Source organism: Lysinibacillus sp. FSL K6-0057 (assembly GCF_038630885.1).
Lineage (GTDB): Bacteria > Bacillota > Bacilli > Bacillales_A > Planococcaceae > Lysinibacillus > Lysinibacillus fusiformis_F.
The window spans coordinates 4087749-4144135 of sequence record NZ_CP152047.1 but is presented as its reverse complement, the minus strand read 5'-3'; the positions used below and the strand labels follow the sequence as shown (position 1 = coordinate 4144135).

Here is a 56387-nt window from a genome sequence, read left to right as displayed (position 1 = left end):
TTTTTCTGTTTGTTATCATTAATTTTTATTACACAAAATCCACCAATTACTAAGATACAAAAAAATTTTCGGTGGAGGGTTTTATTTATGAATGAAGAAAGACCGCTAACAGACAAAGAACTTTATCATTTAATTATCACTTTGAACGCAAAAGCCTATGGATTGAAGAACGTGTACAAAAAGAGTTTGGCGATTCAACTATTCATGCGAGGTCACAAGTTGGACCATACAATGCGGAACAAGCGAAATCCGAAATATCAAGTTTTTGTGTTCACTAAGACTCCCAAATTTATTGTAGACTTCATAGAATTGACCATAATAAATCAAGGTTCATGCACAGGTGCTCCATCACGTACAGACCGTGTAGTAAAATACAACCAATTTCTTCGCATTGAAGATCAACTTGGTTCCACAGCTGAGTACCTTGGTTTACAATCGTTCTACAACCTTAAATAATAGACAAAAAATACCTCAAAGTATGTATACCCTAAGCAGTCAAGTATAATAAAGAAAAATAGAGGGGGATAGAGATATGGGGATTATTCAATCATTAGAAGAGACGTTGCCGATTTTTCATGAAGTCTTTAAGAAGGAAATAGCGATGACCATTAATTGTGCAGAGGAAAGAAAAGTCCTGTTTGTATTAGAGGGGACAAGAGTCAAAACGAATTTACAAGTAGGGACTATTCTTGAGGATACACCTGATTTTCATAGTGTCACAAAAGGACAAATTTTAAAGCGTAGCATTCCAAAAGAGTATTTTGGGATTGCAATGAATAGTGAGCTTTATCCTGTGCGTGAAAATGGTAAAGTTGTAGCCGTATTAAGCCTACTCTTCCCAGTTGATGCGCAAGAAAAAGTGGAAGGTTTTATGGGCAGTTTGCAAGCTATTATTCAAGAACTCCAAATAAAAGTACATACGATTGCTGCACATTCTGAAGAATTGTCTGCAACGAGTGAAACTATTACAGAAAAATCTCGACATGCTTTAGAAAATTCTTCTCGTTCTAATGAAGTAACAGATTTTATTAAAACGATTTCGAGACAGACTAATTTATTGGGCTTAAATGCCTCGATTGAAGCGGCACGAGCAGGCCAATACGGTGCAGGTTTCAACATCGTAGCGCAAGAGGTAAGGAAGCTTTCTAGTGAGACAGCAACAGCAACAGAACAAATTGAAACCTCTCTTAAAACGATTACGAGTAATATTCAAGCACTTATGGAAAGCATGGAGCAAATTGAAGCAGCCTCAAATGATCAGGCAGAGCAGGTTCAACAATTTAGTGAAGCCATTGAAAAACTAAATGATATAAGCGAGCAAATGGCGGTTTACATAAAAGGTCTCTTACGATAATAAGAAGAGGCTGGGACAAAAGGAAAAAATGTTAGACCGATTGCATTTGGGTCTAACATTTTTTTGATTTAGGAAGGAACACTCTACTCATTGAAGCGAAAAAGTTATTATCTGTTTTCGTTATTTTTCAAAATAATCGAGTTCTGTCCCAGCCTCGATTATTTTTTATGGCTGTGCCCAATGTTGGTCTAGCTCTTGATCAAGATAGACCCAGCCCTTCCAGGCAATATGAATCGTATCCATTATAAAATAAGGATCATATTCATGATCTGAAAAATCAACATAGGCAACATTCGCGTCCTGTAATACTTGCTCCATTTTATCGTAGTACTTTTGACGACGCTCTTCAGGATAGCCATTATAATCATACCAATAGCCATTAACCGGAATGGATACGAATAGTGGCTTGGCACCTGCATCCTTTAAAACATCTATTACTAGTTGGAAATCCTCATATTCAGGAGAGTTTGTATAATCCTCTTTTTTCCGTATATCTTTAAACTTTGAAAATTTAGCATTTACAAGTCGCTGATAGGCACGATCTTCAATCATATAGTCATTGGATACACGTTTCTCACCATATGCCTCTGCATGCTGCAATTGTTGTTCAAAGCTTTGATTGGCAATGAGCTTGTCATTACTTTTTAATGCATGACCTTTACGTGGGAAAAGGGAATAATATAAATCCTTCTTTTCTAGCAATTCCTTGTGGAAACGACCTGCGACCATGGCCATACGTCCAGTAATTGGCTTTTCCTTGCCGTTAGACATTTGATATTGAAACATGGTCTTTAAGAGACGGTCCCGTTTGACTGTATCAAATTCTAGCAGACGCTCCATTGCTCGTTTACGAAGAGCGGCATCCATCTCCTGATTAAAAGCTAAATCATAGGCATGTAACATGGAGTAATTCGGTGAAAAGTGAAATTCACCCATGCCCTTCTCTGTAAACCACTGCGGGGAGGTGATAAAGACCACTTTTTTATCCTTTAAATTCTTTTCTTGTGCTGCAAAATTCAGGAAGTGGGTAATGGACTGCATGCCCCCACGTCCAATCATAAATGTCGAATACGGAGCGTTAATTGCTCGCGTATAATTATATGGATGGAACGGGTCAAAACGGTTTAATTCCGAGGAGCCATATAGAGGCATGGAACTAGGCTCCTGCAACATTCGCTCCTGTAAATATGTGCCTTGAAATACAAGTGGAGACATGTTAGTTTTGGCTTGCTCCACATCCTCATTGGATATCCAGGCTTTAATCCAAGCATTAGGAAAGAAGACAAAGCCAGTAAAAAGAGCGAATGCAATAAATAAAGAAAGAAAGCCTTTTTTGATCATTGTCTTTCAGCTAATTTCCCTGCTATTCGATTAGGCGTATTCCATTCTTCACGATTGAAATCAGTAATAGGTACTGAAATATTAAAACGATTTTCAATTTCAACTAATAAATTAATTGTTCCAAACGAATCTAGTAAACCTTCTTCAAATAAATCAATATCTGGGTTTTCTACAATAATTTCATCTTCACATAACTCGACTAGCATTTCTAAAACTTGTTGTTGATCCATTAATAATTCTCCTTTAGTGAACAGGCTCTTACAGCCCTTTGTTTAAAATAATGTGCCAGAAAAAATATAGAAGCCAAAGCATATGGCATGAAACGTAATGATTACGCCAATAGCATGCGTCCATTTATTTTTTGGCCAACGCTTATGCTTTTTATTCCACCGTTCAAATTTATCAAAGCTGATAATCAATAGGGCATGATAGAGTCCATAGACCACAAAGTGCCATTCGAGACCATGCCAAATACCCATTAAAAAGAATAGTAAAAAGAAGCCTATATACGAAATAGCAAATTTATTTTTCAACCACTTTTTCTTTGTCATCCAAAGGACAAAGCGCATATAGACGTAATCCCTAAACCAAAACGAAAGGCTCATATGCCAACGATTCCAAAAATCTTTAATATTGCGGCTGGCGAATGGACGGTTAAAGTTAATCGGTGTTTGGATACCCATTATTCGGCTCACCCCAACAGCAAATGCACTATAGCCAGCAAAATCAAAGAATAAATAAAAGCTATACATATACATATACGCTAGTTGCCCCTGAAAAGGTGTCAAATAGTTATACGTATGATTAGGCAAATAAATAAGCGTGTAGTTATAAATTAAATATGCCAAAATAAATTTATATAAAAAGCCGACAAAAATATAGTTAATTCCACTCAACAGCAGCTTTTGGTAATCCTCCGAGGAAGGCACGGCATGAAAATCCTTCGTAAAACGACGCCAACGATCAATAGGTCCCGATGATACGGTAGGAAAGAATAATAAGAAATAGACTAGCTCTACTACAGAAATTTTCTCCTTCATCAAGCCGTCACGGGTTTCTAAAATCATTTGCACCGCTTTAAACGTAATGTAGGACACACCAAGGAAGCCGAATAAATGATGTAACCCGAGAATCGGTAGAACCTTCACAAGGATAAGCGGTAATATGGATAAAAGCACAGCTATTATAAAAATAGTGCCGCTATTTTGCTGAAGTCGGTAACGCTGATAAGCCACAATAAGGACTACCTGAAAGACCGTGAATAGTACAAGCGAAATGGTCCCATTCCATGAATGTCCGAAGATCAGTGCTAAGACAATTACCGAGACAAATAGATTATAGCGTTTCGAAGATTTGCCTCGTAACCCTAATAGGATGGTAGGTAGTAATAAAAGTCCGATGATCACAAAAAATGCTATATTTCCATAAGGCGTCATACTGTTTCCATAACCGCCAATCCTTTACGATCAACCTTACCATTTGGATTTAATGGTAAAGCATCCATATATTTAAACGTTTTCGGTATCATATAGGCAGGTAAGTACGCCGATAAAAGTGTCTTCAATTGCTTTGTCGTTTTGAAGGCAGCGTCTGTTAATGGCTCACGTAAAACAATATGGGCATTAAGAGAAATGATTTCCTTCTCTTTATAAACAGGTACAACGACACAGCTTGAAACTGGTGGCAGGTTACTGATTTGTTTTTCAATCTCTTCAATCTCTAAACGATAGCCATGTAATTTCACTTGGAAATCCTTACGACCTGAGAAAAACAAATAACCATCCTGCTCATAGCCGATATCACCAGTTTGATAGATGCGATCGCCATCAACGATTGGGAAAGCTTTCGCTGTTAATTCAGGCGCTCCCAAATACCCGGCACTAACGGTTGGCCCTGAAATCATAATTTCTCCATCTCCTGCTACGGATACGTTTGGCTCCGTTATAGGGGCAATCGGTAATTGTTCGAAGCGTGCTGCTAGCTCTGTCGTCACCTTTACATAGGATACAGCGACGGTTGTTTCTGTAGGGCCATATAAATTATAAATTGTTGCCTGTGGAAAACGAAGCATCAACTCGTTACATACCGCTATCGGTAAAACCTCTCCGCAAAATAAAAAAGTATCCAATGCAGGCATGAGTTTTTGATCCCATTCTTTGTTCATCAAACACATCTTGGCAAAGGAAGGTGTAGAAGTCCATACCCGAGTATTTGACGTTGCTAATGAATCAAACAATGCTTTTGGATTAGCAATTTCTTGCTGTGTAATCGCATAAAGGGTGTGTCCACCAACAAGAGCTGGGTAGAGATCCATAACAGATAAATCAAAGGAATAAGGTGCTTGATTTAAAAATACGCCGTCTTCCTGTAAAGGGAAGTGCTCCTGCATCCACATAACAAAGTGTGTTAGATTACTAGCTGTTATTTGTACCCCTTTTGGTTGACCAGTTGAACCAGAAGTGTAAATAATATAATGAATATCCTCATCTTGAACCCATGTTGCGGATGATAGGATTACGTCCTTTGAGGAGGTATCCAGAATATCATGCACTGCCATAACTGGAATGTTCATCTGCATGTGTAATGGCTCTGTTGTCAATACTAAACCTGCTCCAGAAGCTTCTGTAATGAGCTGTAATCTTTCAGATGGTGTTGATGAATCAACAGGAACATATGGATGGCCGGCCTTTACAGCTCCTATAAAGGCAACAATTTGTAGGGGGGACATATGTCCATAAATGACAATAGGTTGCTGTCTCCGTAAGTTAAGCTTCATCAAATAATCGGCAATACGATCCGATAAATGCCAAAGCTCACTATAAGTTAAGGAGGCATTGTGTGTCTGATAAGCAGTTTTTTGTGGCTGCTGGATGGCCACACGTTCAATAGCTGCCAAAATACTTAACATATTTTAATCTCCTTTTATTTAAAATTCCGTATATATAAATGGTCCAGCGTTCATATCATGGAAGCCATGTATAAGAAACAACAGTACCAAAACAATCAAATAAAATAGCGTAAAGCCAATGAAGCGTAAATACTCATTATTTTTGATGGATTGCATTTGTCCACCTCCAATGAAAAAAAGTATAGGATTAAACTTTCAAAAAATAGTAATTTACTAGTTAAAAATCCTTACCTTATGTTTTTAACACTGATTTGACGGAATGTGGAGAAAAATGTTGCTGAATTAAGATGAATTCAGTAAATCATAAGATTAATTTAAGGTAAATTTAAGGTTCTGGGGGAATATGTAGGTTTTTCAAACTATTGGCTGGTTATCTTATGTAAAAAAAGCACGAACATAAGGGAATAATCTCAACTTATGTTCGTGCTATTCATTTTATTTCACTTCATTAATCACTTTTTTAGATACATAAAATTCAGAGCCATTGTAGACATTGATTGTATCAAATGTATGCGTCTTTGCCGTGTTTGTAGAAGTTTGTTCATATATCATGGTGTTTTTATTGACCGGAATTTTCACTGTAATATCTGCTTTTTGTGCAATAAATGTTGGGTTTTCTTTATCCGATAAATCGATTTTTGTTGTAAACCCTTTTTCCGTAAATGCCTTTGTCGCTGGCACATATAAATCATTCGTTAATGTATTTAAGTCAAAGCCCATAAAGCCTGCCATTGTATGGGCTAAATCAGTGTTTTCTACTAACCCTGTCAATTTAGAAGGACCAAATGAATATAAAAATACATCTTCACCCGTATGACCACCTGTTGTATAACCAATGTTCGCACGATTAGCTAGCATTTTTACCATTGCATTGCCCAAGTCTGTAGCTGACTGTAATGTCTTGAGCTCGTCCTCAGTTAATGAATCTAAGCCATAAAGGGCAGCAACCTCTACTAAATTAGAGCGATCTTCTTTCAGTTGACTTAATGCTCCCTCAACAGTCATTGAAGCCTTTTTTAACGGATCAATGTAAGCAGAGACTGGAATGCTTGAATAAGTACTAGTTGTGTTAGCGTTCCCCATCGTAATGCCGCTATTTCCATGATCAGTTACTGCAATGACTAACGTATTACCGTCTTCCTTCGCAAAATCAACCGCTTCTTTCACTGCATCATCAAACGATAAAATATCACTAATGATACCAATTGTATCATTGGCATGTGCTGCCCAGTCAACCTTGCTACCTTCTACAAAGAGGAAGAAGCCGTCCTCATCCTTTTTCAGCATATTAATTGCTTTATTTGTCATTTCTGCAAGTGTAGGTTCAGACGCTCTTGTTTTAGCTCGATCTAAATCATAAGCAAGTGCACTTGGTGCAAAGCTTCCCCAAATTTTTGAGGATTGACTATTGAATAGCTCATCACGTGTTTTAACGAGATCATAATTTTTTTCATTCAGAACCTTGATTAAATCCTCACCATCTTGACGAGCATTTTTCGTTGTGCCTGGTGATAAGGATTCTAGACCACCACCTAAGACAACATCAATATTTTGATAAACCTGCTGCTCTGCAATATCCCCATATTGACTTCTATTATTGACATGCGCAGAAAAACCAGCTGGTGTAGCATGTTGAATTTCAGAAGTAGAAATTAATCCAGTCGCCTTACCTTGCTGCTTAGCTCCTTCTAGCACATTGGCTACAGGTCGGAAGGCATCTTCCTTAGCGATTTGCGCTAATCCAGGGGAGTTAATCACAGATGGGAGCACACCTATATATTTATCGTTCGATTTATGGCCAGTTGCTAATGCCGTAGCAGCAGGCGCAGAATCGGTAATGGCTGATTCAGCAGAATACGTGCGCATAGCACCAGATAAAATTTCATCCATTGCGAGGCTTTCACCTTTATACCAACGAGAAAGGGTTACAGCATTATTACTGCTACCATCCATCACAAGCATAATGACATTTGTCGGTTTTTTTACTTCGGCTGCGTGTACCTCTTGTTGTGGGATACTAACTGCGGATAAAGTCACTGCACTTGCTAAAAACAATGAAGTCCATTTTTTTGCGTATTTCATGATTTTCCTCCTTTAGATGAATTCAACTGTAAGTGTAAAGGAAGGGTGTAAAGCTAGCGTTAAAGGTTTGTTAATGAAGTATGGTAATTCTGTAAATAATGAGGAAGAAAAGAATCTATGTAGAGGTCACACAGATTCTTTTGGGGCATTACAAATTTTCCTGATGTTGTGTACCGTCTATCGTTTCATAATATAAAGTGCCTGCTTCGATGTACAAATTGAGGACTTCATCTTCGAGTAAGACTTCTTCGGAGCCGTCCTGGACATCAATTTTTGTTAGATAGCCAGCATTGTCATAGTCGCTGCAATAAATGGATTCTTGATAAGTAGCTAAATAATAGCACGCCGTTTCTGTAATATGATGGTTTTCATTGGTGTCAAAATTATAAGAATAGACCATATTATCGTTGATACTATTATAATAAATCACATCATCTACAGTATTGGCATACCACATATCATGCATAAAATCATAATCATTATTTGTAGCAGCAAAATAGTTTTCATTTGCCCATAAATGATCTTGGCTTAGTTTTTCATCATTGACTAAAAAGTATTCATAGGAAATCGCATAAGGCTCCGCTGAATCCACATCATTCCATGTTGTATCAAGGTGATACCAGTTGCCATCGATACTGACTAAATTCCAAGCATGCAGCTGATCCTCGCTATAGCCATAAACATATTTCGCTTCTACATTCGAAGCCAATAGTAGGCGATAAGCTAGTAGGGCATAGGCCTGACATACAGCAGTTTCCTCATCTATTAGCTCAAAAACCGTTTGTCCCTCAGTAGAGCCTTGTTCTGTATAAGTGGCTAACTGTACGACAGTATCATTAATGATTTTAGCACGCTCAAAATCTGTCATTTCCTTCGTAATATACTGGTCAGCAAAAGCATCTACATATTGATCGACCTTTTTCTCCTTCTTGGCATCTGTTAAGTAATCAATCGACAACTCCACCAAATAGCCATCATCTGTTTCCCAAGCAGTCCATTCATAAGTAAGAAAATAACCAGCTGTATAGGGGTCAACAAAGGTAAGCAGGCTATTTAAGTCATTCAACTGCACTTCAAAATCTTCGAAAGCTAGCTTCCCTGTATAAGGGACTTCAAAGTGCTGTTCAAACTTTGCTACTTGTTTTTCTACTTTTTTAGTGAATTGTAGTAAGGCAGGATCATCCTTAAATAATGAGGTAGAGAAAAGATCATTAGGTGAAAAAGAAGCAGATAACGCTTTACTTTCTGGCTTCTTTATATCATTCTCTGTTTCTTCTGCTAAGGTCGTAGTCGTTACATCATCCTCATCAAGAAGTATGTCAATGGCCTTTGAGCATGCCGTAAGAAAGGGAATCATGCAGCATAGTACAAGCAGCGCTGTTAATTTTTTATTCATTTTCCCATCCTCCAAAAAAATTCATTTTTGCCATTATAATTTAATTTATAGGGAGTGACATCCACAAATAGTAGCATAAGTCGACAAGGAGAGAGGCATGAAGCGGAAAAAATCCCGCAAAACATAAAGCTAAGTTTGTCATGGCAACCTTTTTTTGTTATAATGTAGTCTGTTGTGATGTTTCAAAGTTCGGGAGGTGCAGTGAATGCATACAGTAGTATTAGTTTCATTAGTTATCGTATCATTAGCGTTAATCGTTGTGGTATTACTTCAATCTAGTAAAAGTGCAGGCTTATCAGGTGCCATCTCGGGTGGAGCTGAGCAACTATTTGGAAAGCAAAAAGCGCGTGGTATGGATTTAATCCTTCACCGTGCAACAATTGTGTTAGCTATAGTGTTCTTTATTTTAGCAATCGCTATTACAAAAATCTAATAGTTGAAGATATATCGCCTAACCGAATTGGTTGGGCGTTTTCTTTTATCATTGTTAAATGGTAAATCCTCTCTCTGTAGTAAAAAATGAATTGTAACGCAATATCCAAATGTCAATCGCTGGACATCATCGAGATGACTATAATGGGTATAGTATGTATAAGTGTTTTAGAATGAAGGAGTGCTTACAGTGAACAAAACATTATCACAGCCATTTTTCTTTCAAGCAGGATCACGTGCTGTTTTATTATTACACGGCTTCACAGGAAGCTCTGCAGACGTGCGAATGCTTGGTAGATTTTTAGAGAAAAAAGGGTATACTACATTAGCACCTCACTATAAAGGTCACGGTGTGGAACCAGAAGAACTAATCACAACAGGACCAGCAGACTGGTGGCAGGATGTCGTTGCCGCCTACAAACAGTTGCAGGATGCTGGCTATCAGGAAATTGCCGTTGCTGGCCTTTCATTAGGCGGTGTCATGGCGTTAAACATTGCATTAAATAATCCTGTTAAAGGAATTGTCACAATGTGTGCCCCCATGACAATGCGTACAACCGACGTTATGTTTGAGGGTGTCTTGAAATATGCAAGGGACTATAAAAAGTTCCAAGGGAAACAGGAAGAAGAAATTGAATCTGAAGTTGCGCTCATTGCTGAAAATGGCATGCCATCTCTACAGCAGTTGCGAGAATTTATAGCCCGTACTCGTCAAGAAATTGACATGATTTATGCGCCTATTTTTGTCGTACAAGCTACAAATGATGAAGTAATAGAGACAGAATCTGCCAACATTATATATAATCAAACTGAGTCACTTGAAAAGCACATCAAGTGGTATGAAAACTCAAAACATGTTATTACATTAGATCAAGAAAAAGATCAATTACATGAAGATATTTATCGCTTTTTAGAAAGCCTAAATTGGGCACAATAAATAATAAATTAGGATTTTCTCATGAAGGAGGGAATATGTATGAAAGACCAAAAAGATACACTACAAAGTCGTTTACTCGATTTTTTCAGCAAAGATGATTATAAACCACTAACTGTTGGTGAAATCGAGGATGAATTCGGCTTTGAGGATGCGGAGGAGTTCAAGGAGCTTGTGAAAACACTTGTCCGCATGGAAGGGCAAGGCTTAGTTGTACGTTCTCGCTCCAATCGCTATGGCCTACCAGAGCGTATGAATTTGCTAAGAGGTAAATTTATCGGACATGCGAAGGGCTTTGGCTTTGTGACACCTGATGTCGAAGGCATGGATGATGTGTTCATTCCACCTCACGAAATTAATGGTGCTATTAACGGAGACATCGTGCTGATTCGTGTTTTAAAGGAATCATTCGGTGATCGACGTGAGGGTACGGTTACAAAGGTCGTCGAGCGTGGTCAAACAAGCTTTGTCGGCACATTCCAGGCTAACCGTGGCTTTGGCTTTGTTGTTCTAGACGATAAAAAGCTACCAATGGATATCTTTATTGCCAAAGGAGATACATTAGGCGCTGTCGATGGACATAAGGTTGTTGTCGAAGTAGCAACATGGCCGGAGGATTTAAAATCTGCTACAGGCTATATTACGAAAATTTTAGGGCATAAAAATGACCCTGGTGTGGACATTTTATCTATTTTATATAAGCATGACATTCCACCTGAATTCCCGGATGAAGTCATTGCTGCTGCCCAGCGCGTGCCAGATGAAATTACCGAGGCCGATTTAGTAGGCCGTCGTGATTTACGTCATGAAACAATTGTGACGATCGATGGTGCAGATGCAAAGGATTTGGATGATGCCGTAACCGTAACAAAAAATGTAGATGGTACTTATAAGCTTGGCGTACATATTGCAGACGTAAGTTATTATGTAACGCAAGGCTCAGTCATTGACATTGAAGCTTATGATCGTGCGACAAGTGTTTATTTAACGGACCGTGTAATTCCAATGATTCCACATCGTTTATCGAACGGCATTTGTTCATTAAATCCACAGGTTGACCGTTTAACACTATCTTGTGAAATGATTATTGATGCGAATGGTAATGTGATTGCACATGAAATTTTCCAAAGTGTCATTAAAACGACAGAGCGTATGACATATAAGGACGTTTACATGATTTTAGAGGAGCAGGATGAGGCACTAATCGAACGCTATGAGCCACTTGTTCCAATGTTTAAAAACATGGCTGAGCTATCTGGTATTTTACGTCGTAAACGTGAAACACGAGGGGCGATTGACTTTGACTTTAAAGAATCCAAGGTGCTCGTGAACGAAGAAGGATGGCCAGTGGATATTGAATTACGTGAACGGACAGTAGCGGAGAAATTAATTGAAGATTTCATGCTAGCTGCCAATGAAACAATCGCTGAGCATTTCCACTGGATGAATGTACCGTTCCTATACCGTATTCACGAAGATCCAAAGCCTGAAAAGCTTCAGCGCTTCTTTGAATTTGTCACAAACTTTGGTATTTTAATTAAAGGTACTGGTAATACGGTTCATCCTAAGGCATTACAGGATGTATTAAAGGCCATTGAGGGTATGCCAGAGGAGCCTGTTATCTCAACAATGCTCTTACGCTCGATGCAGCAGGCGAAGTACTATCCTGAAAGCATTGGTCACTTTGGTTTATCAACTGATTTCTATACACACTTCACATCACCAATTCGTCGTTATCCAGACTTAATCGTACACCGTTTAATTCGTACGTATTTAATTAATAAGGATACATCTAGAGAAACAATTGCACAGTGGAGTATGGCAATGGATGAAATTGCCGATCACACATCTGAGCGTGAACGCCGTGCTGTTGATGCAGAACGTGATACAGATGCTTTGAAAAAAGCACAATATATGTCCGATAAAATTGGCGAAGAATTCGAAGGAATTGTTTCATCGATTACAAACTTCGGTATTTTTGTGGAGCTACCAAACACAATCGAAGGACTTGTCCATATTAGCAATATGACAGATGATTATTACCGTTTTGATGATCGTCAAATGATTATGATTGGGGAACGAACGAATCGCCAATTCCGTATTGGTGATGAAGTAACAGTTCGTGTGGCCAATGTCATTATTGAGGAGTCATCCATTGACTTTGAAATCGTAGGAATGGTAACTTCATATGGACGAACACGCAAAGCAGCACCTACTGTTATTCATGCACGTAAAAATTACAGCGATAACAAAGGTGAACGCAGTCGCCGAAGCACACGCAGTGATGAGGAACGAGGCAGCCGTGGGGGCAATCGCAGAGGCGGTCGCCAAGAGGAAGACCGAGGAAGTCGTAGCACTAAGCAAGGTGAACGACGTGAAAGCGATCGTGACCCGCGTGGTCGCCGCAAAGATGACTCAAGCCCAGGTCCTAAAAAACGCGTGAAGCAAAAGCAAAAGTTCTATGAGGGCATTGCCAAAAAAGGCAAAAAGAAAAAATCAAAACGTAAATAAGCCTAAGCGAAAGTGTCCATTGAGAGGTGCTTTCGCTTAAGCTCAACCTTTTAAGTAGAGGGTGAAAAATATGGCAAAAGGTACTGGTAAAGTATTAGCACAAAACAAAAAAGCAGGCCATGACTACTTCATCGAAGAAACAATCGAAGCAGGCATGGTACTAACAGGTACAGAAATCAAATCCATCCGTGCAGGCAAGGCCCAACTAAAGGACTCCTATGTCCGAATCACCAATGGCGAAGCATGGATTAGCAATATGCATGTTAGCCCCTTCGATCAAGGCAACCGTTTCAATCACGACCCACTGCGCGCCCGCAAACTGCTGCTCCACAAAAAGCAAATCGGCGAGCTAGTCGGTGCCGTAAAGCGTGACGGCTACACAATCGTCCCATTGAAAATGTACATCAAAGACGGCTATGCCAAGCTTTTAATCGGCGTCGGCAAAGGGAAAAAAGACTACGATAAACGCAACGACATGCGCAAAAAAGAAGCCAAACGTGAAATGGAACGTACCTTCAAATCCAAAAATCAATATTAATAGATTTCGAGAAAGCTCACTGCAGATAGCGGTGAGCTTTTTTCGGTTGTTGGGTGGCAGTGGTGCTGGGCGTGGCGGATAGAATGGCGAAAGTGACGGATAGAGGTTGAAAAGTGGTGGATAGAGCAACGAAAGTGATGGATAGCAAGCCCAATCTAACGGATACCCTAAGTATCTAAGCCAATTTTTTCTACGATAGCGGGATACTTGAACTATCAATAGTTTTGTTTTATAATATGTATTACTGATTGCCAGATTTCATGGAAGCGTACTTTTAAGCTCCCACCGTACTAGAAGCAATTCTAGCTCTTTGTTTGAACGAGGCCCAACCGCTTCGATTCATATTCAAGGGGACGTTACGGATTCGACAGGGATGGTTCAAGCTTTAGTCGCGCGTCGGAGGGCTCGGCTCCGTCATCAACGACAGTTATATAATAACTGGCAAACAACAAAACTTAGCTTTCGCAGCGTAAGCTCGTAAGCGCTCTGCCTCTCTATCGCCCATGTAGAGAACGTAGGGCCCAACTTTAGTGGGATACGGTCGATGGTACCACCTGAGTCATCGGCAAGAGATTTCCAGGTTAGCGTACAGGACGCCTGTTTGTCGGCATAATGTTACGTGAATCCTAAATAGGCAAACTACACGCGTAGAAGCTGAAGTATTGGAGTCTTTGGACGCGGGTTCGACTCCCGCCGTCTCCATCAGCAATACCCAAACACAGCAACGATTATTTTGTAGTTAAAACTTTTATATACAAAAGCAGAGTTGGTAAGATTGGGAAGCAAAACAAAAAGGACAAAGAGGATTAATTTCCTCTTTGTCCTTTTTGTTTTATTTAGTTATGCATTAATGACTTCAAGTTCAAACATATCAATTTGCTCATCTTGCTTTAATACTTCTTTCGCATGATCTTTGTTTTCGACATAGTCGGTAATTGCATTTGCTACATACTCAGCCATTTTAACTGGAACTGCATTTCCAATCATTTGTTCTAAGTTTGTTTTTGAAATACTTAAGAAGTCAAAATCCTTCGGGAAAGTTTGAACATAACTTCTTTCTATTGTAGTTAATGGACGAACTTCCGCAGCAGGTGCTGTATCATTGTGATGACCCGGATAACCTGCAGGAACTGGTCTATTAACTCCACGGATTGTAGGCGAAGGTTCGTCTATGCTAAATACTCCTCTACGATTATAATTTCGAGGGTGTCTATAATAATGTTCAAGACCTAAACTATCCCCAAAGTAATCACGTAGTGTCATTGGCTTTTTAGTTAAATTCTTTTCTAAGAAAGGTAAAAATAAATCGTCTATTCCACCTAGTTCACCAAATAAGAAAAAGCGTTTTCTTTTTTGCGGAACACCACATAAACTTGCATCTAATACCTTTGATGATAATCCATATCCTGCATTTTTAAAGATTTCAACTGCTCTTTTATATACATCGTATTTTTTAATTTGATCTACATTTTCCATTAAAAAATACTTAGGTTTTACATTTACTACTATATTTGCAAAATCTGTTGTTAAGTTTGCATTATCTTTAGCAATTCGATTGCCTGAAGAAGAGTAGTCCTGACAAGGTGGTCCACCGATAATAATGTCTGGATTTAATTGTTTAAAAACACTATAATCTTCTACTTGTGATAAGTCTAAATTAACGCAAGAGTGGTTAAAGTTTGCATTATAAACTTCAACTGCTTCGTCCCAATTTTCAAATGCAGATATAATTTCGAAACCTGCATTTTGGAAGCCTAAAGACATACCTCCACAACCTGAGAATAGGTCTACTACTTTCAAAAAATCACTCCTCTTGTTCGAAAATATCCGATGCGTAATAAATCGCTGCATCAAAACGGCGTTCAGGACTTAATAGCAACTGCCCATCGTTAAGAATAATATTTCCGATTTCCTCCCTTGTAATCCTCGGATTTAATAATTCATCGCAAGCCATATATGGGTTAGTTTTACTTCCATTAACTGCAAAGGCTTTATCTGTTTGAGAATTAAAAGGCATAGTGTAAATTTCACTACTGTTTATTTTATCACGGATTGTGTATTGATGTAACAAGTAAAGCAACCAAACAAGAGAACGTGAATATCTATCTATGCTTTTTTTACTAGTATTTATGGAATTTATAAAAAGTCTAGTGACTGCAAAATCAGACCATACAAATAAATCTAGACAATTATCAGCAAGAGCAGAAGACTTACCATTGGTCTTCCATATTGGGTTTAAAATTAATGGAGATTGTTTATCAATATTTTGTGTAAGTATTTCGTTAAGAACATTTATCATCGTTGGTAGCAAAGGTAAAATAGTCTTTTCGTCATTCCAGTCGCTAATTATACTTGTTACTGGATTGAGAATAGCGGCTAAATCTTTCTTTTTATTTTCATAAAGTTCTATTAAATTTACGGCTAAGTGAACTATTGTTACGGATCTTACAACTATTTCGCAACCGAATTTATCTTCAGTTTTGTTAAAAGTAGCACTGTCAGGTAAAGTTGTTAATTTCACTTCGTGATGGGAAAAGTAAGTATCCTCCAAGCCATCAGTTGGAATACTTTTGATTACTAAGTCGCTTCTTAATAATGTTTCATCATATTTGTTGTGTGGCTTATAAATACCTTCGAACTCAAAGTACACATCACTAATATCTACACCCGCTGGTATTTTAAACAACTCAGGCACTTCTATGTAGTCCTTGTATACAACATATTGACTATCCATTTTTAGATAAACAGGCTTTACTACTTTTTTGCCCATATAGCAAGCAAGTGCTGCGGGAAAACTGCTGTTAAATTGATTTTTACCCCAATTATCTTTGGATGAAAAATCTCTATTCGAGTTCTTTAAGCCGAACAAACTGGCTTTTCTTTCTTCTGTCATCATGTATCCTCCTATTAATAGATTCCAAATATAAGGGTACATGAAGTTGACGATTGGTTCCATAGTATTAGTAAATAAAATAACAAAAAGGACAAAGTGAGTTAATTTCCTCTAAGTCCTTTTTGTTTTATTCTTAATTATTTGTATATTCCTCTATAAACTCTCTTGTAATTTTATCTATTTTGTTTTTTAATTCACGTGCTTCTTCATATAAGTAGGGGAGCAGGTAGTGTGTGCTACCTAATTTCTTAGACCGTATTGAATACTCTCATTTAAGTGCCTCTTCCAATCTTTCGTAGAAGTAAGTTTTAAACAAACGGCTCTTTTTAAATGCTGCCTTTGCAAAAACTTCTGCATCATTGTAGTAATCACTTTCACGCAGTAAATTTAAAAACTGATCAAACTGTCTTCTTGTGGCATATAACTGCAAATATTCTTCAATTGTCTGCATAACAAATTCTTTTGTGTATTTTTCTTTTAACATATTAATAACCCCTTTCGGTCTAGCCAAGTTCAGCCAAACAGAGTAGTGTGTGCTACTCTAAATAATCCTACTAGTTATTTCAATATGCCTATTTACTTTCCTTTTTTTATTTCAAAGAAAATAAAGTTTTTACTTGTAGATGAAATAGATTCACGTTTTACTTAAAAAAAAGAAAAAAGGAAGGAATGATTGAAATGATAGAAACGCAAAAAAATATGTATTATAAGGCTTTTAGTAATGGTGGGTTAATGTTTGTTATGCAAGGGCGTAAAGGCCAACATTTAAATATGCAAAAGAAACACGAAAATACGTTCGTATTAAAAGTTGAAAGATTTATTGATTTTAGCACAGTTAGAACACTTGTTTTTTGCGGTAGAAAATTTGTTAGAATTAGTGGCAATATTTTTATGGATGATAATTTTTGCTACAAGATTCTTATTGAAGATCAATTTACCGTTTATAGTGGATTAAATGTGGCTTTTCTAAAGATTGTGGAATCGGAATATCCAGCAAGATTCTTCAAGAAGGGGGCAGTAAAATGATTCCAGTTGCAGAAGATACTATTTTTAAAAGTATTGTTGTTGATAAGTTTGTTGGTAATGGGAAAGTTCTGTTTCTAACTCCTAAATATAAGGCTGTAGGTAGACTTTCGTTGGAAGAAACGCTTTTAATTTACATTCTAGATCATTTTGAGATTGACAACGTAGACATGATTGCCTTAAATGGATTTGTTTTAAAAAGGAGAATGAGTAATGTATTTTTACAATTCAAATGGAGAATTTTTTTATGTAACTCTTAATAAGTTTATTAAACTAGAAGAAAATAAGGTTTGTTTGCTTAATTTTTACAAGGTTGCACAATAAAAAAGAGGCTTATTCCTATCACATTTTAGGAGTAAGTCTCTTTTTTATCAGCAAGTTTGTTTCATTGCTTCTATTTTTTGTTCAACAATTTTATTTAAAAGTGTTTCTTTTTCTTCATCTGTCATACTTGTTGGCAAGAAATCTTTAAAGTTATCTGGAGTCATGTAGCCTTCCCAAAACATATTACACACTGTAAGTGTAACTTGTCTTTTTTCGGCAATTTCTTTTTCAACTGGCTTAACTACTTTCAGAATATTACTCATATTCTCCACCTATTTTTACTTGTTTGTGAACAAATTTCCCGTATGCTGTTTCAGTGTATTTATTAAATCCATCTTGTGTCTTTTCCATCAGGTGGGTGTTTTCTTCTGTAACGGATACCTCTGGGACTAACTTGAAAGGTTTTTGATTTAAACCTTCTTGATAGTCTAACTCTTCTTTAATCGCTTTTTCAGAAGCAAGTCTTTCAAGTTCTTCTTCGATTTCGTGCTTAGTAATTGCTGCTTTTAAAAGAAGTTCTCTTTCTTTTTCCTCAGACTCTAGATCTATTTCTTTTTGTTGGTAAGTGTCAATAAGATCCATTGCTTGTTGCTTTGTTAAGTCCTGAACTATTTCGTCTTCACCGAATTCTTTCTTAATTTGAATATCATATAAATTAGCAGTATTTAAATCTACATTCACCTCGACATTCCCCATCATCGTTTTAAACTTGTTATTTTCTTTTAACATAATAATTGCCCCTTTCGTGTTGCCTACTGCAACAATGCAGTGTGTGCTGCATTTTATTAATACTTGTAATTTCGATACTTTAAAACAAAAACCTTTTTTTATTTTAAAACTTTTATTGAAAATAAAAATTTTTTTTGTTATAATATATAGTTTTTCTTTTCTAACAAAAAACCTTTTTTTATTTTAAAACTTTTTAAAAAAGATTTTAGAACTTTAAAACTTACTACTTTAAAGAACATTTCTTTTTTCAAAGTTAAAACCCTCTTTTTTAGAACTAAATTTCTTTACTACTTTTGAGAACTTTTTCTTTTTAAAATAAAATATCTTTTTAGTTGCTTTAAATAAGTTATTTTGGTTAAAGAAAAGAGTTTCTTCCTATTAAAAGAACTAAGGGTTTAGAATTTGGTTTTTAACTTTGAAAAAAGAAAGTTCTAGAAAGTAGATAAGCCTAAAGATCTTTAAAAATAGTTATTGTAGTTTTGGAGCAAAAAGTTCTCTTTGGAATCTAAAATTCCACTATCGTCTTCGCATCAGATGATTTATTATATTTATTAGATTTATTATTTATGATGGGGTAACTTTTTCTTCCGAAAAACAGCCTTTTTTGGAATCTAAGATTCCATTCTCAGAATAAAAGATTCCGTTTTTGGAGGAAAAAATTCCAAATCAATTTTCAAGGGTAATAAAAAATTCCGTTTTGGAATAAAAAATTCCAAATAAAAAAAGGAATGTTTATTCTGAAGAAGAAATGATATACATAAGCATATTATTTCGAAAGGGGGAGTTTATATGCAATTAGTAAAAACATACAAACAATTTTCAGACTTATATTCAATCTTAGGGTGGGAGGTCATCTTAAAAGGTTCGGATTGGGCTGTACTAAGTCTTTTAGTGAGATTAGAGCAAGCCATAGCATTAAAGAAGAACCTCGTTAAAGGGCAAATAGACTGGAACCAGAAGGCGTTTGACTTTTACATAACTGATCAACATATCGCAGATCTAACAGGTCTACATATAAAGTCGATTGGGAAGATAATTTCAAATTTAGAGGAATTAGGATTAATTAGTGCAAAGTATAGAGTTAATTCTAAAAAGGCGACAGAATACACTATTATTAAACCTGTTCCACTTCCTGCTGAAATTATTATTCCTAAGTTTTGGAGCGAGATTATTTTTACAGAAGGTCGTGCTGAACAGTTGGTGCAGGAGTATGTTGATTTTGTAAATGGAGGACAGAATAGCAAGGAAAAAGTAGATCTTGAAAAAAGACTATTAGAGGCAGGTTATCCTTCTTCTACTGTTGCTGAGGTGTTAGCATTAGATAGTTTCAGAATCGTTGCTAACGGGCTTTTAAATGGCTTAAAATGCAACTCCAAAGAAGAGGTTGACACTAATAAAGAAGAAGAGGTAAAGCCTAATATAAAGGCTTTTAAAGAGTTTTTAGACAGTAATAATTTAGATTTTAATGGATATAAAAAATTTGCAGAAAAAGACGAGAATGAACAGGAAGTAATTCTTCAAATATTAAGTAAATCGAACTTAGAAAAGGTTCAAAATTTAGGAGGTTTTATTTACTCCTTATGTAAAGAAGATCTTGCTAAATTAAATGAAAGACTTGCACAAGTAAAGTCATTTAAGGAAGTTGTTAAGAAAGAAAAGAAAGAAGAAGCAAATGACAGAGATTACTATAAGCAATTCTTTAAGTAATTAAAAAAAAGACTTACAGCGAACACTCATTCCTGTAAGTCTTTTTTTGTTTATTTGATGAAGAAAAACGGATGTTTTCCGCCATCCGTCTTTCATTTGTATTTTATTATCACTACAGAAAGGAGGTATTTAATATGACACTCAAATAACCACTCAAACAACCACTCTAGAAAGATTTATAAACCATATTATTATAGACAGTTATCCATAAAGTATTTTTAATATTAAATTCTTAGATTTAACTATTAAGTTATACGAAAATAACGAAAGCCTGCTCTATGCCTCCGACCACCACTGTCCTAAGTGATAACTTTATATTACCATCAGAAGGAAAAGATATCCAGAAAAAACTTTAAAAATAAAATAAATAAACAAAGGTATTGGTATTGAAAAGAAGAAATTATATATTATAGCAAAAAGATTTCTGAATGTAAATAATTTTATTGGAAATAAAAAAGGTATTACATTGGTTAAATCGAAAAGTTAGTTATTAATACATGTAGCACACACTACATTATTTGCGAACAGCAAATCGAAAGGGGATATTTATATGAACAATCAAGTAATTAATCAATTCGGACAAGGTAATCAAACAGTGGTAATGGAAAATTACTATATTATAGATAGTTACTATCAAAGTTTTTCAGACATTCCACAAGCAAAGATCGTTGAGGTTTTTAACTTCTTAAGAACTCCATTTGAATTCAACGAGTTGAAAGCCGATCACAAAGGGAATTACAGTGTAATTCCTACTTACTGCAGACAAAGACTTTATAAAGCATTTCTTCCTGTTAATATTCAAGAAGAATATAGCGAATACAAACTGAACGGTGGCAGTATGTATTGCACTTGCACAATAACAGTATGTGGTGTTCAATTCACAGGTGTTGGTGGTGCTAAATTAAATGTAAAGACAGCAGAAGGTGTAACTTACGACCATAACACACTAAAAAGTATTCAGAGTTCTGCTTTCAAGGACGCTTGTAAGCGTTTAGGAATGCCTACAAGCAGTGAGGATATGGCTTTAGTAATTAAGGGTGTTAGAGGTAAACAACAGGCTTATAAGCCAAATAACCAACCTGTAAGAAAAGAGCAGTACAATAACAATAACAATAGTAGACAAGAGCCAAACTTTGAGCAAATGAATAATCAAGATCCATTCAATAATCCAAATTTCGAACAAATGAATGGCCAACAAAATATAGTTCAAATGCCAAATCAAAATAATCAAAACCATTCCATTCCTTGTTCAGGTTGTGGATATGAGATTACGAGTCAAAATGTAATTCAAAAATCAACTAAGATCCACGGAAAGCCATTGTGCTGGAACTGCCAAAAAAAGAAACAAGCAAACTAAATAATTAATAAAAAATGACTTGAATAATTTATCAAGTCATTTTTTATTTTCTTCTTCAAAAAAAGAAGGTATTCGTCCTCCTATCCTCAACTATAGATGCAGGAGGTGTTTATTGTGGCTAAAAAATGTATTTACAATGGCATAGAGTTTGATAGTGAAACTGAAAGAGATTATTATATTTTTCTTCTAAATCAGAAGGAAAAAGGATTGATAAAAGACTTTGAAAGACAAGTAAGATATGTCGTTCAAAAAGGATTTATATTGCAAGGCAAGAAGAAATTAGACAGATTTTACACAGCAGACTTTGTGGTTGTTTTTAACGACAACAGTAAGATTTTAATTGATGTTAAAGGACATTTAAAAGACGAAAGAAACTTAATCAACAACACTTTTTCAGTTTTAAAACAGTTCACAGAAGCAGGTGAAAATGTTGATTTTGCGATTGTTTATCGCAAGCGAAGTCGATGGTTTTGTAAAGCAGTACATACTAGATTGGACTATCCTGATTTGGGTTTAAATTGGTATAAAAATAAAAAAATAAGGTAATAAAAAAAGGTTCGTTATTAGATATGTTGAAAAGACATACAGGAGGTGTTTATTATGACTAAATCAATAGAGCGAATATTAACAGAAAGTAGAAATGACCTATTAGAGCCAATTTTTGACGAAATACTAGAAAAAAGAAAAGAGGACATGTTTACTCACTTTGACTTAGATCGTTTGTTATACGAGTACCAAATACTAGTAGAACAGAAAATGAAGGAGGTTGAGGAAAATGACAAAACTTGAAAAAGAAACAGAAATATTTCTAAAGGCAATTAAGCAATTTAAGGAGGTTGTAAATTCTGACGAATGTTGTACTGAGTTTGAACTAATGTATAGAATGTCAGACTGCTATTACTATCTAGTAGGATTAGAGTATATTTTGCAAGAGTATTAACTAATTTCAACGAGGCATCCCCGCCTCTGAGGGGAGGTAGGTGGAGGCAGAGGGAGGAAGTGGTTATATGCCATTTTTTACAACAGATGTATCAAATTTTACATGGGTTGAATTTCTAACATGTGCTTGTCTTGGAGTTGTTGTATGTATTGTCTTTTACAAGATTTTTATAGATTGAAAGCAAAAATGCTCGGCTCGGCAAAATGAGCAGGTAGGTGGAAGAGGAGGTGTATGTGTATGTATATGACTACTTTAAAATACTTGGGTTTATTTTGTTCATTAAACCTTGTTTATCTAAAGGCTGTAGAAGGAGATTGGTATTTAACTACCTCATGGATAGCCATATCTTTATATTATTTAAGATTAATAGTGCAAGAATAGAAATGGAAGGAGGAAATAAAAATGAGTAATTGGAAAGTTCCATTTGATCAAAATGGTGATTTATTAAGATATGACAAATGGGATTCTTATGAAAAGAAAGATAACTTCGAGTTCGAAGTATCTACTGCTGAGTTCATAGGATTTGAAAGAGGAAGAAGTTCTGCAATTAGTTTATGGAGACTAGACGGGCGAGAGTATCCTATGTTTCTAACAGACTTAAAAGACTTGTTGCTAAAAGTAAGAATTGAAGAAGGTTTTATAAGTAGTCCTTTTAATTTAATATTTACATTCTCAAAAAAAGGCTCTAATTTAGGTGTAAAACTTTCAGAAAATAACTTTATAAATTAATAATACAAAAATAGAAAGGGGAGATTTATATGTTAACAAAAGAAGAATTGTTTAACTTAATATATGACAACAAAAAATACAAGCAGTGGGTGGTTATAGCGGTAAGGAAGGCTTGTTTAACCAACAAAAGTAACTTATCCTTTAACTTTTTGGAAGAGGATATGGTTTCAGAAGTTCAATTCCGATTAATTAAATTCTATTTAGAGAATAAAAATGAGAGTCTAAAAACGAGTCATTTTTACACAAAAGCCTATGATTTTTCACGTGATATTCTTCGAGAATTTTCTAGAAAAAGTAAGCATTTAAAAGATAAAGATGTAACTATTACACACGAAGATATGAATGACGAAAAAAACACAAATAAATTGAAATATATACAGGAGGTAGATTTATTCCTTCCTAATGGACTTTCGGTCAGACAGCAAATTATCTGCAGAATGTTAGCATCAGGATATGCAAGAATTGAAATCGCTGAAAGATTGAAGGTAAATAAAAGCACAATTACACGCGAAATAGAAAAACTAAAAGTATCATTGCGATAAATAAAAAGGTTTTAACTTTTTTAGAAAAATAATTCTAATTTAGTTAAAACTTTTTTATTTTCTACGCAACAGAACATATGTTCTTGTCGGGGTATATAGTGTAAGGACTAAAGATAAAATCATGTAAATTGAACCCCTTTCGATTGATGGTATTACTCCTTATAGATGAAAATCAAAACGTTACAAATATACCACTTGCGAGAGTGTTGGCTCTCCTTCATTCTTGCAAGTTCTCGTACTGCTGGTGCTTAAAGACAGGTTCAATCCCTACGAGTACGACCAAAGAAAAAAACACCTCCTAAAGGTATAAATTCACAAGACTGTCCGGGCTGAAAGGTTCGGACTTCTTGCATGAAAAATATAAAACGATTATGGAAATGAAATGAAATGAAATGAAAGGAAGGGATATGAAATGAAGAAATTAGAAATTAAAGATAAAAAATATTTAAGAAGTTATGAGTTTATGGAAAAAGGATTTTTAGAGTTTGAAGGTGGTTGTTATAACCATATACCGTTGATTGGATATGGTTATTTTGAAGACACAAGCACTATAGTTGTTTTTTCAAAACACACTATATATAGGGGTGTTAAAATCAAATATTCATACTATGTGGAAATTTCAGATGAGGATCTAAGTATTAATTTGATGAAAGAAGATTTACAAGGAAATAGAAGATTTACATCTTATTTAGAGACTTTAGCAAGTATGAAGAATGGTAACTTGCTTACAACTCAGATTGAAAATGTAGTTGATTTATATAAAACATTAGACCTTTCAGAAGAATTAAAAGAAGAAATCTACAATGAGTGGGTTGAAAAAGAAGTTAATGACCAATCAGAAAAGACTATGAAGGAAGTTATTAGAAAGAAAATTAGCGAACATTTTGAAGAAATATTGGCATCTTCGCATGAAAAAAGCATTATTGAAGACAATGAAATAGATAAATTATTGTCTACTTCATTATTAGACAATCTTAATAAAGACGGTTTTTATGATCAACTTGCAGAAGGTTTATATGAAAATTTTATCAAATCAGAAGAAGAATCAGAAACTCCACCTAAAGGTGCTATCATACAATATGAAAATAGTTGGAAATTAGACAATGAAGAAGAACCACAAAACTCATTATATCAACTACTTCAAATTTTAAATAGAGTGCATGGTAAAGAAGGTTATTGGTTTGATTAATCTAATTAAAGTTGAATATAAAAAAGGAAAAGAAAAAGCAATAATTATGGTTGAACGAGTAGGAATTAATGTTACTTTAAAACTATTTTCTACTGACCTCTTTAAGCGAACTAAACAAGAATTTATGCTTGCTGTTGCATTTAAAGATTACACAGACGAACTAGAAGGTATCGAAAAAATGCTTGTTGAAAAGGGGTATTCATTTAAGAGTACCGAGGGGAGATTTGAGCCACCTGAGAGTGATTTTAATGAGTGAAAATATTAAAGAACTTTTAGAGCAACTAGATCAAGATACCATAAATCGTATAAATGAGTTTTTTGAAGAAAGTAGTACACAGAGGATAATAAAAGAAGTCGTCTTTAGATTTACTGAAAATGACAAAGAAGATATTCTACAAGAAGTTCAAGAATCTCTTTTTAAGTACATAGTAAAAAGGTCTATTTGGGATAATGGATATTTAAATTTATTATCTACAGAAGAGTCTTATCTAAGAAAAGCAATTCAGTTCTCAACATATTCCAAAAAGAATACTAAAAAATACAAGCAAACCTTTGTGGAAATACCTTATGAGTTTAAAAGCGAGGTGGCTAATGGTGAAAAACACAGAAAAAATAAGCCAGTTCTGCAGAGGAATAGTTAGCAATTCAGAACGAATAGAAGATAGTCAGTTTCTTCTTATTCTTGACGAAGAACTTAAAGAAGTAAACTTACGAGATCAAGAGATTTTAATATTTGAACTCGTTACAATCGAAAAATTATCTTACGAAGAAGTTGCTGCACAATTAAATTTATCTGAAAAGAGAATCAGAAATGTTTATTCTGAGGCTAAAAAGAAGATAAAAAAAGCAATAACAAACTGCATATAACGGGAAGATTTAAAAGAACTAATGTATTTAATAGGTGTAACATTTCTGATTAAATATTTCTTCATTTTTAAATCCTCTAGTGTCTTCCATAAAAAAAGAAGACAAAAAAAGACACTGTATTTATTTATAGTGTCTTTTTTTATGTATGCAGAAAGAAGGTGATTTTACATGCAAAAAAAACAAACAAAAAGAAAGGTTTATGACTATAAAGTTTTACCACGAATTAAGGAAATTAGAGGTTGGGTTACAGAAGGATTAACTCAAAAGCAAATAGCCTCTAATTTAGGTATTTCACAAAGTAGTTTTTATAATATTTTAAACGAATATCCAGACTTTAGAAAGGCATTAGATATGTGGAGTCAACCTGCAAATATTGAACTAGAGAACAGTATGATGAAATCTGCAAAAGGCTTTTACTACACAGAAAAGAAAGAGTACTTTGACGCAGACGGAGAGTTAGTCAATTTTATTGTAGATACTAAGTTTTCTAAACCAGATACCCAAATGCAGAAGTTCTTGGCTTTAAATAGAATGTCAGAATTTTATCGTGAAAAGATTGAGTTTGAAAACAACTCTGATACTGAATTTGTTGTTCGTATTTTTGATGAAAATGAGAACGAAGTTGATTTATTAAATTCAGAAGAGGAAGAAGAATGAAGAAGAACGGACAGATAAATTTAAATTTACATACTAGTATATTTAATAAAAAGTATCTTCCTTTTCTTGCTAGTCAAAAATATTTAAATGTTATTTACGGTGGCAGTGGATCAGGAAAGTCTGTATTTATGGCAGATAATATCATCATCAGAAGTGTTAATAAGAAAAACTTAAGAACTCTTGTAATCCGAAAAATTAAAGAAACGATACGAGAATCAGTTTTTGCTGAAATTGTCGATAGACTTGAGTTTTTTGGAATAAAGCATTTAGTAAAAATAAATAAAACGAATATGAAGATTGAGTTCCCAAATGGCTCTACGATTATATTTAGAGGTATTAGTGATTCTGAGGCTCTAAAAGGTATTTCTAAGATTGATTTAATTTGGCTAGAAGAAACAACGGAAATGCTTGAGAGTGACTTTGAACAAATGGTTAAGCGTCTTCGTGGTACAAGTATTGAGAATGGAAGAATATATGAAAAGAAGTTCCAAATATTTATAACTTTCAACCCAATTGATGAAACACACTGGTTAAAGAAAAGGTTCTTTGATAAGAAGCCAGAAGATGCACTTGTCGTACATAGTACATATCTAGATAACAGATTTGTTGGTAAGGATTATAAGAAACGACTCGAAGAAGGGCGAAGGCATAACGAAAACGACTACAATATTTATGCTCTTGGTCAGTGGGGTGCTGTTGGATCTGTTATTTACAGAAACTATGTAAAGATACGAAAAGACGAAATACCACCTAATCACGACTTTAGCCGTGTTGTTTGTGGTTTAGACTTTGGAGTTAATGACCCTAACGCTTTTTTAATCATAGGGATTAAAGAGAACGATGTTTATATATTAGAGGAGTTAGTCGTTAACGAAATAACAAATAAAGAATTGATCGAGATTATAAATGAAAAATTCCCTTATGTAAGAGGAAATAGAATTCCTGTAATTGCCGATTCTGCGATGCCCGGATACATTATGGAGTTTGCCCGTGCAGGATTTAATGTAATTCCTACTAAAAAAGGTGCTCATTCTGTTACAGAAGGAATCGACAATGTAAAACGTAGAAAGATTTTCATTGCTGATCACTGTGAGACTTTCTATAAGGAAATTGTTTCTTACAAGTACATTGTAAATAAAGAAGGGCAATCTCTGAATAAACCAAAAGACGGAAATGATCACTGCATGGACTCTTTACGTTATGCAGTGTATGAATATGTAAAGATTTTCGACATCATGGACGAATTAATAAATCCAGTAAACGGGCGAGTTGTAATTAACGGAATTAAACGTGGCCGTGGAAACTGGTGAGGAAAAGGAGGAATGAAAAATGACAAATAACTACGAATATGAAACTCCTATTATGGTAATGCGAAACTTAGATCAGGAGAATATGCCATATACTCAAAAAGAAATAAATGCTCTTGTAAAGTCCTCTAGTGCTTCACTTGGATCTAAATTAAATATTGCATATGAAAAATATGAAAACATTTACAAAGGACAATTAAAAGAAGCATTTACAACTGGATATAGTTTAGAAGATAAAAACCGTTTTATTAATGTGAATTTAGTAAAACCTGCAGTTCGAGAACTATCAAATTTATTCGTATCTTCTAACCCATCTTTTGCTGTTCAGTCAAAAGATGCTCAAGAGTGGCTAGATAAGTATTTAAAAGACAATAAGTTGTATAGTAATCTGTTCGACATTGTTGTTTCAATGCTAGTTCTAGGCGGTGTAGTAATTAAAACAGGAATGAGATCAAAAGATAACGGTGAAATTGATATTTTTACAGAATATGTTCACCCAAAACACTTAGAGGTGATTCAAAATCCTTGGGATATTTCAAAGCCTAAAGGATATAGATTAACTTATAATGTTGTCTATGAAGGTGTAGAGTATAGACGTATTGAGGAGTATAAGGATAACTTGTACACTTATTACAATTTAGAAAGAAAAGACGGACAGGCTGAATTTGAACTTGTTGAATTTAAAGAAATAAAACACAATGCTGGTATGTTGATTCACTATGTACCATTCAATAGAGATCCTTTCAGTTTTTTTGGTAAATCCATTATTGCTGATGTTGAGGATTTACTAAAAGAGGTGTGTAATCGTTTTACATTTCTAAAGCGTGTCCTTGATATTTTTTCTTCACCTAAATTAATTGTTCCTCCTCACATTTTCGCACAAATGAAAAAAACAATGGGGATAGAAGTTAAAGTAGACGGTTATGGCTCAGAATATATGTCAGTTGAGTCAATAATGGGTCAACATGATATATACTGCCACAACCCTGCAATTGACGGTGAGAACCCTCCTGAGTACCTTACATGGGACGCTAATACAGAAGCAGCCTTTAACTTCTTATTTACTAATATTTCAGCAATGGCATTAATTATGGGTGTTCCAGAACATGTTCTTTCAATAAAAGATGGTAGTGTTTATCCAGAGTCTGGTAAGGCTATTTCTTTACGATATATTCCTTCATTAATAATTGTTAAGAATATCCAAAACCTTTTATCAGATGCATTGGAATTGTCTTTCTATTCTGCTCAAAAATTGGCTTATTACTACGGTTTAATTGCGTTTGAGGCAGAATGGGTTAATACAACATTTAGCAATGCATTCCCATTAGATGCTGAGGACGTTGCAATCGAGATTACTAAACAACAAGCAGGACTTCAAAGTGAGGAAACAACAAGAAAGAAAATAAATAATACTAACAGCAGACAGGATGCAGAAGAAGTAGAACGAATTAAAGAAGAAAAGGCTGAAAAAGAATCTAGTCATAGTCACGATAAGACACCTGAGCCTTTTAATTTAACTGATCTACTAGAAATGAATAAAAAAGAAGAGGAAACTAAAGAAGGTGAAGAATAATGAGTCAAAAACCTTATTCTTTAGCAGAGTATAACAGAAGAAGTAAACAAGCCGAGGATATTCACCAAAGTCTAGTGAAGGCTTATGAGACTTCTAGAACATATATTCAGATGCAGTTAATGCAATCTGCAAGTTTCGATATTGAAAATACAGACAAGTTAAGGACTCGTAATGAACAACTCCTTTTAAATATTAATAATGCACTAGATAAGTTAAAGGAATATGAGAATCAAAACCTACCTCAATTATTGCTAGAACGTCATAGTTTAGGTAAGTATTGGGCCTTATTCAATCTTCAACAGAGTGGTATTGTCCTTCCTGATACCTCACAACGGTTCACTAAGATAGATGAATATGCTATCAGTCATGTTGTTAACCAAACTATGCAAAGTATGGAAGCAGCACGTGCAGGTGTGATTTCCAATGCTACATATAATATGCAAACTACTCTGAATGAAGCCGTTCTTAGAAACCTAATAACAGGTAAGTCTTTAAAAGATAGCGGTCCAGAATTGGCTGAATTATTGAAGGCTAAAGGAATTGATTCTATAACTAAGAAAAACGGAGTTCAAATGGACTTAGTTGAATATGCTAAATCTAAACTTCATCAAGGTGTAATGGTTGCCCATAATAAGGGTACAGAGGCGATGCTACTTGACGAAGAAATTTACTTTGTAACTTACACAACTCATAAAACGGAATGCGAAATCTGTAAAAAGGAAGTGTTTAGTGGTGGTAAGAAGGTTGTTTATTCCATTCACCCAGATATTACAGAGTTAGAAGACGGTAGAAAAGTTAAGTATTTAGGAAACACAAAAGGAGGAAGTGGACAGATACATTTTAAATGTAGGCACGTTCTAGTTCCTTTCGTGGTGGAGTTTGAAGATCCTGATAATTTTGCAACAACTGGAAAAGATGAAAAAGAAGAGGAATAATCCTCTTCTTTTTTGTTTTTAACGGGAAGCATCTTTGCCTTTCTTATATTTAATGTAAGAGGTGATAACTATGGAGGAAATTAAAAATGAAGAAGTTGAAACAACAGAAGAAGTAGCAATAAAAGAGGAAGTTGAGACTACTACTAATCCTGTTGAAACTGAGGAGGTTAAAACTGAGACTGAAAAAGTTGAAGAAGAAACTCCTAACGAAGATAAAGTTCTTATTGAAAGTCTAAGTCAAGAACTTGATTCATTAAAATCTTTATTAAATGGTCAAGAACTTTCTTCAGTTCTAGAAGAACTTGAAACTTTAAAACAGTATAAAACAGGCAAAGAGGAAGAAGAAAAAAAGGTTCAATTTGATAAGGACATTAAGGAAGCATTAAATGGAAGGGAATTACTTGAGGCATATAAAGGTCAAGTTGAATTTTCGACTGACAAGGAAAAGATAAAAGAACAAGTAAACTCTGTTTATGCAAAAATGATGAACGACTTAAAAGAAAAGAATCTTCTTTCTACCATTGGTGGTCAAGGCTCTAATCCAGCACCTACTAAAAAACAAGGTTCAGGATTGTTAGATTTTGCTAAGGAATTATTAGGTTAATACCTAAAGGAAAGGAAGGGATTATATAATGCATACACTATTACATAGTGCAGGATTGCAAACGGATCAACGCCTGTCCGAAATATATGGCGCGATTGCTAAAGGATCTCCTTTAACGGCTCGTTTCTTGTTCCAACCTATTAAAGGTGCAAGTATTACATTTAGTCGTAAAGACGGTTTAATGGGTGCAGGTACACGTTATATTGGTCAAGAACCAGAACAAACTAAATTTAATTACAAACCAGTAACAGAAAAGACTTCTATTTTCTATGCAGATTTCCGATACGACAAAAATGAATTAAGCCGCATGGTTAACCCGGAGGCTTTCTTAAAATCTGCTTTAGAAGACCAAGCGGCTTCTATTTCACGTGCATTTGCGGATGAAGTGTTAAATGGTACTGGTGACGATTCAGGACTGAGGGGTGCTAAGTACCGTGTTGATCCAGAATTATTATTTACTGCAATAGAAGGTAAGATTAATATTGCTCAATTACAAATGGCTCAATTAGCATTACAGCCTGCTAATGTTACTGACGTTGTAATTCTAGTTTCAGATCAAACTTATGTGCAACTAGTTGATTTATTGGCTTCTAAGCATCTTTTAGAACGTAGTAAAGATCAGTTCGAAAATAACATTGTTTCATTTAACGGTTCTGAAATTATTCGTATGAGTACATTCCAAAAGCAAGTTGATAATGGTAATGGTAAATTCTCTACAATTACTGTAAATCCATTACCATTCAACGAAACTGTTGTGGTAAATGAAGGTACAACTTTAGAAAATACAGGCTCTATCTACTTAATGAACCTTGCACCACACCGTTTCAACGGTATTGAAGGTGAAGCAGGTATCACAACTGAACCTTATGCAGTTGGTGCTATCTACAAGGGTGTACATATGAGTTGGGATGCAGGTATTGCAGAATATTCTGCTCGTTCTGTTGCTCGCATTCAAGGATTAACTAGTCCATTTTAACAAAAAAGTGAAGGGTAGGAGTAAATCCTTCTTCTTCACTTTTTTGTTTACAAAAAGGTTCATAAAGAAAGGAGTGATTTTATGAACACTTATATAGTTAGGCTATTCAACAAATCAAGTGACACTGTTTTAGGTCTGAAGTTTGAAGAAGGAATAGCAGAAACAACAGATAAGGAATTAGTCGAAAGATTTAAACGATACGGCTATTCAGTAGAAATAAAAACTCCTGCGAAACGAAAAAGAGGTGTTGCTAAATGACAGTAATTAGAGATTACGACTTAGTTCCTTTAGAAACTGCTGATAATTTCGTTCAGGACGTCCTAGATCATTCTTTTAGCAATTGGTTTAACTTCACAGAAGAAGAAAGACATAAAGCCCTTAAATCGGCTTGGAGGACTATTTTTAGAAGTGTTGTCTTTAAGTACACTATACAGGCTAAAAAATACAAAGATTCAGCAGTTTTTGAAGCCGTTATTATTCAAGCCTATCACGTATTAACTGATATGGAAGCCCAACTAGCAATTATAAATAAACGAAATGGAGTAACAAGCCTTTCAGCAGGTGACTATTCTGCTTCTTATGATACTTCTTCTATCCGTTCAATATATCCTGATGCTTACGAAACTTTACTACCTGTTATCGTTCTTATGGGGAGGTTTTAATATGTACAATCTTTTCAAAGAACCAATTAAAGCATACCCTGCTGTAAGAAATGCTAAAGGTCAAAAAGTTCCTATTTACGAAAAAGAGCATATTGAATATGGATATCTTACATATGAAAACAATTGGGATATTGACGGGAACAACCAAGAGCAATATACAATCTATGCATATTTGCACTGTTCAGCAGATTCTCCAATTGATGAATCATGGAGGATTTTCTATGACGACAATATGTACACTTGCTGGAGAGTGTATTTCGTAAGACACCCTTATAGTTTACGAATTATAAAGAAGATCGTGTACTTTGGCTAGACGAGCATCAATGGGTGTCAATATTGACCTTAGCGGTCAAAAGGAACTAGTAAGGAATAGTAAGGATTTAAGGAAAAAGTTAAAAAAGGAAATTGAAAAGACTTTAAGAAAAGCCAGTTTTAAACTGCTTGCTGATGCAGTTAATAAAGCACCTATCTACCAAGGTGAAATGGATGAAAACGGTGATTTGTTAAAGGACGAGGAAGGAAAAGTAATAAAAACACATGACGGTGGTCAGTTGAGGGCTTCTGGAACTATCGTTAAAAATAATAAAACCATTATTGCTACTTCTGATGAGAATGGATCTGTTACTTCTGGAGGTTCTAGTCCTTCTAGTTCTAATAAGATAGAGAGTGAAATTACACTTGATATTGGGTTTAATGTACCATATGCAGAACCTCAGCACGATAATAACTATCGACATATAGACGGTCAAATGGAGTACTTAGAGCAGCCATTTAGGGAGTTAAAACCAAAGATAGTTGAAGAAGTAGGAAAAACATCAAGAAAGACGATTCACAAGGCAACACGTGGAAATCAAACAAATTAAAAGGAGGAGTTGGAAATGAATTATCGAGAACTTAATATTCCTGCAGAGGAACTTGAAATTAATAGCGGAATCTTTCCTTCTGTTCCTTTTATTTTGCGATATTACTTAGCAGAAGAAGGCATTGAAGAATTAATGAATATCCAAATAGATTCTGCAAATACAGAATCTATGATATTTCTATATGAATCTGGATCTAATCCCGGACCACGAACTGCAAGATATATTCGTTACCCTGTTGTTACTGTAAAAATTAAGTACTATAACCATACAGAGGACAGAGATCCACGTGAAGTTGCTGATATGGTAGTAGATTCATTAGATAGTATTAGAAATATTAGATATAAAAACTACTTAATAAAAAACTGCTTTGTTGAAAGTGAACTTGAATTTTTTGAACAACAAGATACTTCACTTGTATACAAAACAATTTACTATGTGACTCTAATTGACTTAAAAAAGCAGGCAGAAGCACACGGATATGAGTATATTCCTTCTAAATTAGAGTTAAAAGAGCAAGAAAATGGCTCATAAAATGGAGTCGATTTACCTAAAAACACTTAATCTACGTATTTTATAGGTAAAAAAGAAAGGAGCGAATTGTAAATGATTAATGAAGAAAAAAGCATATTAAACGAGTCATATAGTATGTTTAAAGGCACAATGACAGGTGCAATAGCAACACGTGGGATTAAATTAGGAACAACTTCAGAAGACGGATTAACAGTATCATTTGAATTTGGAGATTTTGAAATCCCAAACGGTGAAAATCTAGCAACAATTGGACATACACGTAGACCAAAATACGCAACAGCAGAAATTGCTTTCATGGAATTTGACCGCACTACATTAGAGACTTCACTACCTATGCTTGAAGCGTTAGGTAATGGATATTCTTTAAAAAGCGGGGCTTACAAGTTGCATAATTTAACTGAGTGCTTTATATTTGCACCTTCGGAAGATCCTGATAATAAAGATCGTTGGATTATCTTCCCAAAGGCAGTAAACGTAGGTTCTCCTGTATTTGAATTTGGACCAGAAGTTGTAACTGTAATCGGGTTAGAACTTCGCACATTCCAAAATGAATCAAAATATCATGTTTTATTCGGAAATACAGGAAATGTCGGGGCTTAATAGAGATTAACCTATATATAAATAGAAGGAAGGAAGGATTAGGATTTTTATTCTTTCCTTCCTTTTATTTTGTATTTATTCGTCAACTAACAAAAAAGGAGGAAATGAAAATGAATAACAATGTAGCATTTTTAAAAGCAAAAAAGGTTGATTATATCAATGTAAATGGTGATTACGATTCGGTAATTGTAAAGCGTGTTTCAGTTTTTACAATCCTTAATCAGATTTCAGAATTAGTGCGTGATCCAGAAATTGGTGAGGAAGTAATAAGTAAATTAACGGCAGGAGAATTAGATACTGAGTCAGCAATTGATGCACTTGTGTATGTAATTCCTAAAGTTCCTTCCTTATTAAATCCTTATTTAACAGAGGAATTTGATTATGAGAATGTGGCTGATTTTGACGGATTGAAAGACATCCTCTTAGCAATCTATGGTGTAAATATGAGTCCTAACTTGGCACAAATAAAAAAGTTCATGGGGGGATTCAAGAAAAAGGAAAAGGACAAGACGAAGGATTCAATCTAGAAAAATTACTAATGGAAATCAGCAATTTCTTTTTAAATAAAGGAATTCCCCCGTCTGTTTGGCAACATGATTTTTCCTTTGCTGAAATTATAGAGCAGATGGAATTAGAGCGTAGAAGTAAAACAATTTCAGACGCTAATGATTTTATGTTGGCTATTGCTCCTATGCAAGCATTAAGTAAGGAAGGTTCAAAAAATATCAAGAAAATATTTAAAGAGTTTGAGCGTGAACAAAGTAAATATGATCTTAGTAAAGGAAATGAAAAGAAAACAAATATTAAAGAACAAGAAGAAGCATTTAGAAATAAACTTCTTGCTCTTAAACAACAGAAGGGAGGTTAGATATAAATGGCAAGTAAATTTGGATTAGGTTCTATCATTGCTCGTATTGGAGCAGATTCAAGTCAGTTTGAAACTGTAATGGATTCTGTTGAAGATCAAATTAAGAATCTTCAAGGGGCATTTAGTAAGGCTGACTTAACAATGGGTGGCGCTGCTGTTGCTCTTGGTGGAATTGCTAAAGGTGGCGCAGGTGCAATTGCTAGTGTTGTAAAAGCCGCTGCCGAAATGGAAGACGCTATGAATAGAGTTCAAGCACAGACAGGCTTACCTGATAATATGGTTCAAGGATTCAAAGACGACATGCGAGAATTGTTCGTTGATGGGCTGGGCGAAACATATGACGAAGTTGGTAAAGGATTAGTATTAGCAGAACGCTTATTTAAGGATGACGACAAGAAACAAATAGCAAGAAGAATATTGGAAATATCGAAAATTTTTGAAGTTGGTTCTGACGAGGTTGCTAGTACTCTTTCTAAAATGACAGTAGGCTTTCAAGTTCCTTTTGAGGAGGCAGCAGACGGTCTTGTTAAGGCTTTACAAGCCTCTGGTGGTTCGTTCAATGAAACATTAGGTGCATTCGAAGAGTACTCTGAGGACTTCCATAATAGTGGATTTGACATTGGTGATGCTATTGCAGAAATGGAATATGGAATTCTAGAAGGTGGTTCATTCAACCTTGATAAGGTAGGAGATTCCGTACGTGAAGTTATGGATAGAAGTAAGGATCTAACTGACGATTTCCTTGATATGATTCGTGTTTTATATGCAGAAGAAATCGAAAACGGCTCAATGTCTGTTGAGGGAGTTATAAATGCTTTAAAAGCAAGGGATAAAGGAACAATGAAGCAATATCAAGACATTATGATGCGTATTGGAAACGTTGGTGACTCCTTTGTAAAACGTAATTTCATGGAAATAGCAGGAGGAAGTATTTCGACTGACGTTGGTGAAATGTTCTTTAATAATTATGAAAAAAGGATAGGAAAGTTCGTAGAATCGACAGGAACGGCAGATAAGGCCTGGAAGGACTTTACCGAAGGCTCTTTTGAACACTCTTCATTAAAACTAAAAAACTCATGGACGGATTTGAAGGCTACTATTGGTCAGGAACTCCTTCCTACTGTAATTAAAATCATGGAAGGATTAACAAAGGCAATTAATACAGCAAACACTTTCCTAAAAGAGAATCCGGGCTTTGCTAAGTTTCTTGCTTGGTCTTTAGTTATAGGAACAGTTCTTTCAAGCATTGCTTCTGCAATTCTTAGTTTAATGGTTGTCGTTAAAGCAGTTCAAGTTATCCTTTCTAAGTTTGGTACTTCTTTAGGATCTCTTTTAAAGCCGATAGGAAACTTCTTTAAAGGTCTTTGGGGAAATGTTGCAAACTTCTTTAAAGGAGTAGGAGGATTCTTTAAATGGATATGGAACGGTCTTAAAAGTTTAGGGAAATTTCTTTCTAGATTTATTAATCCTATCGTTGGAATTGTTTTACTCGTTCTATCTGTCTTAAAAGGTGCTTACTGGCTTATCGAAAAAATATTTGGGAAGGATTGGGCAAACATATTTGCAGGAATGGTTACTCCAATGACACTCCTACAAGACGGCTTCCATTCTCTTCTTAATTTCCTTGTTTCATTACTTCCTAAATCAGTTCAAGGATTTGCTCAGAAAGTGGCAGATATTATAAGTTGGTTGACTAAATTGATTGCACTACCTGCTCAAATGCTTCAAAACCTCATTAAAGGTGAAACAATCAATCCATTTAAGATAATGGCTCAATACACTGATGGGTTGAAGAATGGAAATGCTACTGGTGACGTTTATAATTTTGCATTTAATGGTTTAGTAGATAAGCATAATGCTCAAGCAACTGGTAAAGGTTTAGCAAAAGGATTAAAAACTGCTAACGGAGGGACGTTTTAATGAAAGGAGGAATTAATAATGAGTTACTACTTACCAAGCGATGAAGTACTATTCTATTTGGAAAATACAGATGGAACAGGACGAATAAATTTTATAGGAACATATGACGATTGGAATCCGCGCTCTTGGGAAGGAAACTTTGCAGTTAAAATTCCTTTAGATGGAAATATAGAAAATGCATTATTTGAATCATATGGAATGGTTAGTCGAATTTCAATTGAGGCTATTATCCTTCATGAAGACCTTCCTTCATTCCTTTCCTCTTTGCATAAGAAGCGTAGATTTAAGGACCCTCATGGACGCTATGAAGTTATGGTTGAACGTGCGGAAGCGGTAAAAGGAAAGCAGGTTTCAGACTTAGATACGATAGGATTAACCTGCATTGTAATTAAAAAATTATAAGGAAAGGAGGATAAGAAAATGAATTATTATTTAGGACCAGATAGGACTGTTGAAATTAAACTAGTCGCAAGAGGTGGACGAGTTATCGAAGATCGCTATATTGAAAGTCTTGACTATACAGGGGCATATGGAGAACCTCAAACCTGTAATATTCAATTAATTTCACATTTAGATAAATTCACCTACTTGAAAGACACTAACTTTAAGGGGATTTTAAATAAAAGAGGTGAGATTATTGAGATTTCAATAGTAACAAAGGGAAGCAATCCGAAAGAAGACTTCTTAATGAAGGGGATTGTTAATGCTTGGGGCATGACGGCTGAAACAGGAGATTACACACTTATTCGTGTTGAAATGACAGATAGAAATACGGATATTAATAGTTCTATTCTTCGTGGAACAAACGTTTCTGCTACTGGAAATATTTACGAGAATGCTGCTGAATTACAATCGACACAAGATAGAGATTTAGAGAATTTAAGTAATGTTCTAGGAAAGATAAAAGAAAATGATCCTTCCTTTAATTTCAATATAGGTACACCACAGTTGGATTTAGATTATGGAACAACAGAAAAGCCAGACGGTTGGGGTGGATCTGGTAGTAATCCTCCTCAAAACAACACAACAACTCCTGTATATGGAGATTGGGAATTGGTTTTAAGTGGAAGTAGAAAACTGTTTGAAACTAAAAATCATAACAACACAAAAATGGCTATGACAAAAAACGGACTCCTAATTGTGTTAAATCGCTACAAAGATTCTACGGGTACTTTAACTTCTTTCTGGGGTATTCGTGTCATTGATATGAATGAAAGGAAGGAAGTTACAAATCAATTAGGGTTTGGTGGTAAGGCTCTAGATTTAACAAACAGTAGTGCTGACGTTAATATTGTTGGTGACTTAAAGGCTGATCGTGCAATGGTTGTTGCAGCAGGTAATTGGGGTCGTGATGCAAAAATGATCATGATAGATTTAGAAGATAAGTCAATTAGGAAGTTTAAAATGAAGAATCAAAATGGTGTTGAGGTTAATAGAATAGGATCTTCTGATTCTATATCTTCAACAAATCATTATTATTTCGAAAACAACACATTAATGTACTGCTATTCGATAAACCGAGTTTTATTTCTAGATTGTTGGGACTTGCGAGGAACTACGGCTACTTATTTCTATGGAAAATCATTTTCAACAGGTGATGGTTGGGAAAATTTTAGATATATGGTAAGTGGGAATTATGTTTATATGCATGTTTACTATGTGGATAGAACTGTTATCGGTTGGAATTGGTATAGCAGAAGATATGCCTTTAGATACAGTGATGGGTTAAATATACAAGAGGAGGATTTACCTCAAATCTTTAGATCTTTATATGACACCTCTAAGGAGCAAGGAATTGACTATATTCATGGTTCAGCCGCTACATTTAACTTTGGCTACTCGATGACATATAAAAGTGACTCTTATAATATTTATGACCCGATAAATCTAACAACAGTAAAGGAAATAAGAACTACAAGTCTATACGATGTATATACTAAATCATTGATAGGAAATTATTTTTACTCTAAGGGCTATGTCTATTTCATTCCAATTTACACAGAATATGATGCGAATGAAAACAACAGGAAGAAAAGAGGATATGATGAAATCATTCGTTTTAGAATTAAATACCAACATGACACAGTTCTTGAAAACGGAGGCGAAGCAATAAAAAACTGGCTAGACGAAAGCAATAATCAGATCTATAAAGACTTTGCAAATGGTACTTCAACTCCTTCTGTTCCTCAAATTCCTAATACTCCTTCCTTTAATGATTACTTTAAGGATGCCTATAAAGATTCTGAACAAGTTGTTCCTTCCTATTCTACTGCAGGATTAACAAATGGAGATCTATTAAAGGACTTAGCAGATAGTACAGGAATGCAAATGCTAAGTGTAGGAAATCTTCTAATTTTTGAAACCCCTAAAGTGAAATCAATTCCAGACTTTGAATTAAGCACAGCATTTTCGTCAGAACCTATTGAACATTTAAAATCTGCCACTGTTTTCAATTCGGTTAAGATTACATATGGCCGTGGCGCTAAAAGTGGAGTTGTACAGGTGTTTAGGGATGAAAATGTATATGCAGGAGAATCCGCTTCTACGTACGAACAAATAAGACCAGAAATGGATAAGGCACAGGCTGATGCATATGCCAGAAGTATTTTAAAGAACGGCATTAAGGAAGAGTTAATATTTAGTTACCCTTATGTTCCGGGGTTGAAGCCCGGTCATACTGTTTTATTAACAAGTCAACGACTTTTAGGTGGAAGTTACAAGGGAGTTTGTACGAGTGTAACTATAAATATAAGTAAAGGAAACGGGGCTTCGGCTACCTATACACTTACTGATTATTCTTAATCATTCCTTTCCTTTATTCGTTATAAGATTGGTCCACTTACGGACAGGCAGGTTGGTGGAAAAAGGAGGTTTAAACATTGGAAGAATATCATTATATAAGGGAAATACAAAAGGAAATAACAAGCATGATAGAAAAGGAATCTAGACGACAACAAATGAAAGGAACGAACCGCTATATTTTTGACGGTGAAAAAAATATAGACATACTGCAAGAGTTATATGTTATTAAATCTGTAATTCAAAAAATAATGGGTAATTACAAGCCGAATGTAGTTGCAGAAGTAGAAAAAGAAGAAGTAAAGAGTTATGCAAGCACAGCAGCATTAGAAATAGTTAATACTTCTTTAAAGCAGGTAGTTGATGAATTAAATAGACTTAAGGGACTTGTGAACAATCTAAATAATTATGTAACAAAGGAAGAGTTCAATACTGCTATTTCTAATATACCAAATGGTAATGTTACTACTCAGGACCTCTTGAAAGTAAAGGACTTAATAAGAAGAACTAATGTAAATTTAAGCAAAGAGGTTTTAGAAAGAAAAACTGCTGACTCTGCTTTAGGTTTAACTACTACAAATCTATCTACCTTCGAAGGTTTATATGTAACTGTTTTTCAAGAATATATTACTTATATAAACAATTATATTGAAGAAATTTCAAACACTACATTTAGTGTTAGTGATAAAGCCTTTAGTTTTATTAATAACAAAATGGTATCTTATAATGCTCAAGATTATTACAATACATCAGAGTTTTCACATGACGATATGAAGGTAAAAAGTTATTCTGGAGGTCTAAATACTTTCACTTCTGAAAAGAGTATTGAAGATATAAAGCAAATCTTAGACCCAAATAATGAATATTATTTTGATTCATTTGGTGTTTTTACTGAAAAAAAACTATTCTGGGCGTTTTTTAATAATTCTATAAAGGTGGTTCTCTACGATACGGAGTTTGATACTTATGTTAATATTCCGATTGATGATATTCTTGCATTTTTACCAACAAATTCCTATATAGGTGCAATTGAAGTTATAGGTTCTAATTTTGAAAGTGGGCTTATAAAAGTTTCCTTTGTAGATCATTCGAAATTTTCTTCTGCTATTTTAGAAATTGATTCTTATGGAATTATTCTTGGATTACATTGTATAACAAATAATATATCCACAGCAGTCAAGAAAGATGGAAAAATATATGTTTTTAGCCATCAGAAAGACATATTGATTTATGAAAATCAAGTTCTTATAGAAACAGTTCTTTTTGGAAGTAGTAACTATATAGATACTGCTAAATTATTTTTTCCAAAATTAAAACTCATAAATTTTCATAAAAACAATGGAAAGATACAGGAGGCATATGCAACTGCTTCTGCTTTAAATATTGTAAATTTCAATAGCAGTCCTAATGTTTTAGGTTTTTATGAGATTTCTTCTTATGACTTAGGTCCTGCGATAGATTCTGATTTAGATAAGATAGTAGATGTTTCAAGCGAAGAAAGTGAATATATTTATGTAAGCATATACTTCTTCCCAGATTTGTTGGTTACTGGAGTTGCAGTTGGATACAGTTGATGAAAGGAGGCTTTAAAATGAAGCGGATTAATACATTAAAGAATCAGAATGACGAAAAAATACTTCTTGAGCAAAAGTTGATAAATGTTGAAATAGAATTAACTGAAATAAAAGACCTTCTTTTGATTCTAGTAAACAAGGAGAGTTCAGACTCCTCTACAACTGGTAGTTAATTTCTGAATTAGAAGGCGGTGAATATTAAATGGAGGTATTAACTTCTGTATGGAGCAAGTTAATTAGTTTATTAAGTAACATTTTTATATGGTATTACGGGTTAATTGTTAGTTTATTGGGGATTTCCTTTACAAGTGACACAGCAGAGTTTTATGTAGTTATGGGTACAACTATTTTTTTAGCGGTACTGTTTGATTTTACGTTTGCTGTTACTTGTGCTTGGTTAAATAAAAATGCAGTAATAAAAAGTAGACGAATTCGTGATACATTCGACAAATTGGTCGCGATGATTATTCCTTTCGCTTTCCTTTCCTTATTTTCATTAACTTCAAAATCTTTCGAAAGTCTAGGTTTACTACATAATATCTTAGACGGTATAATCATTTTTTATATTGTTGTAGTTGTTCTTTGCGAATTGATTTCAGTCTTGGAAACAAGTGCTGATATGGGATTTCCTCATGCTAGAGTTATTAAAAATAAAATATTGAGGATTTATGAAAATTATATAGAAAAGGAGGATGAGGAAAATGAAGATAAATAAAGATTATATGTTAACAGATTCTGAAGCAATACAAGTAACAGGTGGAAAAGGAAACACAAAGAAGTTCCTTACAATCCACGAAACAGGTAATCTAAATGCAAGTTCCTTGAATCATGCAAAATTACAGAAAAGGCTAGGCATGATACGAAGTAAAGCAAGTTGGCATTATAGCGTTGATGATAAAGAAATCCACCAAAACTTTGAACATTCTTGGAAGTGTTGGCATACAGGCACAACAGCAGGAAATAACACAAGTATTGGAATCGAAATTTGTTGGGTAAAAGATTTTGATAGTGCAGTTAAGTTAGCCGCGCAACTAGCAGCAAAGATCTTAAAGGACGAAAACATTCCTTTAAGCAACATGAGGCAACATTATCACTGGAGTAAGAAAAACTGTCCTGAAAGAATTAGATCCGGAAAGTTTTGGTGGACTTGGGACAAGTTTGTGGCCTTAGTTAAATCTTATTTGAATCCAACAGTACAAAAGAAAGAGGAAGTAAAGCAACCTGCGGTAGTTAAGGAAACAACATATGTACAAGTTACTGCAGATAATCTTTGGACTTACAATACGGCAAATTGGACTGATAAATACATTTCGTACAAAAAAGGTACTACATTTACAGTAGTAAGTACACATACAGTAGCAGGTGCAAAAATGTACAAACTAAAGAGTGGAAAGTATATAACGGCAAGTAGCAAGTATGTCAAAGTTTTTACTAAGTGATTAGTCTAATTATGTTTTATTAATAACACTTCATAATATTTATTAATAAAAAACAATTGTTATTAATAAAGCATAATTACCAACAAGTGAGCATAAAAGGAGGTAATTATTATGCAAGATTTACTGATAATCTTTATTGTTTTCCTCTTACTCCTAATCTCTTTCGTTCTTGTTTATAAGTTCAGTAAGAGTCAGAAGTTGAAGGAAATAGCATTTAATGTAGTTGTAGATACCGCTTCTGATACATTACAAGAGTTGCTGAAAGTGGTTAAAGAAAGAATTGATGAAAAAACTTCTGATCAAGAAAAGGTTGATGTTGATAAGGTTTTAGCCGAAATTAGTGTTGAGTATCGTCAAAGATTGGTTAAGGCAGGGCTAGACAAAGAACTTATTGAGCAGTTGTTTTTAGATTTAATTAACAAATCTATTGAAAGTGAGTAGTTCTTACTACCTATCAAATTCGCCAGAAATAAATCATTTTATTCGCCCAGAAATAAATCCCTATAAAGGAATAATAGAAAGAAGAAAAAAATAAAAAATAGAATAAAATAGAATAAAGGAGATTAAATTCTTCTTTAAATTATTAAGGCCATAAAATAGAGTAATACAGGCTATTTTGGACGACTTTAGCCGTTTTTAACAAACAGACATAAAAAAGACTATAAAAGAGTTAATCCTCTAATTATAGTCTTTTTTTGCTATTAAGATAATTTAAAATCTCTTGCTTTTTGAATACTTTCGAAGGCTTTACCCAATGGTTCTGTATCATAATCGTGCTGATTGCATACTGTTTCAATATCTTTTAATGCTCCTTCAATTCTATTTAAAAGAACCTTTACTCTGTTTTCCGCTTCGTTTGTCATATTTATTTCCTCCTAATCCTATTCCTTTTCTTTTAATTATAAAGGAAGGAAGGATTGGCGCCAATTAATAAAAGACCCCCTATTAAAAGGAAGTCTTTTATCTTTACCATATAGATACTGCATGACTATAAGCACTAAAGAATATGTGGCTTAATTCCTTGATCGTTTGCTTATGTGCTAACTTATAGTCCTTTTCTTTATGTTCTATTTTTTGTAGTGTACATACTACATTTTCAAAACTGATTCTTAAATCTGTAATTGTATCTAAAAATCCATTTGGCAATCCTTCCTTTTCTGCAATTTGGTTTAATTCCTCAACACTTTCCATGATAGTTGTTAAACTAGTAAGAAATACATTGTAAACTCCTGCAGGGATAACACTTCTAGAATATCTTAGTGCGAACTCAACTCTTTCTTTTGCTGATTCTACCTCTACTGTCTTTTGTTCCATTGGTAATTCTACTTCGATTCCATTTTCATTAGTTCCATATTTTTGTCCTGTGTGCTTTCTTGTTAACATTTGTCAACAACTCCTTTTCGTCTTTAGTTTGTTTTGTTTTACATATATACATTTCAATATAAAAACACTAAATACTCTTTTTTATTTCTGTTTATTTTGTAGGTAATTATACTTATTTTTAACTACCAATGGTTAATAAAAATAAGCATATAGTACTACTTAATTAATAAAGGAAACTACCTATCGCTGGTTAACTGTTTATACAGGTCATAACGCGAAAGGGGTTGATTTTATGACATTTGTACAAGAAAGAAGTAAAAGGAATATGTTTGAAAAAGAGGTGTTTGAGTTAATTGATCAAGTAGCGAATAACAGTAGTTTAGACTTAGAATTCGTTACAGGTGCAGTTTCTGATCTAGATGAAGATGATAAAGTGGAAATTACAGAAGAGGAGCATTGGGAGGCTAAAACAAAATCTGATCTGCTAATTAAAGCAAACTTTAAGGTTTTGGGTATGAAAGAATCCTTATGTATTCCAATCTCATTGAAATATGCAGGAAATTATGAAACAAAGGTTGCTAATAGATTTAAGAAGGCTATAACTTATCAGAATGTGCTGAATGGCAATCCTAACGATTTTTTAGTAGCAGACACACATCAGTTGAAATTGGCTATAAACGAAGGTTCACTAGGTTTAACTTTATTTAAAGACTACTTTGATAATAAAGTATATATCTATTCAAATACTCGACTTGTAGCAAGTATTACTTCTGAATGCTTTATAGATACCGAAGGTGGGATTCTTAATTTCAAGAAGTTTAAAATGGGCGATATTTTTCATAGTAAGATCAATAAAGAGGAAGGCGAATTTAAACGAAAAAATATTATTAAAAAAGTATCTACTGCTTGTTCTACTACAAAACTAGCATTAGAAGCAGTTATTAAGGAAATTGAAAAGAAAATTGAAAAAGAAAAAAAGCGAATTATTGCATTAAGAAGTGACCCTCGATTTGCAGAATATGAAAATCTAATCAGAGACTACACTTCAAGAAATCCAGTTGTTGCTTGTCGTACTTTTGAAAGAATTTCTTCAACAAATCTTTCGATTTGCACGAATGTTTATTTTGAAAGCAATCTTCCAGAAATGCTTTTGAAGAAAGAGCAAGTTGACGAAATTATAATAAAAGACAATCTACTAACGAAAGAGTATTTCGATATGTTTGTTGCAGGATTTGATATAAGACAGATAATTAGTTATGCTATAAACTATAAATCAATCGAATCTTACAACAAGCATATTGAACTTAGAAAGAAACTATACATGAAAGCAGACGGACAAATACAAGATAGAATAGCAGTTGTAAGTCCTTCCTGTAAGAAGTGTCCTAATGCTCCTTGGAGACCTACTATTTGGACTAAGTTTATATTTGGTTATAAAATATTTTTAAGATAATTATAAGGAAGGATTGACGGTCTTGCTATTAGACTATCAATCCTTTTTTATATCCTTTATAATTCCCTTATAATCCTATTATAAAAGGAGGTTATTTCCAGTGAATAAAGGTAAACGCGCGGTAGGATATGTTCGTGTAAGTAGCAGCCGACAGGCCGAAGAAGGACATAGTTTAAATCACCAACATCAGAAAATAATACAGTATGCAAATGATAATAAGTTTGAACTTGAAGATGTTTATGAGGACGCTGGAATAAGTGGGTATTCCGACAATAAACTAATAGAATACGAACAAGGAAACACAAGAATAAATTTAAAAAGAAAAGGTATGATACAACTTTTACATGCCATAAAACACCTAAAAATTGATTACATTCTAGTTACAAAGTCTGACCGTTTAGGTCGTGATTCAAACGAAAGAGCCTTCCTAAAAAGGTTATGTGTAAAGTACAATGTGGAAATAATTTATATAGATCAACCCGGTTTCCGTGGTGCATCTGACGACCCAATGGAGCAATTGATAGATGCTATATTCCAAGCGTTGGACCAGTTTTACAGCATGAATTTAAGTATGGAAGTAAGAAAGATACACGAAGATCTAGCACGAAAAGGGTTGTATACAGGCGGTAAAGTTCCTATTGGGTATAAACTTAAAGAAGTAAAAATAACAGAAAAGAAATCTGAAAAATATTATGTAATTGACGAAGAAACAGCACCTACAATTAGGCTTATTTTCAAAATGTATTTAGACGGTTATGGTTATACAGCGATAGCAAATCACCTAAACGAAATTAAAGCACCGGGTATTGCCTTTTGGAAACATGCGAACATCATGACGATTTTGAAAAACGAAAACTATTACACGCGAGTATGGAATAAATCTCAGTCCTTCCAAAAAGCAGGAACGGTTAAGCCGAAAGAAGAATGGATTTTCGCTAAAGAGGGAGAGCATGAAACTATAGTTTCGGAAGAAGATTTTATTAGAGTTCAAGAAATAATAAAGTCAAAAACGAAGAACACAAATAGAGGAAACAACCTAAACGAAGATAGAGACTATAGAGGAAAGGGTAAATACCTTTTAACGGGCTTTATTAAGTGTGGAAATTGTGGGAAGACTTATACAGCAAATAGAACAACAAGCAAGCGTAGCGGAACTGTTAATTACTATTTCACTTGTCCTTCAAACAACAGTCTTCCACGCGGAAGTAAGTGTTCAAACAACCTAAACATGGCAAAACTGGACTTCATGGTATGGCAAGAATTATGTAAATATCTATCAACAGATTCAATAATTGATGAAATTGACAAGTATCTGGCAACAAAAAATGAGGAAAACCGTGTCTTAAATCAAAAACTTTATGGATATCAAAAAGAATTAAAAGCATTAAAAAAAGAACACGATAATATTTTTAAATGGATAGGTAAATTAGATCCAGACGAAGATGAAGAAATCTTCAAAGAGTATAATGAAAAACTATCTAGCAACAGAAAAGCAAGAAAAGAACTTGAGTATTTGATTGAAGATTATGGAGAACCGTTGCAAGAAGACATGAAGTTTCCTAGAAATATTAAGCAGATTAAAGGCGAATGGCTATTTGAAGAGATTTATTACAACCACTTAAAATTCGAGGTTATTGTTTCAATTTTTGAGCAATTAATAGATCATATTAAGGCAACGAAAATAAATGATAAAGAAACACAAATTGATATATACTTTAAATTTAATCATCCATCAGTTCATGAGTTGGTAGATTTCAGAGCAGCATTAAATAAGAAGAAACTCACAACGAAGACAAGAACAAAAGAGGAAAAAGAAGCGGTTACAAGTAAAATTATCGGGTTTATAACTGACCTGTATTTGGGTATTGCTAACAGAGTGCCGTCTCCATTTTACAATTTCATTGAGTTTCAATGAACGTCAAAACCCTTGGTATTCAAGGGTTTTTTCTTTTTCACTGTTTCATTGAAACTCAATGGATTTCAATCAACCATAGTCAAAACCATGGTCAGTAATTGCCTTTACATACTCAAATAATTAGCAAATTTATTAATTGCTCCGTCTTTAGCTTGTTGAGAAACATGAGCATAGATGTTCATCGTTGTTCTGATATCTGTATGTCCCAGTCGGTCTTGGACTTCTTTAAGACCAGCGCCTGCTTCTAATAATAGAGAGCAATGCGTATGGCGAAATCCGTGCGTTGTTATTTTAGGAAGCTGATATTTATTTAATACGTGCTCAAGCCATTTACGTGTTTTGGTAGGCTGTAAAAATTTGTTTTGCTCATTGCTGAACACCAGTTGTTTTGGCTGCAATGTGTTAAACCCTAAAAGGAGATAGTCTTGTTGTTGCTGCTTTTTCCAATCTTTTAAAGTATCCATTGTTTTTTGGTCCATTTTTATTGTACGAGGAAAACGTGTCTTCGTGACTTTTTCATATATCCTATTTTCTTTGCCTTTGGAAAGTGCTTTATTAATGCGAATCTCATTCTTTAAAAAATCCACATCGTTCCAAGTTAATGCAAATGCTTCGCCTTTACGCATGCCACTGTAAGCAAGGAGTTGAAACAGAGTATATGCTTTAAAATTTGTTTCTTGACCCATGTACTTTAAAAATGTATTCAGTTGCTCTTTAGTGTAGAAATTTCCAAGTACATCTGCATCATAAAGATGAGTGTTTTTTAGATTTTTTGGCATTTCTATTAGAGCGAAGGGATTCGCTTGTAAATAGCCACGTTTGATTGCAAAATCAAGCACTTTTGCAGCATATGACTTCACCATACGGAAATTTTTCAGCTTTGTAGCCCATTCATCAACATGACGTTGACATACGTCCACATTCATCTTATCAATTTTATAATTCCCAAGTGCCGGTAAGATATGATTGCGGAAAATACCAGTAGTTTTAACGAAGGTACTTTCTTCAACGCGTTTCTCATATTGTGTTATCCACAAATCGTATACATCTTGATAAGTTTCAGCTTGCTGCTTTCTGAATGAACCTTTACTAATTTCAAGCTTGATACGAGCTAATGCAAGGTCAGCTTCCTTTTTTGTTTTGAATCCACGGCGAGTTGTATATTGTTCTTTGCCAGTTAGAGGGTCGACTCCAACATAAAGTTTGAACATGTAACACTTTTCGCCACTTTTTTTTGTATAAGGTTTAATGATGCTAGTTTTTCTCATTGTATATTTCCTCCTCGTTATCCATACGGAGGCAAGATAAAGAGGGTGTTAGTCTGCTACACTTTATAGCATTGTCTTTATCATACAAGATAAAGTTGCTGACAATCTACTCTAGAATATCGTTGCCTCATTTTTTGTTTTGTAAATTAAAAACTATGTTCACTGAAAAACGTGTCAATTTCTGATTTTGAAATACGTTTTACCCCTTCAATCTCGCAAACCCTTAACCCCATTTCTCGGTACTTCATAAGAGTGTTATAGGAAACGCCTGCATAAGCGGCTCCTTCTTTTAAGCTCATCCATTCTTTATTTTGGTGTTGTTGCTGCAAGTCCTGAATCGCCTGTCTTAATGTTGTTAAAATAACAGTTTGCAATTCTTTTTCTAATCTTGCAGGCATGTCCAGTTGTAAAGTCAATGAAATCCTCTCCCTTAGACTTTGATTACAATTTGTTTTTTTATCCTAATCGGATAAATTTAACATCATAATACAATAAATCTTAGAGCTGAAAATCAAAAACATGTCGTACCCCTTTAAAAATTATTTTTCATGGTTTTGGTAATAGATGAAATTCAGCATTTACAGAATCGTGCTATTTAGCAAATGATGAATTATTTTGTTACATTAATGTATTCATTTTGGTGGTCCTATTTTATTTATAGGGACACCAGCCTCTTATTAGATTTTCCAACAAGAATTTCGAATTGCGCGGCGAGTATCAGGTAACAATGAGATTAGCTGGAACAACATGGAGCATGAGATTAAGCCGGTAGTTGGGAAGCAACAGAAGAAAAAGAACAGTAGAGTCCCGATTTATCCAAGTGATGAAAGGAAAGCACAATGGTTAATGTTGCTTGCCGAACATCCAAATACAAATCGAAAAGAATTAAGCAAAATAAATAATGGGTTATTTGCATGACTACGAATACATGAACGTGAGTGGTTCGATGAGGTAACACTAAGAATAAGAAAATCAAATAGAATTTAGAAAGGGAGTTCGTGCGGATTCGCACGAATTCCCTTTATCATTCGGTAACATTTTGCATTTCTAGCTCGGCAGAAAGTTTATGGAAAAGATTTGTGAACTCTTCGAATAAAAATTCGTTTGTTTCAATAATTCCATCAAAGAATTCTTTACTTAAAGAGTAATTAAGTTCGGATACTGATGGATGTCCAATATTTTTAAAATCATCTTTTGTCAACATACCAGTGTGCATAAGGCTATTTCTTAATTTGAATACATCGGAAATACATTTAGCTGCTATAGGATTTTTTTCAGATAGCGTGGTATTAAATAAGTAATAGTAAATGAGTTTAGTATATGTTTCTTGGAAGTTGTTTTTACCGCTATCTATAAATTTTTTTAACACAACATCATGGCTTTTGAAATTAAAGAATTCTTGGACGCACATTTTGAAAAGGGTTTCTATTGAAATAGCAAGAAACATTATCATTTCTGGAAATTGATGTGTATTTAATGCAAAACGAGCTTTATCTTCGTAAATTATATAAGTTAAAGAGTCATATAAAGAACCGATTCCTTTTGCTTTATCTAAAATGTCTGCTGTCACAGGTTTAATATCATCTGTGTAATTTTCAATTATAGAATCGTCTTGTATAAAGAAAAATCTAGCGTTAGGTGGCACTTTAGCATTGCTAGGGATAAATACATATTCGGTGTTTACCCCAATACATCCACTTAAATGGTTAAGCGGTAAAGGTTGAATCCAATACATACCTGTTAAATGTCCTAAAGCGGATAAAAAACCGTTTAGTTTATTTCGGACATTTAAAAAATAGTGTTCATAAGTATCTCGTTCGAGTTCGTAGTAATGCCCGAATATTGCGTTGTCTATTTTTAAAAAGTTAGATTCATCAATAAATTTAGCTATAGTTTCTATTTCGAGAGCATCCACAGTTGATTTTTCTTCATCGAAAATAAAGTCTATTTTGAAGTAAGAGAAATAATCGTCTGCTCGTAATTCGTATCTACTTAAACTTTTACTATTGAAAATCAGTTTATAAGGTAAATGAATTTTGGCTAAAAGTTTCATATGATTCGCTCCTAAATAATTAATATGAAAACAAAAGATTTATATAATTATACAATAATTGTAATTCGTGTTCTTTTTTGTTTATGATAATTATTAAGCATTTATTTATTTTCTATTCTGCGGTTTGAGAGGAAATCTAATGGCGCATCGTAAAAGAGGTGTTTTTCAGCACATTATGGCTGACGAATCTATTAAGTTGATTAGAAGTTATTTACCTTCAGAATGGGTTATCAGAGAATATAATCATGACTTCGGAATAGATATAGTTGTTGAAGTGTTTAAATATGTGGATGAAGAAAATTTAATTTGTGAAGCGGTTGTTGACATGTTCTTTGTTCAACTTAAAGCTGTTAAAAAAGCAGATATATCATTAGTGAAGGTTTACTCAAGAAAGAATGGGAGAAGTATCGTAATATATTGATAGAAGTGAATCGTTTAATTGAAGAAGGTAAATTTGATGATGAATCATTTCGAATATAAGGTTTTGATTGGTCACCCATTAATAATTAATGAAATAAAAATGCTTTAGGATTGTCTTGTAAATCTATCGGACATAAACGAAGAGATATGTAGGGAATGGTGTTTGCCTACCTATTTAGCGAAAGAAATGAGAAGTTAATTTAATTGGGAGTGTTGTCAAATGGTTAATTATTCTTGTTATGTATGTGATGAGCTGTTAACAAAAGAAAATGAAACATCAGAGCATATTATTTTAAATGCAATTGGGGGTAAATTAAAGTCTAAAAGATTAATTTGTCGGATTTGTAATTCTAAATTTGGTAGTAACATCGATGATGAATTAGCGGAGCAGTTGAGTACATTTTCGACACTTCTTAATGTAAAAAGAGATAATGGGAAGCCGCGTAATATTAAAGGTGAATATAAAGGTACAGAGATTTATATTGAACCTAGTGGGAAGATGAAGAGAGCAAAGCCTAAGATTCATATAGACGGAAATAAGTATGACATTACTACGTCAACAATATCTGAAGCTAGAAGTGTTATGAATGGTTTAAAACGTAAATATCCTAAGTTGGATGTTGAAACAGAAATTGCAAAGGCAAAAGTTGATGAAGTATATTTACCAGAAATTAAAGTTAACTTTGGTATTGGTGGAGAAAATGCATTTAGGTCTATTTGTAAAGCTGCAATAAATTATTATATTTTGTGTGGTGGTGATAGTTCATTTATCAAACATCTTATTCCATATATAGAAGGGCATTCAGAAAACGAAAATGTATACTATTTTTATCCCCAAAATGAAGTGTTTTATAAAGGTAAAGAAGAAGTTTTTCACTCTTTAATATTAATAGGGGAGCCGAAGAATAATAAACTATTTGTATATGTTGAGTATTTTAATGAAATAAAGTTTATTGTGATGTTAAATGAAAATTATGAAGGACCAAGTATTTATAATTCTTATCATTACGATGTGGTTTCTAATAAAGAAGTAGATTTTGATAGGAAATTCATTATTACGACTAGAGATTTAAAAAGATATGCAAAAATAGAACCGGACGTTGATGCAATAATTAAACGAGTATCTCACTTGTTACAACGTATAGATAAGGTGAAAGTGAGCCGGAGAATAAGTGAAATAACATCTACAGCTATGGAAGTGGTGAAAAGTAAATATCCAGAAAGTGAGTATGAATATTTTACTCCTGAAATGATTAATCTTTTTACAAATGAGGTTGTTAATAAGTTTATGTTGTCGTTTCAACATAGAATATTTGATAGAGACAACTTAGAAAATGTAAATTTTTAATGTTGTTTATACTATGTGTTTGCAGAACAAAGAGCTGCTTGAGCGAATAAAGTCGAATCAAAATTAGAACAAAGAACTGCTCGATGCTGGAGCAATGAAGGAAGAACAGGAGAATCCCCCACGGATTCTCCTGTTTTTGCGTAAAAAGGAAGTAAACTAGATGCATCGAGGGATTTTATGTGGATTAAATTGGAATTAAAGACTTCACTTGTTATTATTGGTATAGGTAGTGCCTAGTATATGGAAAATTATAGAAAGGAGAGGATGGTTTGGGTATTTATAGAAATTTTGCATTGGGAAGATATTGAGACAGCAAAGAATGATTGAAAGAATATTAGATAATCCAGCTTTAAGAATGATTCAACAACAATAGGATATGATGTCAAGAATTATTCAGCAACAACAAATTGCACAGCGTTTTTTTCGATGAGAATGTTTTTAGTGCAACAAATCAAATAATAAGTCAGTACGATAGTATTCAGCATCTAGTAACACAGCCTTATTTGAAAATTATGAATCGGCAAGCACAGCTAATAAATAACATACTCCCAATGGTTTCTACACTTACAATTGAGAGGTATTGGAACAAGTTGAGGAATTTGAGCAGGAGAATCTAGAACTCCGTGAACATGGTTCTAGTGATATAGCCGCTGAAATAACTGTAAATAATAGCATTTCACAAGTAGGATTTATCCCAGAAGAAGTAGAAAAATTAAAAGAAATTGGTAATAAGAATAGTGGTAACTTGAAAAGCTTTTTAATGTAAGTTTTCGTAGGGCTAGGTCAAGATGCTGTGAAATATGTTATTACTAAAATTATCATGCCTATTCTTCTAGTGAGATGAATCAGTTGAAAACATGGTTAAGGGTTTTGAAAGTGAAACTACGGAACAAGTTCAGTATTCTCAAGAGCAAGTAAAAGTAAAAAATGAGGTTCAAGCGAATTTTTAAGCCATATATGGATGAGGCTAATCAAGAATTTTTGTTGAGAGCTGGGAGAATGAAATCTGCACCAGTTATATATTATGAAAAAGTACAGCCTTTTTAACAAGTAAAGGTGTTAGGTTATAGACGGAAATGGTTGAAGGTAAGATTGGAACAACGCAAGGTAATATAACGGGTTGGGTTGAAGGTTACAAAATAAAATAGATGATTTGTGATTAATTACAGTGCAAACAAATTGGTCTTTGGAGAAATAGAGAATGGAGGGGAAAAGATGAATGAAGAAATAGTTAAAAGTTTGATGAAACAGCATGGATTCTCAACTGTAGAGGGATTATATAAACATTTCAATCAAATTAGGGCAGAAAGTTTTGCTACTAAGGATGGATTCTATGATGAAGATATGAAAATAAATGAAGAACTTGAGCGAAGATTAAAAGAGATTGAAACTTCTCCTTCACAAACAGATTATGAGCGCTATGAAGCTTTAACGAAAAATAGACCATATGTAGTTTTATTAGGAGCTGGTGCTAGTGTAGCTGCAATTCCAAATGGAGATAAAAATGGGATGAAGACATCCGTTATGAAAGGCTTTATTGGAAAGTTAGGGATGAAAGAAATAATAGAAGTGTTCCAATAGACTTTCAAAGTGATAATTTAGAAGACATATATTCGTCATTGTCGGAGTCTGAAGAATATGAAGCGATTCGCATCGAATTAGAAAATAGGATTTATGATTATTTTAATAAGTTTGAAATACCTGATGAGCCTACTATATATGATTTTTTAATTTTATCTCTTACTAATAAAGATTTGATTGCAACTTTTAATTGGGACCCATTATTGACGCAAGCATATCAAAGGTGTTCGAATATCACACGGAACTTACCGGAATTAGTTTTTTTACATGGGACTGTTTCTTTAGGTATTTGTTACAAAGATAAGAGTGCAGGACTTATCGATGAGTGTTGCTCAAAGTGTAGAAATCCATTTGAGAAAATTCCTTTGTTATATCCGGTTAGGGAAAAAATTATGAACAGAATCTATTTATCAAAGACCAATGGAATATTGTTAGACAGTATTTAGAACGTGCGTATATGTTTACTGTATTTGGATATAGTGCGCCTAAAACTGATAAGTCTGCAATTGAATTATTGAAAATGGCGTGGGGAGATGTTGAGAAAAGAAATCTTGAAGAAATAGAAATTATAGATATAGCTGATGAGGATACTTTAAAAGATAGTTGGAATGAATTTATTCATACTCACCATTATTCGATACATACTTCTTTTTTTTGATTCAACATTGGGTATTAGTCCTAGAAGAAGTTGTGAAGCTACATTTGATAGATTAATGAAAGTACGATTTTTAGATTGTGAAAAAGGATTTAAACTGGGGCTGAAATTCGAAGAAATAGAATCTTTATTATTGCCATTGTTCGATGAGGAAGATTTAGAACTAGAAATGTTAAGTAATACGTATCTATAGCATGTAGAAATTAGGTGTAACATGGACTTGTATCAAATTTTTATAGATTATGGTGTTCCGAAAGAACATTTGGATTCAATGAAAGAGGAACTAATAGAAGTAGATAAATACGAGTATTATTACGAAGAGGTAGGTGTAACACAATCTGAAGATGTTAAAATCTCTAAAGTAAGTAGTGTTAGTAGACATCAAGGTGATTCTTGGTTCAATACGATGGAAAAAGTATTGAACGATGAAGATAGCGATATAAATTTAGAACCGTATAGGTTTGAAAAATTAATAAAGTTAATGAAAACTTATACTTTAGAGGAGATTCGTCTTTTATTTAATTCAAAAGAAATGGGTTCAAACATGCATTTTAATTATTATATAGAAGATGATAGGTATGTACAGCATACTGATGGTAACCATAGGACTATCCTAGCAAAACTACTTAAAGTGGAACAAATTAAACCTCTTGAAGTTACCAAATGTAAGCGAAATGAACAAAAATACAAACAATATATTGAAAGTGAGAATATTTACTCTGTTATCAAAAAGTTTGCAAAGTTAAATAGCTTGATTGTGTATGGTGATTTTTATGACTCTGTATTCGAAGTAAGGGATGAACAAAGCTATATTTTGTTTGAATTTAAGGGTATTAGCGTATCTGAATCCTTACAAATAAGAGAAGACAAGGTGAAGTTTAATAATGAGCTGTTTAAGGGTTTAATAAAAGAAGTTCAGGCAAAAGATAAGTTTGAGAAGGTGTTTAAACGAACTCCATTATTATTTTTAAGGGTTTTTGGGGAATTAATAGTAAAAAAAATTTCAAATAAATATGTGAGAATGGGTGCATGGGCTGCTCTTCGGAAATGGGAAGATAAAAAAATTGAAGAATATATTAAGAAAAGGGGGTTACGTTAAACTTTCCTTACTATGTCCAAACATAAAAAAGCACTGTTTCTGACAACAAAGAACTGCCAAAATTAGAACAAAGCCCTGCTCCATCATTGGAGCAAAGCCAGAGAAATAGGAGAACCCTCACGGATTCTCCTGTTTTTGCGTGGGTAGGGCAAGAAAAAACTTAGGCGA

The 56387-nt window shown here is 34.1% G+C and carries 69 protein-coding genes and 1 other RNA gene; 53 read left to right on the top strand and 17 right to left on the bottom strand.

Annotated features, from left to right (window positions below; genetic code table 11):
• Window positions 1–87: 87 nt before the first annotated feature.
• Both MHB40_RS20695 and MHB40_RS20690 read left to right on the top strand, forming a co-directional pair.
• Window positions 88–456: a hypothetical protein gene (locus tag MHB40_RS20695; protein ID WP_342533386.1), complete on the top strand. Its 369-nt coding sequence runs from the start codon at window positions 88–90 to the stop codon at window positions 454–456.
• A gap of 76 nt (window positions 457–532) precedes the next feature.
• Window positions 533–1354, top strand: coding sequence for a methyl-accepting chemotaxis protein (locus MHB40_RS20690; protein WP_342533385.1), 822 nt, complete (start codon window positions 533–535; stop codon window positions 1352–1354).
• A 165-nt stretch (window positions 1355–1519) separates the two neighbouring features.
• Here the strand turns inward: MHB40_RS20690 and dltD are convergent, their stop codons facing one another.
• The 7 genes from dltD to MHB40_RS20655 form a co-directional block, all read right to left on the bottom strand.
• Window positions 1520–2695 carry a D-alanyl-lipoteichoic acid biosynthesis protein DltD gene (dltD, locus tag MHB40_RS20685; RefSeq protein WP_342533384.1) on the bottom strand — a complete coding sequence of 392 codons (1176 nt, stop codon included), beginning with the start codon at window positions 2693–2695 and terminating at the stop codon, window positions 1520–1522.
• A complete protein-coding gene (gene dltC, locus MHB40_RS20680) occupies window positions 2692–2925 on the bottom strand; it encodes a D-alanine--poly(phosphoribitol) ligase subunit 2 (RefSeq protein ID WP_016994756.1) in 234 nt (77 codons plus the stop codon). The genes dltD and dltC overlap by 4 nt, the downstream gene beginning before the upstream one ends.
• A gap of 42 nt (window positions 2926–2967) precedes the next feature.
• Window positions 2968–4131, bottom strand: coding sequence for a D-alanyl-lipoteichoic acid biosynthesis protein DltB (gene dltB / locus MHB40_RS20675; protein WP_342533383.1), 1164 nt, complete (start codon window positions 4129–4131; stop codon window positions 2968–2970).
• Entirely contained in the window at window positions 4128–5603 is a 1476-nt protein-coding gene (dltA, locus tag MHB40_RS20670; RefSeq protein WP_342533382.1) for a D-alanine--poly(phosphoribitol) ligase subunit DltA, read from the bottom strand. Before dltA ends, dltB begins: the two co-directional genes overlap by 4 nt.
• 18 nt (window positions 5604–5621) lie before the next feature.
• Window positions 5622–5759, bottom strand: coding sequence for a teichoic acid D-Ala incorporation-associated protein DltX (locus MHB40_RS20665; RefSeq protein WP_004228095.1), 138 nt, complete (start codon window positions 5757–5759; stop codon window positions 5622–5624).
• A 279-nt stretch (window positions 5760–6038) separates the two neighbouring features.
• A complete protein-coding gene (locus tag MHB40_RS20660; protein ID WP_342533381.1) occupies window positions 6039–7685 on the bottom strand; it encodes an alkaline phosphatase in 1647 nt (548 codons plus the stop codon).
• Between the two features lie 148 nt (window positions 7686–7833).
• Entirely contained in the window at window positions 7834–9081 is a 1248-nt protein-coding gene (locus tag MHB40_RS20655; protein ID WP_342533380.1) for a transglutaminase domain-containing protein, read from the bottom strand.
• Window positions 9082–9286: 205 nt separating this feature from the next.
• On the opposite strand from MHB40_RS20655, the gene secG reads away from it, so the two are divergent.
• The 5 genes from secG to ssrA all read left to right on the top strand — a co-directional run bounded on the left by secG (window position 9287) and on the right by ssrA (window position 14201).
• Window positions 9287–9514 (top strand): preprotein translocase subunit SecG, encoded by a 228-nt coding sequence (secG, locus tag MHB40_RS20650; protein WP_205445394.1) that lies wholly within the window; start codon window positions 9287–9289, stop codon window positions 9512–9514.
• Window positions 9515–9703: 189 nt separating this feature from the next.
• On the top strand, window positions 9704–10450 hold the full coding sequence (locus MHB40_RS20645) for a carboxylesterase (protein WP_342533379.1): 747 nt from the start codon (window positions 9704–9706) through the stop codon (window positions 10448–10450).
• A 39-nt stretch (window positions 10451–10489) separates the two neighbouring features.
• Window positions 10490–12958, top strand: a complete 2469-nt coding sequence (rnr, locus tag MHB40_RS20640; RefSeq protein WP_342533378.1) for a ribonuclease R — start codon at window positions 10490–10492, stop codon at window positions 12956–12958.
• Between the two features lie 70 nt (window positions 12959–13028).
• On the top strand, window positions 13029–13496 hold the full coding sequence (smpB, locus tag MHB40_RS20635; RefSeq protein WP_342533377.1) for an SsrA-binding protein SmpB: 468 nt from the start codon (window positions 13029–13031) through the stop codon (window positions 13494–13496).
• Between the two features lie 349 nt (window positions 13497–13845).
• Window positions 13846–14201: a transfer-messenger RNA gene (gene ssrA, locus MHB40_RS20630) on the top strand.
• Window positions 14202–14336: 135 nt separating this feature from the next.
• Here ssrA and MHB40_RS20625 read toward each other — a convergent pair.
• The 3 genes from MHB40_RS20625 to MHB40_RS20615 form a co-directional block, all read right to left on the bottom strand.
• Window positions 14337–15296, bottom strand: a complete 960-nt coding sequence (locus MHB40_RS20625) for a DNA cytosine methyltransferase (RefSeq protein ID WP_342533376.1) — start codon at window positions 15294–15296, stop codon at window positions 14337–14339.
• A 4-nt stretch (window positions 15297–15300) separates the two neighbouring features.
• Window positions 15301–16392, bottom strand: coding sequence for a HindVP family restriction endonuclease (locus tag MHB40_RS20620; protein WP_342533375.1), 1092 nt, complete (start codon window positions 16390–16392; stop codon window positions 15301–15303).
• 265 nt (window positions 16393–16657) lie between these two features.
• Complete coding sequence (locus tag MHB40_RS20615) at window positions 16658–16873, bottom strand: hypothetical protein (protein ID WP_342533374.1); 216 nt, start codon at window positions 16871–16873, stop codon at window positions 16658–16660.
• Window positions 16874–17067: 194 nt separating this feature from the next.
• Between MHB40_RS20615 and MHB40_RS20610 the strand changes: the two genes are divergently transcribed.
• A complete protein-coding gene (locus MHB40_RS20610) occupies window positions 17068–17415 on the top strand; it encodes a hypothetical protein (RefSeq protein ID WP_342533373.1) in 348 nt (115 codons plus the stop codon).
• A complete protein-coding gene (locus MHB40_RS20605; RefSeq protein ID WP_342533372.1) occupies window positions 17412–17672 on the top strand; it encodes a hypothetical protein in 261 nt (86 codons plus the stop codon). Before MHB40_RS20610 ends, MHB40_RS20605 begins: the two co-directional genes overlap by 4 nt.
• Window positions 17673–17783: 111 nt before the next feature.
• Here the strand turns inward: MHB40_RS20605 and MHB40_RS20600 are convergent, their stop codons facing one another.
• Window positions 17784–17999 carry a hypothetical protein gene (locus MHB40_RS20600; protein ID WP_342533371.1) on the bottom strand — a complete coding sequence of 72 codons (216 nt, stop codon included), beginning with the start codon at window positions 17997–17999 and terminating at the stop codon, window positions 17784–17786.
• The gene (locus MHB40_RS20595) at window positions 17992–18465 is read right to left on the bottom strand and encodes a hypothetical protein (protein ID WP_342533370.1); all 474 of its coding nucleotides are present in this window, start codon (window positions 18463–18465) and stop codon (window positions 17992–17994) included. Before MHB40_RS20595 ends, MHB40_RS20600 begins: the two co-directional genes overlap by 8 nt.
• 789 nt (window positions 18466–19254) lie before the next feature.
• Here MHB40_RS20595 and MHB40_RS20590 point away from each other — a divergent pair.
• The 33 genes from MHB40_RS20590 (at window position 19255) to MHB40_RS20430 (ending at window position 43545) form a co-directional block, all read left to right on the top strand.
• A complete protein-coding gene (locus MHB40_RS20590) occupies window positions 19255–20172 on the top strand; it encodes a hypothetical protein (protein ID WP_342533369.1) in 918 nt (305 codons plus the stop codon).
• 550 nt (window positions 20173–20722) lie between these two features.
• A complete protein-coding gene (locus tag MHB40_RS20585) occupies window positions 20723–21529 on the top strand; it encodes a hypothetical protein (RefSeq protein ID WP_342533368.1) in 807 nt (268 codons plus the stop codon).
• Window positions 21530–21643: 114 nt separating this feature from the next.
• Complete coding sequence (locus tag MHB40_RS20580) at window positions 21644–22075, top strand: DUF1064 domain-containing protein (RefSeq protein WP_342533367.1); 432 nt, start codon at window positions 21644–21646, stop codon at window positions 22073–22075.
• A gap of 54 nt (window positions 22076–22129) precedes the next feature.
• Window positions 22130–22318, top strand: a complete 189-nt coding sequence (locus tag MHB40_RS20575) for a hypothetical protein (protein ID WP_342533366.1) — start codon at window positions 22130–22132, stop codon at window positions 22316–22318.
• Complete coding sequence (locus tag MHB40_RS20570; protein WP_342533365.1) at window positions 22305–22469, top strand: hypothetical protein; 165 nt, start codon at window positions 22305–22307, stop codon at window positions 22467–22469. Before MHB40_RS20575 ends, MHB40_RS20570 begins: the two co-directional genes overlap by 14 nt.
• 402 nt (window positions 22470–22871) lie before the next feature.
• Window positions 22872–23198, top strand: coding sequence for a hypothetical protein (locus MHB40_RS20565; RefSeq protein ID WP_342533364.1), 327 nt, complete (start codon window positions 22872–22874; stop codon window positions 23196–23198).
• A gap of 29 nt (window positions 23199–23227) precedes the next feature.
• Window positions 23228–23740, top strand: coding sequence for a hypothetical protein (locus MHB40_RS20560; RefSeq protein ID WP_342533363.1), 513 nt, complete (start codon window positions 23228–23230; stop codon window positions 23738–23740).
• A gap of 412 nt (window positions 23741–24152) precedes the next feature.
• Window positions 24153–24929 (top strand): hypothetical protein, encoded by a 777-nt coding sequence (locus tag MHB40_RS20555; protein WP_342533362.1) that lies wholly within the window; start codon window positions 24153–24155, stop codon window positions 24927–24929.
• On the top strand, window positions 24922–25185 hold the full coding sequence (locus MHB40_RS20550) for a hypothetical protein (RefSeq protein ID WP_342533361.1): 264 nt from the start codon (window positions 24922–24924) through the stop codon (window positions 25183–25185). The genes MHB40_RS20555 and MHB40_RS20550 overlap by 8 nt, the downstream gene beginning before the upstream one ends.
• Window positions 25178–25570, top strand: a complete 393-nt coding sequence (locus MHB40_RS20545) for a hypothetical protein (protein WP_342533360.1) — start codon at window positions 25178–25180, stop codon at window positions 25568–25570. The genes MHB40_RS20550 and MHB40_RS20545 overlap by 8 nt, the downstream gene beginning before the upstream one ends.
• A complete protein-coding gene (locus tag MHB40_RS20540) occupies window positions 25521–25796 on the top strand; it encodes a sigma factor-like helix-turn-helix DNA-binding protein (RefSeq protein ID WP_342533359.1) in 276 nt (91 codons plus the stop codon). The genes MHB40_RS20545 and MHB40_RS20540 overlap by 50 nt, the downstream gene beginning before the upstream one ends.
• A gap of 168 nt (window positions 25797–25964) precedes the next feature.
• A complete protein-coding gene (locus tag MHB40_RS20535) occupies window positions 25965–26453 on the top strand; it encodes a hypothetical protein (RefSeq protein ID WP_342533358.1) in 489 nt (162 codons plus the stop codon).
• Window positions 26450–27763, top strand: a complete 1314-nt coding sequence (locus MHB40_RS20530) for a PBSX family phage terminase large subunit (protein ID WP_342533357.1) — start codon at window positions 26450–26452, stop codon at window positions 27761–27763. Before MHB40_RS20535 ends, MHB40_RS20530 begins: the two co-directional genes overlap by 4 nt.
• A 19-nt stretch (window positions 27764–27782) precedes the next feature.
• Entirely contained in the window at window positions 27783–29333 is a 1551-nt protein-coding gene (locus tag MHB40_RS20525; protein ID WP_342533356.1) for a phage portal protein, read from the top strand.
• Window positions 29333–30268 carry a phage minor capsid protein gene (locus MHB40_RS20520; RefSeq protein ID WP_342533355.1) on the top strand — a complete coding sequence of 312 codons (936 nt, stop codon included), beginning with the start codon at window positions 29333–29335 and terminating at the stop codon, window positions 30266–30268. The genes MHB40_RS20525 and MHB40_RS20520 overlap by 1 nt, the downstream gene beginning before the upstream one ends.
• A 70-nt stretch (window positions 30269–30338) precedes the next feature.
• Window positions 30339–30872, top strand: a complete 534-nt coding sequence (locus MHB40_RS20515) for a hypothetical protein (RefSeq protein WP_342533354.1) — start codon at window positions 30339–30341, stop codon at window positions 30870–30872.
• 28 nt (window positions 30873–30900) lie between these two features.
• Window positions 30901–31848, top strand: coding sequence for a hypothetical protein (locus MHB40_RS20510; RefSeq protein ID WP_342533353.1), 948 nt, complete (start codon window positions 30901–30903; stop codon window positions 31846–31848).
• Between the two features lie 81 nt (window positions 31849–31929).
• Entirely contained in the window at window positions 31930–32106 is a 177-nt protein-coding gene (locus tag MHB40_RS20505; protein ID WP_342533352.1) for a hypothetical protein, read from the top strand.
• The gene (locus tag MHB40_RS20500; protein ID WP_342533351.1) at window positions 32103–32510 is read left to right on the top strand and encodes a hypothetical protein; all 408 of its coding nucleotides are present in this window, start codon (window positions 32103–32105) and stop codon (window positions 32508–32510) included. Before MHB40_RS20505 ends, MHB40_RS20500 begins: the two co-directional genes overlap by 4 nt.
• A 1-nt stretch (window position 32511) precedes the next feature.
• Window positions 32512–32823: a hypothetical protein gene (locus MHB40_RS20495; RefSeq protein WP_342533350.1), complete on the top strand. Its 312-nt coding sequence runs from the start codon at window positions 32512–32514 to the stop codon at window positions 32821–32823.
• A complete protein-coding gene (locus tag MHB40_RS20490; RefSeq protein ID WP_342533349.1) occupies window positions 32816–33373 on the top strand; it encodes a hypothetical protein in 558 nt (185 codons plus the stop codon). Before MHB40_RS20495 ends, MHB40_RS20490 begins: the two co-directional genes overlap by 8 nt.
• Before the next feature lie 15 nt (window positions 33374–33388).
• Window positions 33389–33904 carry a hypothetical protein gene (locus MHB40_RS20485; RefSeq protein ID WP_342533348.1) on the top strand — a complete coding sequence of 172 codons (516 nt, stop codon included), beginning with the start codon at window positions 33389–33391 and terminating at the stop codon, window positions 33902–33904.
• A gap of 72 nt (window positions 33905–33976) precedes the next feature.
• The gene (locus MHB40_RS20480) at window positions 33977–34504 is read left to right on the top strand and encodes a hypothetical protein (RefSeq protein ID WP_342533347.1); all 528 of its coding nucleotides are present in this window, start codon (window positions 33977–33979) and stop codon (window positions 34502–34504) included.
• A gap of 110 nt (window positions 34505–34614) precedes the next feature.
• A complete protein-coding gene (locus tag MHB40_RS20475) occupies window positions 34615–35031 on the top strand; it encodes a hypothetical protein (protein ID WP_342533346.1) in 417 nt (138 codons plus the stop codon).
• An 11-nt stretch (window positions 35032–35042) separates the two neighbouring features.
• Window positions 35043–35372, top strand: a complete 330-nt coding sequence (locus tag MHB40_RS20470) for a hypothetical protein (protein WP_342533345.1) — start codon at window positions 35043–35045, stop codon at window positions 35370–35372.
• A gap of 6 nt (window positions 35373–35378) precedes the next feature.
• The gene (locus tag MHB40_RS20465; RefSeq protein WP_342533344.1) at window positions 35379–37292 is read left to right on the top strand and encodes a phage tail tape measure protein; all 1914 of its coding nucleotides are present in this window, start codon (window positions 35379–35381) and stop codon (window positions 37290–37292) included.
• A gap of 18 nt (window positions 37293–37310) precedes the next feature.
• Window positions 37311–37694 (top strand): hypothetical protein, encoded by a 384-nt coding sequence (locus MHB40_RS20460; protein WP_342533343.1) that lies wholly within the window; start codon window positions 37311–37313, stop codon window positions 37692–37694.
• Between the two features lie 18 nt (window positions 37695–37712).
• Window positions 37713–40094: a hypothetical protein gene (locus tag MHB40_RS20455; RefSeq protein ID WP_342533342.1), complete on the top strand. Its 2382-nt coding sequence runs from the start codon at window positions 37713–37715 to the stop codon at window positions 40092–40094.
• A 77-nt stretch (window positions 40095–40171) separates the two neighbouring features.
• Window positions 40172–41665 (top strand): hypothetical protein, encoded by a 1494-nt coding sequence (locus MHB40_RS20450; RefSeq protein WP_342533341.1) that lies wholly within the window; start codon window positions 40172–40174, stop codon window positions 41663–41665.
• 17 nt (window positions 41666–41682) lie between these two features.
• Window positions 41683–41838, top strand: coding sequence for a hypothetical protein (locus tag MHB40_RS20445; RefSeq protein ID WP_342533340.1), 156 nt, complete (start codon window positions 41683–41685; stop codon window positions 41836–41838).
• A gap of 29 nt (window positions 41839–41867) precedes the next feature.
• On the top strand, window positions 41868–42380 hold the full coding sequence (locus MHB40_RS20440) for a phage holin family protein (protein ID WP_342533339.1): 513 nt from the start codon (window positions 41868–41870) through the stop codon (window positions 42378–42380).
• The gene (locus tag MHB40_RS20435; protein ID WP_342533338.1) at window positions 42367–43104 is read left to right on the top strand and encodes an N-acetylmuramoyl-L-alanine amidase; all 738 of its coding nucleotides are present in this window, start codon (window positions 42367–42369) and stop codon (window positions 43102–43104) included. The genes MHB40_RS20440 and MHB40_RS20435 overlap by 14 nt, the downstream gene beginning before the upstream one ends.
• Window positions 43105–43215: 111 nt before the next feature.
• Window positions 43216–43545, top strand: a complete 330-nt coding sequence (locus MHB40_RS20430) for a hypothetical protein (RefSeq protein ID WP_342533337.1) — start codon at window positions 43216–43218, stop codon at window positions 43543–43545.
• Between the two features lie 260 nt (window positions 43546–43805).
• Here the strand turns inward: MHB40_RS20430 and MHB40_RS20425 are convergent, their stop codons facing one another.
• Window positions 43806–43967: a hypothetical protein gene (locus MHB40_RS20425; protein WP_342533336.1), complete on the bottom strand. Its 162-nt coding sequence runs from the start codon at window positions 43965–43967 to the stop codon at window positions 43806–43808.
• Between the two features lie 103 nt (window positions 43968–44070).
• Window positions 44071–44487, bottom strand: coding sequence for a hypothetical protein (locus MHB40_RS20420; protein WP_342533335.1), 417 nt, complete (start codon window positions 44485–44487; stop codon window positions 44071–44073).
• Between the two features lie 232 nt (window positions 44488–44719).
• Between MHB40_RS20420 and MHB40_RS20415 the strand changes: the two genes are divergently transcribed.
• A complete protein-coding gene (locus MHB40_RS20415) occupies window positions 44720–45880 on the top strand; it encodes a hypothetical protein (RefSeq protein ID WP_342533334.1) in 1161 nt (386 codons plus the stop codon).
• A gap of 100 nt (window positions 45881–45980) precedes the next feature.
• Entirely contained in the window at window positions 45981–47795 is a 1815-nt protein-coding gene (locus MHB40_RS20410; protein WP_342533333.1) for a recombinase family protein, read from the top strand.
• A gap of 104 nt (window positions 47796–47899) precedes the next feature.
• Here MHB40_RS20410 and MHB40_RS20405 read toward each other — a convergent pair whose 3' ends face one another.
• The gene (locus tag MHB40_RS20405) at window positions 47900–49063 is read right to left on the bottom strand and encodes a site-specific integrase (protein WP_342533332.1); all 1164 of its coding nucleotides are present in this window, start codon (window positions 49061–49063) and stop codon (window positions 47900–47902) included.
• A gap of 146 nt (window positions 49064–49209) precedes the next feature.
• Window positions 49210–49479, bottom strand: a complete 270-nt coding sequence (locus MHB40_RS20400; protein WP_342533331.1) for a helix-turn-helix domain-containing protein — start codon at window positions 49477–49479, stop codon at window positions 49210–49212.
• Between the two features lie 331 nt (window positions 49480–49810).
• On the opposite strand from MHB40_RS20400, the gene MHB40_RS20395 reads away from it, so the two are divergent.
• Window positions 49811–49981 (top strand): hypothetical protein, encoded by a 171-nt coding sequence (locus MHB40_RS20395; protein ID WP_342533330.1) that lies wholly within the window; start codon window positions 49811–49813, stop codon window positions 49979–49981.
• A gap of 106 nt (window positions 49982–50087) precedes the next feature.
• Here the strand turns inward: MHB40_RS20395 and MHB40_RS20390 are convergent, their stop codons facing one another.
• On the bottom strand, window positions 50088–51116 hold the full coding sequence (locus tag MHB40_RS20390) for a hypothetical protein (protein WP_342533329.1): 1029 nt from the start codon (window positions 51114–51116) through the stop codon (window positions 50088–50090).
• Window positions 51117–51255: 139 nt separating this feature from the next.
• Here MHB40_RS20390 and MHB40_RS20385 point away from each other — a divergent pair, with 139 nt between their 5' ends.
• From MHB40_RS20385 to MHB40_RS20350, 8 genes are all read left to right on the top strand, one after another.
• Window positions 51256–51537 carry a DUF4365 domain-containing protein gene (locus tag MHB40_RS20385; RefSeq protein WP_342533328.1) on the top strand — a complete coding sequence of 94 codons (282 nt, stop codon included), beginning with the start codon at window positions 51256–51258 and terminating at the stop codon, window positions 51535–51537.
• Between the two features lie 219 nt (window positions 51538–51756).
• Window positions 51757–52884, top strand: a complete 1128-nt coding sequence (locus tag MHB40_RS20380; protein WP_342533327.1) for an HNH endonuclease — start codon at window positions 51757–51759, stop codon at window positions 52882–52884.
• 580 nt (window positions 52885–53464) lie between these two features.
• The gene (locus MHB40_RS20375) at window positions 53465–53650 is read left to right on the top strand and encodes a hypothetical protein (protein ID WP_342533326.1); all 186 of its coding nucleotides are present in this window, start codon (window positions 53465–53467) and stop codon (window positions 53648–53650) included.
• Window positions 53651–54099: 449 nt separating this feature from the next.
• A complete protein-coding gene (locus tag MHB40_RS20370; protein ID WP_342533325.1) occupies window positions 54100–54465 on the top strand; it encodes a hypothetical protein in 366 nt (121 codons plus the stop codon).
• 38 nt (window positions 54466–54503) lie between these two features.
• Window positions 54504–54911: a hypothetical protein gene (locus MHB40_RS20365; RefSeq protein ID WP_342533324.1), complete on the top strand. Its 408-nt coding sequence runs from the start codon at window positions 54504–54506 to the stop codon at window positions 54909–54911.
• Between the two features lie 11 nt (window positions 54912–54922).
• Window positions 54923–55123, top strand: coding sequence for a hypothetical protein (locus MHB40_RS20360; protein WP_342533323.1), 201 nt, complete (start codon window positions 54923–54925; stop codon window positions 55121–55123).
• A gap of 55 nt (window positions 55124–55178) precedes the next feature.
• Window positions 55179–55313: a hypothetical protein gene (locus MHB40_RS20355; RefSeq protein WP_342533322.1), complete on the top strand. Its 135-nt coding sequence runs from the start codon at window positions 55179–55181 to the stop codon at window positions 55311–55313.
• A gap of 21 nt (window positions 55314–55334) precedes the next feature.
• Window positions 55335–56219: a hypothetical protein gene (locus MHB40_RS20350; RefSeq protein ID WP_342533321.1), complete on the top strand. Its 885-nt coding sequence runs from the start codon at window positions 55335–55337 to the stop codon at window positions 56217–56219.
• Window positions 56220–56387 lie beyond the last annotated feature (168 nt).

What these genes read in the sequence shown, in the direction of transcription:
- MHB40_RS20355 (WP_342533322.1), top strand. Translation starts at nt 55,179, where the DNA reads ATGAAAGTACGATTTTTAGATTGTGAAAAAGGATTTAAACTGGGGCTG.
- MHB40_RS20545 (WP_342533360.1), top strand. Translation starts at nt 25,178, where the DNA reads ATGAGTGAAAATATTAAAGAACTTTTAGAGCAACTAGATCAAGATACC.
- MHB40_RS20455 (WP_342533342.1), top strand. Translation starts at nt 37,713, where the DNA reads ATGAATTATTATTTAGGACCAGATAGGACTGTTGAAATTAAACTAGTC.
- MHB40_RS20515 (WP_342533354.1), top strand. Translation starts at nt 30,339, where the DNA reads ATGGAGGAAATTAAAAATGAAGAAGTTGAAACAACAGAAGAAGTAGCA.
- MHB40_RS20395 (WP_342533330.1), top strand. Translation starts at nt 49,811, where the DNA reads ATGGAGCATGAGATTAAGCCGGTAGTTGGGAAGCAACAGAAGAAAAAG.
- MHB40_RS20350 (WP_342533321.1), top strand. Translation starts at nt 55,335, where the DNA reads ATGGACTTGTATCAAATTTTTATAGATTATGGTGTTCCGAAAGAACAT.
- MHB40_RS20405 (WP_342533332.1), bottom strand. Translation starts at nt 49,063, where the DNA reads ATGAGAAAAACTAGCATCATTAAACCTTATACAAAAAAAAGTGGCGAA.
- MHB40_RS20615 (WP_342533374.1), bottom strand. Translation starts at nt 16,873, where the DNA reads ATGTTAAAAGAAAAATACACAAAAGAATTTGTTATGCAGACAATTGAA.
- MHB40_RS20525 (WP_342533356.1), top strand. Translation starts at nt 27,783, where the DNA reads ATGACAAATAACTACGAATATGAAACTCCTATTATGGTAATGCGAAAC.
- MHB40_RS20465 (WP_342533344.1), top strand. Translation starts at nt 35,379, where the DNA reads ATGGCAAGTAAATTTGGATTAGGTTCTATCATTGCTCGTATTGGAGCA.
- MHB40_RS20460 (WP_342533343.1), top strand. Translation starts at nt 37,311, where the DNA reads ATGAGTTACTACTTACCAAGCGATGAAGTACTATTCTATTTGGAAAAT.
- MHB40_RS20480 (WP_342533347.1), top strand. Translation starts at nt 33,977, where the DNA reads ATGATTAATGAAGAAAAAAGCATATTAAACGAGTCATATAGTATGTTT.
- MHB40_RS20690 (WP_342533385.1), top strand. Translation starts at nt 533, where the DNA reads ATGGGGATTATTCAATCATTAGAAGAGACGTTGCCGATTTTTCATGAA.
- MHB40_RS20565 (WP_342533364.1), top strand. Translation starts at nt 22,872, where the DNA reads ATGAGTAATTGGAAAGTTCCATTTGATCAAAATGGTGATTTATTAAGA.
- MHB40_RS20430 (WP_342533337.1), top strand. Translation starts at nt 43,216, where the DNA reads ATGCAAGATTTACTGATAATCTTTATTGTTTTCCTCTTACTCCTAATC.
- MHB40_RS20600 (WP_342533371.1), bottom strand. Translation starts at nt 17,999, where the DNA reads ATGAGTAATATTCTGAAAGTAGTTAAGCCAGTTGAAAAAGAAATTGCC.
- smpB (WP_342533377.1), top strand. Translation starts at nt 13,029, where the DNA reads ATGGCAAAAGGTACTGGTAAAGTATTAGCACAAAACAAAAAAGCAGGC.
- MHB40_RS20570 (WP_342533365.1), top strand. Translation starts at nt 22,305, where the DNA reads ATGACAAAACTTGAAAAAGAAACAGAAATATTTCTAAAGGCAATTAAG.
- MHB40_RS20415 (WP_342533334.1), top strand. Translation starts at nt 44,720, where the DNA reads ATGACATTTGTACAAGAAAGAAGTAAAAGGAATATGTTTGAAAAAGAG.
- MHB40_RS20555 (WP_342533362.1), top strand. Translation starts at nt 24,153, where the DNA reads ATGAAGAAATTAGAAATTAAAGATAAAAAATATTTAAGAAGTTATGAG.
- MHB40_RS20485 (WP_342533348.1), top strand. Translation starts at nt 33,389, where the DNA reads ATGAATTATCGAGAACTTAATATTCCTGCAGAGGAACTTGAAATTAAT.
- MHB40_RS20665 (WP_004228095.1), bottom strand. Translation starts at nt 5,759, where the DNA reads ATGCAATCCATCAAAAATAATGAGTATTTACGCTTCATTGGCTTTACG.
- MHB40_RS20500 (WP_342533351.1), top strand. Translation starts at nt 32,103, where the DNA reads ATGACAGTAATTAGAGATTACGACTTAGTTCCTTTAGAAACTGCTGAT.
- MHB40_RS20360 (WP_342533323.1), top strand. Translation starts at nt 54,923, where the DNA reads ATGTTTACTGTATTTGGATATAGTGCGCCTAAAACTGATAAGTCTGCA.
- MHB40_RS20575 (WP_342533366.1), top strand. Translation starts at nt 22,130, where the DNA reads ATGACTAAATCAATAGAGCGAATATTAACAGAAAGTAGAAATGACCTA.
- rnr (WP_342533378.1), top strand. Translation starts at nt 10,490, where the DNA reads ATGAAAGACCAAAAAGATACACTACAAAGTCGTTTACTCGATTTTTTC.
- MHB40_RS20390 (WP_342533329.1), bottom strand. Translation starts at nt 51,116, where the DNA reads ATGAAACTTTTAGCCAAAATTCATTTACCTTATAAACTGATTTTCAAT.
- MHB40_RS20385 (WP_342533328.1), top strand. Translation starts at nt 51,256, where the DNA reads ATGGCGCATCGTAAAAGAGGTGTTTTTCAGCACATTATGGCTGACGAA.
- MHB40_RS20595 (WP_342533370.1), bottom strand. Translation starts at nt 18,465, where the DNA reads ATGTTAAAAGAAAATAACAAGTTTAAAACGATGATGGGGAATGTCGAG.
- MHB40_RS20470 (WP_342533345.1), top strand. Translation starts at nt 35,043, where the DNA reads ATGGAAATCAGCAATTTCTTTTTAAATAAAGGAATTCCCCCGTCTGTT.
- MHB40_RS20420 (WP_342533335.1), bottom strand. Translation starts at nt 44,487, where the DNA reads ATGTTAACAAGAAAGCACACAGGACAAAAATATGGAACTAATGAAAAT.
- MHB40_RS20440 (WP_342533339.1), top strand. Translation starts at nt 41,868, where the DNA reads ATGGAGGTATTAACTTCTGTATGGAGCAAGTTAATTAGTTTATTAAGT.
- MHB40_RS20610 (WP_342533373.1), top strand. Translation starts at nt 17,068, where the DNA reads ATGATAGAAACGCAAAAAAATATGTATTATAAGGCTTTTAGTAATGGT.
- MHB40_RS20510 (WP_342533353.1), top strand. Translation starts at nt 30,901, where the DNA reads ATGCATACACTATTACATAGTGCAGGATTGCAAACGGATCAACGCCTG.
- MHB40_RS20605 (WP_342533372.1), top strand. Translation starts at nt 17,412, where the DNA reads ATGATTCCAGTTGCAGAAGATACTATTTTTAAAAGTATTGTTGTTGAT.
- dltA (WP_342533382.1), bottom strand. Translation starts at nt 5,603, where the DNA reads ATGTTAAGTATTTTGGCAGCTATTGAACGTGTGGCCATCCAGCAGCCA.
- MHB40_RS20585 (WP_342533368.1), top strand. Translation starts at nt 20,723, where the DNA reads ATGAACAATCAAGTAATTAATCAATTCGGACAAGGTAATCAAACAGTG.
- dltC (WP_016994756.1), bottom strand. Translation starts at nt 2,925, where the DNA reads ATGGATCAACAACAAGTTTTAGAAATGCTAGTCGAGTTATGTGAAGAT.
- dltD (WP_342533384.1), bottom strand. Translation starts at nt 2,695, where the DNA reads ATGATCAAAAAAGGCTTTCTTTCTTTATTTATTGCATTCGCTCTTTTT.
- MHB40_RS20380 (WP_342533327.1), top strand. Translation starts at nt 51,757, where the DNA reads ATGGTTAATTATTCTTGTTATGTATGTGATGAGCTGTTAACAAAAGAA.
- dltB (WP_342533383.1), bottom strand. Translation starts at nt 4,131, where the DNA reads ATGACGCCTTATGGAAATATAGCATTTTTTGTGATCATCGGACTTTTA.
- MHB40_RS20695 (WP_342533386.1), top strand. Translation starts at nt 88, where the DNA reads ATGAATGAAGAAAGACCGCTAACAGACAAAGAACTTTATCATTTAATT.
- MHB40_RS20425 (WP_342533336.1), bottom strand. Translation starts at nt 43,967, where the DNA reads ATGACAAACGAAGCGGAAAACAGAGTAAAGGTTCTTTTAAATAGAATT.
- MHB40_RS20475 (WP_342533346.1), top strand. Translation starts at nt 34,615, where the DNA reads ATGAATAACAATGTAGCATTTTTAAAAGCAAAAAAGGTTGATTATATC.
- MHB40_RS20660 (WP_342533381.1), bottom strand. Translation starts at nt 7,685, where the DNA reads ATGAAATACGCAAAAAAATGGACTTCATTGTTTTTAGCAAGTGCAGTG.
- MHB40_RS20495 (WP_342533350.1), top strand. Translation starts at nt 32,512, where the DNA reads ATGTACAATCTTTTCAAAGAACCAATTAAAGCATACCCTGCTGTAAGA.
- MHB40_RS20590 (WP_342533369.1), top strand. Translation starts at nt 19,255, where the DNA reads ATGCAATTAGTAAAAACATACAAACAATTTTCAGACTTATATTCAATC.
- MHB40_RS20445 (WP_342533340.1), top strand. Translation starts at nt 41,683, where the DNA reads ATGAAGCGGATTAATACATTAAAGAATCAGAATGACGAAAAAATACTT.
- MHB40_RS20435 (WP_342533338.1), top strand. Translation starts at nt 42,367, where the DNA reads ATGAAGATAAATAAAGATTATATGTTAACAGATTCTGAAGCAATACAA.
- MHB40_RS20505 (WP_342533352.1), top strand. Translation starts at nt 31,930, where the DNA reads ATGAACACTTATATAGTTAGGCTATTCAACAAATCAAGTGACACTGTT.
- MHB40_RS20655 (WP_342533380.1), bottom strand. Translation starts at nt 9,081, where the DNA reads ATGAATAAAAAATTAACAGCGCTGCTTGTACTATGCTGCATGATTCCC.
- MHB40_RS20530 (WP_342533357.1), top strand. Translation starts at nt 26,450, where the DNA reads ATGAAGAAGAACGGACAGATAAATTTAAATTTACATACTAGTATATTT.
- MHB40_RS20560 (WP_342533363.1), top strand. Translation starts at nt 23,228, where the DNA reads ATGTTAACAAAAGAAGAATTGTTTAACTTAATATATGACAACAAAAAA.
- secG (WP_205445394.1), top strand. Translation starts at nt 9,287, where the DNA reads ATGCATACAGTAGTATTAGTTTCATTAGTTATCGTATCATTAGCGTTA.
- MHB40_RS20535 (WP_342533358.1), top strand. Translation starts at nt 25,965, where the DNA reads ATGCAAAAAAAACAAACAAAAAGAAAGGTTTATGACTATAAAGTTTTA.
- MHB40_RS20540 (WP_342533359.1), top strand. Translation starts at nt 25,521, where the DNA reads ATGGTGAAAAACACAGAAAAAATAAGCCAGTTCTGCAGAGGAATAGTT.
- MHB40_RS20620 (WP_342533375.1), bottom strand. Translation starts at nt 16,392, where the DNA reads ATGATGACAGAAGAAAGAAAAGCCAGTTTGTTCGGCTTAAAGAACTCG.
- MHB40_RS20520 (WP_342533355.1), top strand. Translation starts at nt 29,333, where the DNA reads ATGAGTCAAAAACCTTATTCTTTAGCAGAGTATAACAGAAGAAGTAAA.
- MHB40_RS20370 (WP_342533325.1), top strand. Translation starts at nt 54,100, where the DNA reads ATGAATGAAGAAATAGTTAAAAGTTTGATGAAACAGCATGGATTCTCA.